The 53,266-nt window shown below is 67.3% G+C and carries 62 protein-coding genes, 1 tRNA gene and 1 pseudogene (1 of these 64 running past the window's edge); 24 read left to right on the top strand and 40 right to left on the bottom strand.

Annotation, left to right across the window (positions count from 1 at the left end; all coding sequences use genetic code 11):
- From GBG68_RS05880 to GBG68_RS06000, 26 genes are all read right to left on the bottom strand, one after another.
- On the bottom strand, positions 1-294 hold the 5' portion of the coding sequence (locus tag GBG68_RS05880) for a phage protein Gp27 family protein (RefSeq protein WP_152146003.1). The gene continues 237 nt to the left of window position 1, outside the view; 294 of the gene's 531 nt are visible here — the first part of the coding sequence; the start codon lies at positions 292-294; the stop codon falls past the left edge of the window.
- The gene (locus GBG68_RS05885) at positions 294-530 is read right to left on the bottom strand and encodes a hypothetical protein (protein ID WP_152146004.1); all 237 of its coding nucleotides are present in this window, start codon (positions 528-530) and stop codon (positions 294-296) included. Before GBG68_RS05885 ends, GBG68_RS05880 begins: the two co-directional genes overlap by 1 nt.
- 1 nt (position 531) lies before the next feature.
- Positions 532-828, bottom strand: coding sequence for an ArsR family transcriptional regulator (locus GBG68_RS05890; RefSeq protein ID WP_152146005.1), 297 nt, complete (start codon positions 826-828; stop codon positions 532-534).
- Complete coding sequence (locus GBG68_RS05895) at positions 825-1,205, bottom strand: hypothetical protein (protein ID WP_152146006.1); 381 nt, start codon at positions 1,203-1,205, stop codon at positions 825-827. Before GBG68_RS05895 ends, GBG68_RS05890 begins: the two co-directional genes overlap by 4 nt.
- Positions 1,195-1,812 carry a 3TM-type holin gene (locus GBG68_RS05900; RefSeq protein WP_152146007.1) on the bottom strand — a complete coding sequence of 206 codons (618 nt, stop codon included), beginning with the start codon at positions 1,810-1,812 and terminating at the stop codon, positions 1,195-1,197. Before GBG68_RS05900 ends, GBG68_RS05895 begins: the two co-directional genes overlap by 11 nt.
- On the bottom strand, positions 1,812-2,330 hold the full coding sequence (locus GBG68_RS05905) for an N-acetylmuramoyl-L-alanine amidase (protein ID WP_152146008.1): 519 nt from the start codon (positions 2,328-2,330) through the stop codon (positions 1,812-1,814). The genes GBG68_RS05900 and GBG68_RS05905 overlap by 1 nt, the downstream gene beginning before the upstream one ends.
- 66 nt (positions 2,331-2,396) lie before the next feature.
- Complete coding sequence (locus GBG68_RS05910; RefSeq protein ID WP_152146009.1) at positions 2,397-2,810, bottom strand: Mor transcription activator family protein; 414 nt, start codon at positions 2,808-2,810, stop codon at positions 2,397-2,399.
- The gene (locus tag GBG68_RS05915; protein ID WP_152146010.1) at positions 2,807-3,178 is read right to left on the bottom strand and encodes a hypothetical protein; all 372 of its coding nucleotides are present in this window, start codon (positions 3,176-3,178) and stop codon (positions 2,807-2,809) included. Before GBG68_RS05915 ends, GBG68_RS05910 begins: the two co-directional genes overlap by 4 nt.
- Positions 3,171-3,629, bottom strand: a complete 459-nt coding sequence (locus GBG68_RS05920; protein ID WP_226801678.1) for a hypothetical protein — start codon at positions 3,627-3,629, stop codon at positions 3,171-3,173. Before GBG68_RS05920 ends, GBG68_RS05915 begins: the two co-directional genes overlap by 8 nt.
- Positions 3,630-3,735: 106 nt before the next feature.
- On the bottom strand, positions 3,736-4,326 hold the full coding sequence (locus GBG68_RS05925) for a gp16 family protein (RefSeq protein ID WP_193222237.1): 591 nt from the start codon (positions 4,324-4,326) through the stop codon (positions 3,736-3,738).
- Positions 4,307-4,567, bottom strand: coding sequence for a hypothetical protein (locus tag GBG68_RS05930; protein WP_152146012.1), 261 nt, complete (start codon positions 4,565-4,567; stop codon positions 4,307-4,309). Before GBG68_RS05930 ends, GBG68_RS05925 begins: the two co-directional genes overlap by 20 nt.
- 3 nt (positions 4,568-4,570) lie before the next feature.
- On the bottom strand, positions 4,571-4,963 hold the full coding sequence (locus GBG68_RS14135) for a hypothetical protein (protein WP_193222238.1): 393 nt from the start codon (positions 4,961-4,963) through the stop codon (positions 4,571-4,573).
- A 10-nt stretch (positions 4,964-4,973) separates the two neighbouring features.
- Positions 4,974-5,264, bottom strand: a complete 291-nt coding sequence (locus GBG68_RS05940; protein WP_152146013.1) for a hypothetical protein — start codon at positions 5,262-5,264, stop codon at positions 4,974-4,976.
- Between the two features lie 19 nt (positions 5,265-5,283).
- Positions 5,284-5,916: a DUF3164 family protein gene (locus GBG68_RS05945; RefSeq protein ID WP_152146014.1), complete on the bottom strand. Its 633-nt coding sequence runs from the start codon at positions 5,914-5,916 to the stop codon at positions 5,284-5,286.
- Between the two features lie 13 nt (positions 5,917-5,929).
- Positions 5,930-6,280 (bottom strand): hypothetical protein, encoded by a 351-nt coding sequence (locus tag GBG68_RS05950; protein ID WP_152146015.1) that lies wholly within the window; start codon positions 6,278-6,280, stop codon positions 5,930-5,932.
- Positions 6,281-6,446: 166 nt separating this feature from the next.
- Positions 6,447-7,139, bottom strand: coding sequence for a hypothetical protein (locus GBG68_RS05955; RefSeq protein ID WP_152146016.1), 693 nt, complete (start codon positions 7,137-7,139; stop codon positions 6,447-6,449).
- Complete coding sequence (locus tag GBG68_RS05960) at positions 7,136-7,450, bottom strand: hypothetical protein (RefSeq protein WP_152146017.1); 315 nt, start codon at positions 7,448-7,450, stop codon at positions 7,136-7,138. Before GBG68_RS05960 ends, GBG68_RS05955 begins: the two co-directional genes overlap by 4 nt.
- The gene (locus tag GBG68_RS05965) at positions 7,447-7,770 is read right to left on the bottom strand and encodes a hypothetical protein (protein ID WP_152146018.1); all 324 of its coding nucleotides are present in this window, start codon (positions 7,768-7,770) and stop codon (positions 7,447-7,449) included. Before GBG68_RS05965 ends, GBG68_RS05960 begins: the two co-directional genes overlap by 4 nt.
- Positions 7,771-7,773: 3 nt before the next feature.
- Positions 7,774-8,091: an XRE family transcriptional regulator gene (locus GBG68_RS05970; protein WP_152146019.1), complete on the bottom strand. Its 318-nt coding sequence runs from the start codon at positions 8,089-8,091 to the stop codon at positions 7,774-7,776.
- Entirely contained in the window at positions 8,084-8,698 is a 615-nt protein-coding gene (locus GBG68_RS05975) for a hypothetical protein (RefSeq protein WP_152146020.1), read from the bottom strand. The genes GBG68_RS05970 and GBG68_RS05975 overlap by 8 nt, the downstream gene beginning before the upstream one ends.
- Before the next feature lie 2 nt (positions 8,699-8,700).
- On the bottom strand, positions 8,701-9,447 hold the full coding sequence (locus tag GBG68_RS05980) for an AAA family ATPase (protein ID WP_152146021.1): 747 nt from the start codon (positions 9,445-9,447) through the stop codon (positions 8,701-8,703).
- A 61-nt stretch (positions 9,448-9,508) separates the two neighbouring features.
- Positions 9,509-11,752: a Mu transposase C-terminal domain-containing protein gene (locus GBG68_RS05985; protein WP_152146022.1), complete on the bottom strand. Its 2,244-nt coding sequence runs from the start codon at positions 11,750-11,752 to the stop codon at positions 9,509-9,511.
- Entirely contained in the window at positions 11,749-12,021 is a 273-nt protein-coding gene (locus tag GBG68_RS05990) for a hypothetical protein (protein ID WP_152146023.1), read from the bottom strand. The genes GBG68_RS05985 and GBG68_RS05990 overlap by 4 nt, the downstream gene beginning before the upstream one ends.
- 333 nt (positions 12,022-12,354) lie before the next feature.
- Positions 12,355-12,528 carry a hypothetical protein gene (locus GBG68_RS14140; RefSeq protein WP_193222239.1) on the bottom strand — a complete coding sequence of 58 codons (174 nt, stop codon included), beginning with the start codon at positions 12,526-12,528 and terminating at the stop codon, positions 12,355-12,357.
- 23 nt (positions 12,529-12,551) lie between these two features.
- A complete protein-coding gene (locus GBG68_RS05995; protein ID WP_152146024.1) occupies positions 12,552-12,986 on the bottom strand; it encodes a hypothetical protein in 435 nt (144 codons plus the stop codon).
- Between the two features lie 2 nt (positions 12,987-12,988).
- The gene (locus tag GBG68_RS06000) at positions 12,989-13,342 is read right to left on the bottom strand and encodes a helix-turn-helix domain-containing protein (RefSeq protein ID WP_152146025.1); all 354 of its coding nucleotides are present in this window, start codon (positions 13,340-13,342) and stop codon (positions 12,989-12,991) included.
- Between the two features lie 183 nt (positions 13,343-13,525).
- Between GBG68_RS06000 and GBG68_RS06005 the strand changes: the two genes are divergently transcribed.
- Positions 13,526-14,200, top strand: coding sequence for a helix-turn-helix domain-containing protein (locus tag GBG68_RS06005; protein ID WP_152146026.1), 675 nt, complete (start codon positions 13,526-13,528; stop codon positions 14,198-14,200).
- Positions 14,201-14,360: 160 nt separating this feature from the next.
- Positions 14,361-14,840, top strand: a pseudogene (locus GBG68_RS06010) (ATP-dependent helicase C-terminal domain-containing protein); the annotation flags it as partial.
- A gap of 67 nt (positions 14,841-14,907) precedes the next feature.
- On the opposite strand, the gene GBG68_RS06015 reads toward GBG68_RS06010, so the two are convergent.
- Positions 14,908-15,675: an SDR family oxidoreductase gene (locus GBG68_RS06015; protein WP_152146028.1), complete on the bottom strand. Its 768-nt coding sequence runs from the start codon at positions 15,673-15,675 to the stop codon at positions 14,908-14,910.
- A 315-nt stretch (positions 15,676-15,990) separates the two neighbouring features.
- On the opposite strand from GBG68_RS06015, the gene GBG68_RS06020 reads away from it, so the two are divergent.
- Together GBG68_RS06020 and GBG68_RS06025 are read left to right on the top strand one after the other, a co-directional pair.
- Positions 15,991-16,257, top strand: coding sequence for a DUF4212 domain-containing protein (locus tag GBG68_RS06020; RefSeq protein ID WP_152146029.1), 267 nt, complete (start codon positions 15,991-15,993; stop codon positions 16,255-16,257).
- 4 nt (positions 16,258-16,261) lie between these two features.
- Positions 16,262-18,019, top strand: coding sequence for a sodium:solute symporter family protein (locus tag GBG68_RS06025; protein WP_152146030.1), 1,758 nt, complete (start codon positions 16,262-16,264; stop codon positions 18,017-18,019).
- An 89-nt stretch (positions 18,020-18,108) separates the two neighbouring features.
- Here the strand turns inward: GBG68_RS06025 and GBG68_RS06030 are convergent, their stop codons facing one another.
- The 3 genes from GBG68_RS06030 to GBG68_RS06040 form a co-directional block, all read right to left on the bottom strand.
- Positions 18,109-18,816, bottom strand: coding sequence for a PolC-type DNA polymerase III (locus GBG68_RS06030; protein ID WP_152146031.1), 708 nt, complete (start codon positions 18,814-18,816; stop codon positions 18,109-18,111).
- A complete protein-coding gene (locus tag GBG68_RS06035; RefSeq protein ID WP_152146032.1) occupies positions 18,813-20,729 on the bottom strand; it encodes a putative nucleotidyltransferase substrate binding domain-containing protein in 1,917 nt (638 codons plus the stop codon). Before GBG68_RS06035 ends, GBG68_RS06030 begins: the two co-directional genes overlap by 4 nt.
- A 230-nt stretch (positions 20,730-20,959) precedes the next feature.
- Entirely contained in the window at positions 20,960-21,145 is a 186-nt protein-coding gene (locus GBG68_RS06040; RefSeq protein WP_152146033.1) for a CopG family transcriptional regulator, read from the bottom strand.
- 141 nt (positions 21,146-21,286) lie between these two features.
- Between GBG68_RS06040 and dauA the strand changes: the two genes are divergently transcribed.
- Positions 21,287-23,011, top strand: coding sequence for a C4-dicarboxylic acid transporter DauA (gene dauA / locus GBG68_RS06045; protein ID WP_152146034.1), 1,725 nt, complete (start codon positions 21,287-21,289; stop codon positions 23,009-23,011).
- Positions 23,012-23,027: 16 nt separating this feature from the next.
- Here the strand turns inward: dauA and GBG68_RS06050 are convergent, their stop codons facing one another.
- Positions 23,028-23,822, bottom strand: coding sequence for a phytanoyl-CoA dioxygenase family protein (locus GBG68_RS06050; protein WP_152146035.1), 795 nt, complete (start codon positions 23,820-23,822; stop codon positions 23,028-23,030).
- 474 nt (positions 23,823-24,296) lie between these two features.
- Between GBG68_RS06050 and GBG68_RS06055 the strand changes: the two genes are divergently transcribed.
- Complete coding sequence (locus GBG68_RS06055; RefSeq protein WP_152146036.1) at positions 24,297-25,052, top strand: peptidoglycan-binding domain-containing protein; 756 nt, start codon at positions 24,297-24,299, stop codon at positions 25,050-25,052.
- A 53-nt stretch (positions 25,053-25,105) separates the two neighbouring features.
- Here the strand turns inward: GBG68_RS06055 and GBG68_RS06060 are convergent, their stop codons facing one another.
- The 3 genes from GBG68_RS06060 to GBG68_RS06070 form a co-directional block, all read right to left on the bottom strand.
- A complete protein-coding gene (locus GBG68_RS06060) occupies positions 25,106-26,161 on the bottom strand; it encodes an AI-2E family transporter (protein WP_152146037.1) in 1,056 nt (351 codons plus the stop codon).
- A gap of 63 nt (positions 26,162-26,224) precedes the next feature.
- Positions 26,225-26,986 carry an ABC transporter permease gene (locus GBG68_RS06065; protein ID WP_152146038.1) on the bottom strand — a complete coding sequence of 254 codons (762 nt, stop codon included), beginning with the start codon at positions 26,984-26,986 and terminating at the stop codon, positions 26,225-26,227.
- Positions 26,983-27,918: an ABC transporter ATP-binding protein gene (locus GBG68_RS06070; RefSeq protein WP_152146039.1), complete on the bottom strand. Its 936-nt coding sequence runs from the start codon at positions 27,916-27,918 to the stop codon at positions 26,983-26,985. Before GBG68_RS06070 ends, GBG68_RS06065 begins: the two co-directional genes overlap by 4 nt.
- A 160-nt stretch (positions 27,919-28,078) precedes the next feature.
- Here GBG68_RS06070 and GBG68_RS06075 point away from each other — a divergent pair, with 160 nt between their 5' ends.
- From GBG68_RS06075 to GBG68_RS06090, 4 genes are read left to right on the top strand one after another with little or no spacing between them, the layout of a single operon-like run.
- The gene (locus GBG68_RS06075) at positions 28,079-30,817 is read left to right on the top strand and encodes an HAD-IC family P-type ATPase (protein ID WP_226801680.1); all 2,739 of its coding nucleotides are present in this window, start codon (positions 28,079-28,081) and stop codon (positions 30,815-30,817) included.
- A gap of 4 nt (positions 30,818-30,821) precedes the next feature.
- Positions 30,822-31,532 carry an ABC transporter ATP-binding protein gene (locus tag GBG68_RS06080; RefSeq protein WP_152146041.1) on the top strand — a complete coding sequence of 237 codons (711 nt, stop codon included), beginning with the start codon at positions 30,822-30,824 and terminating at the stop codon, positions 31,530-31,532.
- The gene (locus GBG68_RS06085) at positions 31,529-33,892 is read left to right on the top strand and encodes an ABC transporter permease (RefSeq protein ID WP_152146042.1); all 2,364 of its coding nucleotides are present in this window, start codon (positions 31,529-31,531) and stop codon (positions 33,890-33,892) included. Before GBG68_RS06080 ends, GBG68_RS06085 begins: the two co-directional genes overlap by 4 nt.
- A 3-nt stretch (positions 33,893-33,895) precedes the next feature.
- The gene (locus GBG68_RS06090) at positions 33,896-35,086 is read left to right on the top strand and encodes an efflux RND transporter periplasmic adaptor subunit (protein WP_152146043.1); all 1,191 of its coding nucleotides are present in this window, start codon (positions 33,896-33,898) and stop codon (positions 35,084-35,086) included.
- Here GBG68_RS06090 and GBG68_RS06095 read toward each other — a convergent pair.
- Positions 35,073-35,390: a thioredoxin family protein gene (locus tag GBG68_RS06095; RefSeq protein ID WP_152146044.1), complete on the bottom strand. Its 318-nt coding sequence runs from the start codon at positions 35,388-35,390 to the stop codon at positions 35,073-35,075. The two genes, GBG68_RS06090 and GBG68_RS06095, sit on opposite strands and share 14 nt — an antisense overlap.
- A 144-nt stretch (positions 35,391-35,534) precedes the next feature.
- On the opposite strand from GBG68_RS06095, the gene GBG68_RS06100 reads away from it, so the two are divergent.
- On the top strand, positions 35,535-36,128 hold the full coding sequence (locus GBG68_RS06100) for a type 1 glutamine amidotransferase domain-containing protein (RefSeq protein ID WP_152146045.1): 594 nt from the start codon (positions 35,535-35,537) through the stop codon (positions 36,126-36,128).
- 202 nt (positions 36,129-36,330) lie between these two features.
- Positions 36,331-36,407, top strand: a tRNA-Asp gene (locus GBG68_RS06105).
- A 158-nt stretch (positions 36,408-36,565) separates the two neighbouring features.
- Here the strand turns inward: GBG68_RS06105 and GBG68_RS06110 are convergent.
- Positions 36,566-40,018 carry a pyruvate carboxylase gene (locus tag GBG68_RS06110; protein ID WP_152146046.1) on the bottom strand — a complete coding sequence of 1,151 codons (3,453 nt, stop codon included), beginning with the start codon at positions 40,016-40,018 and terminating at the stop codon, positions 36,566-36,568.
- A 340-nt stretch (positions 40,019-40,358) separates the two neighbouring features.
- Between GBG68_RS06110 and GBG68_RS06115 the strand changes: the two genes are divergently transcribed.
- Positions 40,359-41,072, top strand: coding sequence for an alpha/beta fold hydrolase (locus tag GBG68_RS06115; RefSeq protein WP_226801681.1), 714 nt, complete (start codon positions 40,359-40,361; stop codon positions 41,070-41,072).
- A 219-nt stretch (positions 41,073-41,291) separates the two neighbouring features.
- Complete coding sequence (locus GBG68_RS06120) at positions 41,292-42,008, top strand: alpha/beta fold hydrolase (protein ID WP_152146047.1); 717 nt, start codon at positions 41,292-41,294, stop codon at positions 42,006-42,008.
- 172 nt (positions 42,009-42,180) lie between these two features.
- On the opposite strand, the gene GBG68_RS14630 is transcribed toward GBG68_RS06120, so the two are convergent.
- Both GBG68_RS14630 and GBG68_RS06130 read right to left on the bottom strand, forming a co-directional pair.
- Positions 42,181-42,630, bottom strand: a complete 450-nt coding sequence (locus GBG68_RS14630) for a CBS domain-containing protein (protein WP_152146048.1) — start codon at positions 42,628-42,630, stop codon at positions 42,181-42,183.
- A 73-nt stretch (positions 42,631-42,703) separates the two neighbouring features.
- Positions 42,704-43,183 carry a copper chaperone PCu(A)C gene (locus GBG68_RS06130; RefSeq protein ID WP_193222241.1) on the bottom strand — a complete coding sequence of 160 codons (480 nt, stop codon included), beginning with the start codon at positions 43,181-43,183 and terminating at the stop codon, positions 42,704-42,706.
- A 612-nt stretch (positions 43,184-43,795) separates the two neighbouring features.
- On the opposite strand from GBG68_RS06130, the gene GBG68_RS06135 reads away from it, so the two are divergent.
- Positions 43,796-44,050 carry a YcgL domain-containing protein gene (locus GBG68_RS06135; RefSeq protein WP_152146050.1) on the top strand — a complete coding sequence of 85 codons (255 nt, stop codon included), beginning with the start codon at positions 43,796-43,798 and terminating at the stop codon, positions 44,048-44,050.
- Between the two features lie 11 nt (positions 44,051-44,061).
- On the opposite strand, the gene GBG68_RS06140 is transcribed toward GBG68_RS06135, so the two are convergent.
- Positions 44,062-45,438 (bottom strand): DUF4139 domain-containing protein, encoded by a 1,377-nt coding sequence (locus GBG68_RS06140; RefSeq protein WP_152146051.1) that lies wholly within the window; start codon positions 45,436-45,438, stop codon positions 44,062-44,064.
- Between the two features lie 13 nt (positions 45,439-45,451).
- Positions 45,452-46,438: a lipoyl synthase gene (lipA, locus tag GBG68_RS06145; protein ID WP_152146052.1), complete on the bottom strand. Its 987-nt coding sequence runs from the start codon at positions 46,436-46,438 to the stop codon at positions 45,452-45,454.
- 92 nt (positions 46,439-46,530) lie between these two features.
- Between lipA and GBG68_RS06150 the strand changes: the two genes are divergently transcribed.
- From GBG68_RS06150 to GBG68_RS06190, 9 genes are all read left to right on the top strand, one after another.
- Positions 46,531-47,208: a rhomboid family intramembrane serine protease gene (locus tag GBG68_RS06150; protein WP_152146053.1), complete on the top strand. Its 678-nt coding sequence runs from the start codon at positions 46,531-46,533 to the stop codon at positions 47,206-47,208.
- A 14-nt stretch (positions 47,209-47,222) separates the two neighbouring features.
- Positions 47,223-48,155, top strand: a complete 933-nt coding sequence (locus tag GBG68_RS06155) for a DnaJ C-terminal domain-containing protein (RefSeq protein ID WP_152146054.1) — start codon at positions 47,223-47,225, stop codon at positions 48,153-48,155.
- Between the two features lie 104 nt (positions 48,156-48,259).
- Positions 48,260-48,664 carry an encapsulin-associated ferritin-like protein gene (locus tag GBG68_RS06160; RefSeq protein WP_152146055.1) on the top strand — a complete coding sequence of 135 codons (405 nt, stop codon included), beginning with the start codon at positions 48,260-48,262 and terminating at the stop codon, positions 48,662-48,664.
- Positions 48,664-49,473, top strand: a complete 810-nt coding sequence (locus GBG68_RS06165; RefSeq protein ID WP_152146056.1) for a family 1 encapsulin nanocompartment shell protein — start codon at positions 48,664-48,666, stop codon at positions 49,471-49,473. The genes GBG68_RS06160 and GBG68_RS06165 overlap by 1 nt, the downstream gene beginning before the upstream one ends.
- A gap of 1 nt (position 49,474) precedes the next feature.
- Positions 49,475-50,374 (top strand): FAD-binding oxidoreductase, encoded by a 900-nt coding sequence (locus GBG68_RS06170; protein WP_152765546.1) that lies wholly within the window; start codon positions 49,475-49,477, stop codon positions 50,372-50,374.
- A gap of 177 nt (positions 50,375-50,551) precedes the next feature.
- Positions 50,552-51,124, top strand: coding sequence for a hypothetical protein (locus GBG68_RS06175; RefSeq protein WP_152146058.1), 573 nt, complete (start codon positions 50,552-50,554; stop codon positions 51,122-51,124).
- Positions 51,125-51,517: 393 nt separating this feature from the next.
- The gene (locus tag GBG68_RS06180) at positions 51,518-52,099 is read left to right on the top strand and encodes a hypothetical protein (protein WP_152146059.1); all 582 of its coding nucleotides are present in this window, start codon (positions 51,518-51,520) and stop codon (positions 52,097-52,099) included.
- 76 nt (positions 52,100-52,175) lie between these two features.
- Positions 52,176-52,517, top strand: coding sequence for a hypothetical protein (locus GBG68_RS06185; RefSeq protein ID WP_152146060.1), 342 nt, complete (start codon positions 52,176-52,178; stop codon positions 52,515-52,517).
- 12 nt (positions 52,518-52,529) lie between these two features.
- A complete protein-coding gene (locus tag GBG68_RS06190; RefSeq protein WP_152146061.1) occupies positions 52,530-53,228 on the top strand; it encodes a C39 family peptidase in 699 nt (232 codons plus the stop codon).
- The last annotated feature ends 38 nt before the right edge of the window (positions 53,229-53,266 follow it).

Genomic DNA, 53,266 nt, shown 5'->3' on the forward strand with positions numbered 1-53,266 from the left:
CTGGAAGGCGACCGTGCGCAGCATCTCCGAGAGCAGCCGGCCGACGTCGCCCTCCGGGTCTTCCTCCAGCTTGCCCACCCAGACCTTGGCCATCTGCTGCGCCTGGCGGTAACGCTCCATCTGCTCGCGGGCGTTTTTGACGTAACGCCCTACGGCCGAGCGGGAGGCCTCACCGCCGAGCTTGTCGATGGCTTCCACGACCTGGTCGATGGTGGCCCGATCCTCACGGATCAGCCGGTCCACCGCCTCGCGGATGCGCGGGTCGAGCTTCTCAATGCTGGAGCGGCGAGCCATCAGTAGGGCCTCTCCGACCACTCGTGAAGGCGAAGCATCACCCAGACGGCGGCGCACTGCAGAACGCCGCCGATGACCATCGAAGTGGCGGCATCAGTCCAGCCGATGGCGCGGACAGCCGTGCCGGCGCCGAGCACCGCCAGGCCGGCGGTGGTGAAGAGAAGGGCGTCGGCTACCCACGCTGCCAGTTTGCGGCGCAGGAACCAGCGTAGTTTGCGAGTGGCGGCACTGCGCATATCAGGCCTCCGGTTCCGGCCGCTTGACGCCCGGGCACCGGGCGCGGCCGTGGGCGACGTCATTGCCACGCGGGGTGAGCTTGGCGACCTCGACGTCGGAAACCTTGCTGACACTGATCAGCGCCTGTTCATCCAGCCAGGCAAGCTCCGCGCGCAGGCCGTCGTGGCTGATGGCGTGGCCGAAGCCGGGCAGCGCGGCGGAGAGCAGGTAGATGTTGGCCGTATAGCCCTGGGACTCGGCCAGCAGGCGCAGGATCACCAGGCGGCGGTCTTCTTGTAGGAGTTGCTGGTAGCTCATCCGGCTTTGCTCCCGTTGTTGAGCAGGTGCTGGTGGATCACCGTGAGAAGGTGGTTGGTGCCTCGGTGCGCCTCGGCGAGCCCGGCCACCTGGCGGTTGAGCTCGTCGAAGCGCCGGTCCAGATCGTCCATGTCATGCTTGTTCGGCAGGTGTTCCATCTCTTTCTCGGCGACGGTGATGCGGCGCTCCACGCCTTCGATACGCCCGGAGAGCTTGAGGCCCGTGGCGCGCATCTCCTTGTGCACGCCGTTGATGGCGGTGCGGTTGGCGCTGGTCTTGCGCACCCACCAGGCGGCGGCAAAGGCGAGCAAGGTGGCGGCCACCTGCAGGACGTCCAGCGCGAGACGCCAGTTCGCGACAGCTTCGTTACTCAGCACCGCGGTTCTCCTTCTCGCCGCCACGGCCCAATCGCTGCGCCAATGCATCGAAGATGCCGTCGGGGGCCTGGCCTGCTTGAACCTGCTTGTCGCGGCTGCGCTGGCGGACGCTCACACCCAGCACGGCCAGTGCAATGCTCCACATGGTCACCATCGCGCCCATGAGCACGGACAGCCCGTTGAGGATCTCGCCGGCGTGCTCGGGGTAGACGAAGGCGGCGCCGACAATGGCGGCGACGATCGCCAGGCTCTGCAGCACCCAGGTCAACGCGGTGGCGTATCCGTAGGTCGGGCGCCAGCGGCGCACGTAGGCGTCATCGGCGGCGGCCTCCGTGCGGATGGTCTCGTTGATCTGCGCCAGGTGTACGGCTTCCGCCTCCAGCACCATGCGGCGCAACTCCCGGGCGTGCTCCTGCTCGAGTTGCTTGAGCTTGAGCGCCGCCTCCGGATCGCGCTCCACGGCCCGCTGGACCGCCTCGGGTGAGTCGTCGACCCCAAGGGCCGAGGCCACCAGGGTGCCCACGGCCCCGCCGGTGGGGCCGCCAATGGCGGCACCCAGTACGGGGGCAATCCGCCCGATCCCCGCCTTCACGTCTTTCCAGTCCATCAGTCCTCCAGGAGATGCTCAGAAAGGGCGTTCATACCACCCTCAATCCACGCCGAAACCCCGAATCCGGGGCAGCGCTTGGTCCATTCCGAGGGGGAGATGACGCCGTCGCCGTCGAGATCCGGCGAAAGATCCCGGTGGCCCACTACCCGGATGCCGGGGTAGTCCCGGCGCAGGCTGCGCACATGGGCGGCGAGGGTTTCCCATTGGGCGCGAGTGAACCGGTCGGTGCCGATCAGGCAGGTGCCGATGGAGCGTTCGTTGTGGCCAGCCGCGTGCGCGCCGGTTTCGCGCAGGGCGCGGCCACAGGTCACCGCACCGGTGGTGTAGATCACGAAGTGATAACCGATGTGGTGCAGATGCGGGCTGTGGGGCCCGATCAGTTTCGGGGCGCGGCGAAAGCCACGCTCGGCGTGCCAGCGGTCGATCTGCTCCGCGGTGAGCCACTTGCCGTTGGGCGTGGCCGCGCAGTGGATCACCAGCGTGTCGATGTCTTGGGGATTGCGATAACGGCTCATGACCGTCATCTTCGCCGCAGGGGCGCGGCCGGGAGGATGCTGAAGCGGTTCAGTCGGGGCGGAGTGTCAGCCGAAGAGGTCGGCCTGGTCCGGCGCGTCGCGCAGGGTCTCCGGCCGCTTGAGGATATTCCAGATCTGGCGCTCGCTCAAATGGTACTCGCGGGCCAGCCTGGCCACGGTGCTGCCGCCCTCGTAACGGCGGCTGATTTCGATGTTGCGCAGGGCGCGCACGGCCAGCTCCAGCTTGGCGATGTAGGGGCGGGTGCCGCCGAAGCGGCCGATGAAGTGCACGGCCGCCTCCGGGCCCAGGACCCGCGCCAAGGGGTGCCCAGGGTCGAAGCGCTTGGGCACCGGTACGTGCGTGCCGCCGTAATGCGCCACCAGGGCCAGGGTCGGTTCCGTGCCGACCAGGTCCCGGATCTCGGCCAGCACCGGCGGCAGGTCCTCGTCGTAGTAATGCAAGGTCTGCTCGTCGCTCATTTGCCCTTGGCCTCCTGTAGGGACGCCCACATCTCCCGCAGCCGCTGTCGATTGCGCTCGCGCTGCTCCCGGCTCATGGGCGGGCTCGGCAGGGCGCGGGGCTGGGGGCGCCGGGGCAGCTGCTCGAGCAGCGCCCGGGGTGTTGGCCAGCGATCCGCCTGGCGGGCCAGACTCAGAAAGGCGCGGTCAATTCGGCGCCGGTCGGTTTCTTCCTGCCAATCGATCGGTGCATCCCATAGGACCCGAACCCACACGTCGCGGGTGTACTTCACCGTTTCCAGGCCAGGGCCGCCGGGTAGGTGGAGGACCATCAAGGCGCGCAGCCCGTCGATCAGGGCGTCCTTGAACCATTTCGGCGCTTCACTCATCCGTTCCCCCGAGCGCAGCCAGGGCCTGTGCCGTCCGGCTCGTCGGCCGGGGCTGTTGAGTTGCCCGCTCCAGCGCCTTCGGCGCGGGACGGGCCGCAACGCTTTCCAGCACTCGCTTGAGGTAGTTGTGATTCTTCAGCGGCCGGTGGTCCTCGCCGCTCTCGCGCTTGCCGCGGATCGCCTCCACGGTCTCCGACAGGGCCGCACCGATGAGCAGCGTGTCGGCGTGCAGCGCGAGGGTCTCGCGCGCCAGGCGCAGCTGGCGCTCGTAGGCGGGGGCGCGGGTCGCACCGGCGAACAGCTGAATGTAGAGCACCAGGGGGCGGCTGACCTCACGCGGCAGATCCTTGAGGATGCCCATCAGCTCGCGCAGCGCCTCGTCCTCGACCATCGCGACCAGGCTGCCCAGGTCTAGCGCGGTGTGGCAGACATGGCAACGGGCTTTCTGCATCAGCGTTTGAACTCCACGTAAACGACGTTTGCGACGCGCTGGACGCGCCGGCGGGGCGGGCACAGAAGCGCCAGCCAGAAGAGCGCGGGGGCATACCACCACCAGATCACCGGCGCACCTCGGCGTAATGTTCGACCAGCGCCCGAAGTGTGGGCCGGTGGCGCTCCCAGCCCTTGCGCGGGTTCCGCACTTCCTCGGCCAGCTCTGTCCGGGTCTTGCCGAGCCGGTCCAGTTCCCGGTCGAGCTGCGCGAGCAGGGAGCGCTTCTCCTGCTCCACGTGCAGGGCGGCGATCACACCGCGCAGGTGGTCGGCCTTGCGCAGCCAGGCCACGCGCTCGATGCCGAACTGCTGGCGGGCAATGCCATCGGCGTAGGACCAGGGCAGCTTCATGGCAGTCAGCTGGGCTTCGATCTTCTGGAGCATGGCCTCCCGGTCCAGGTTGTGCGGCGTGCCCGGGTACTGTGCGACGCGCCGGCGCGGCTTGCCGTGGAAGCCGCGGGCGCGCAGATGATCAAGCACCGCCTCGCGGCCCGCGGCGTCCAGGTCTTTTGCGGAGCGTACCCGGGCGACCGACCAAAGCATCGCCCGGTAGGTGTCGTCGTCGAGCTGCAGCTCCTTCTTGGCGACGTGGATCTTGGCCAGCTCGCTGCGGCGCCGGGCGTCGCGGCCCCTGGGGTTAGCTCTTGATGCCGGCATCGCGCACCGCCTTGCTGGGGTTGATCTTGAAGGCATTGACGTGCTGGCCCCGAACGATCAGCCCGAGCCGGGCCGCCATGCGTTGCGCCGCGCGCCGAGCCTGGGCCTCGGTGCCGCGGGTGGCGCAGGCGACGTCGGTGCCGGAGGGGGCCGTTACTCGCCAGGCCCACCGGGCATCCTTCAGCTGCGGCGCCCAGGGCGCCTCGGCGTGGGGGACGACTTCCACGGTTACTGTTTTCATGAATCAGCCCTCGTGGCGCTCCAGCTTACGAATGCGCGAACGCAGCCGCTTCTCTACGGATTTCTGCAGATGCGGCACCTCAAGCGCTATGCGGCACTGAATCAGATCGAAGCGCTGCAGGCAGTGCAGCCGGCTTTCCACGTCAACGGCGCCCATGCCGTTCTGATCGGCGAACGGGTTGGCCTGGCGGATGTGGACGACGCGGTAGTTCAGCAGCCCCGCCACGCCCACGTGAGGGGTGATCACCGTGGGCTGCTGGCCGATCGCGACGTCCTGCACTTGCGTGCCGCACCAGACGTGGCGCTGGAAGGGGCGCGAATCCACCACCACGCCCTCCTGGTCGATGTCCCATTCCAGGAAGTCCTGCCCCTGGTCCTCGAATCGAATGGTCTGCATGGTGATCTCCTTAGACTGCGGATGCGGCGGCGTGACCCGTCACAACTTCCAAAGCTGGGTTAAAAGCGGGGTCACGCGCCAGCGCCTGTTCATCGGCCCGCACCAGCGCGTACAGGTACTCGGTCTGGTCCTCAAAGCCCCGCGCCTCGGCCATGCGCTCGATGGTCGCCCGCTCGCCCTGGGACAGGTCCAGCCGGACCGCCTTCATGCCGAGCCGTTTCTCGCGCTCGCGCTGCCGGGCCTTTCGTTCTCGGGCCTTGCGGCGCCGGCGCTCTTCGGGGGTTTCGTTGGTGGCATCCATTGCGTCCTGCTCCCCAGCGTCAGACCGCCGCCAGATCCAGCGGCAGCGGCCGGTACTGGTCGCTGTCGCCGATTCGCTTGTAGACGCGCACGTACACGGCGGTGCCGGTGGTCTGGATGCTGTCGCGCAGCGCCTCCATTGCCCGCTGCCATTGCTCGTCGTCGATCTCCAGGCGCAGCAGCTCAAGCACGGCCGTGGTCTTGATCTGGCCCTTGGTGTCGGTGCGAAAGGCGCGGTCGACCAGGACGCGGATGTGGGGGTTGGCGCCTTGGCTCCAGCGCTCGATGCACTGGTTGAGTAATTCCTTGGCCGCTTCCAGCTCCTCGCTGAAGGCGATGCGTTCGGCGTAGGCCCGTTGGACCTTGTACTCGCCGTTGTAGCTGGTGATGGTGACGTTGCCCTTCTTGCCGCCGAGGCGAACGTGGTAGCGCTCGGCGGCGACCTGGACCAGGTCGGCGATGTCGGCCAGGGCGCGGGCCTTGAAGGTGCGCAGGCGCTCGTTGAGCTGCTCGGCTTCGATGGCGAGATCCCGCGCGACCTGGTCGCGCAGCTTGTCCTGCTCGCGCACCTGGTCTTCGGGCACCAGGTGGCCGGCGGCGTTGCGCAGGTAGCCCGGGGGGATTTGCATCTCGTGGGTTTCTGTCTGGCTCATGGTCTTGGTCCTCTCAGGTGGGAAGCTTCAGCTGGCCCCGTAGGTCGGGCAGGGCGATGTGGCGCATGCGGGCGATCTGTCGCAGGGAGGCCATCGCACGCTCGTGCAGGAACTCGCAGGTACGCAGCAGCTCCTGTTCGGTCGCCGCGATGAAGTAGCCGCTGCGTGGATGGGCGCAGACGTGGTGGCCTGCCAGGCGCAAGGCGGTGATCGCGTGGCGCACCTGGCGCTCCTGGCCGGGCGTGGGCGGGTTCTGGCCGGTGACCGCCGTGGCCAGCGCCTTGGCGTGGATGCCGCAGCCCTCGCCCACGTGACGGGACAGGGCGGCAAGCACCCGATCTGGGGTGATCTCGTTGTGGGTCATGACGGCTGTACCTCGCGTACCGGGCCGGCATGCCACCGGCGGAAGGTGATGTGGTCCGGGGCAGGCCGCCCGCGACGGGCCGCCTTCGGCCGACAGCGGGGACACTCGCCCTGGACCAGGTGGTGGTCCACCATGCCGCACCACTCGCAGCGGCCGATCTGCTCTTTCATCGCGCGTTCCTCCTCCGGTAGGCGGTCAGTGCGTCGGCGGCGGTGCCGGCGCTGGCCAGCAGCTGTTCGAGCACCGGGTCGTTGAGCTCGTCGATGTAGCGGCGCAGCGCATCGCGGGTGTCGCCGGCGCTGCGCTCCAGCAGCTGGAGTACGCTGTCGCGGTGCCGCTGTTTCGGCTGACGAGAAGACCCTTCGTGCGGCGGCTTGGCGGCGGGCTCCTGGCCCCGCGCGGTGGCCGGTCTGGTTTGGGTGAGCCGCCACGGCCCGCGCGACTCGTCCTGCTCGATCTCCCCCTGGGTCTTCAGGCGGTAAAGGGCGTTTGAGACCGGCTTGATGGGCGTATTATCGAGTTGAGCGCGGAGCTGCTGCGTGGTGGCCGGCCCCTCGCCGAGCAGCTTCACGATCCGCCGGCACAGTGCCGTGCGAGTGATGCCAGCGGCGGGCGCCGGTGCTTGCTCGGTGGGCGGCCGATCCGCCTGGGCCGCACGGTACAGCGTGTGTACGCCCAAACGTTCCACCGGTGCCGCCTCGCCAGCGCGCACCAGGGCATGCAGCGCCTGGGAGACCTCGCCCACGTCGAGCGCTTCGCCGCAGAGGCGATAGACGCCGGTGCGATCCAGCGGCGCCTCGCTCTCCTGGAGGATGCGGCGCACCTCGTCCAGCACGGCTTCGTTGAGTTCCGGATTCATGCGCGCCTCCGCTGAAAGTTGCCATTGCCCTTGCGCGGCCAGGTCTGGTGGTGCATCGGTTCGAAGGGCACGCCGTTGCGCTGGGGTAGATGCGCCAACTCCCGCTCGGCCTGCAGCTCCGCCTCGAACTGGCGCTCGATGCGTTTGAGGTGCTGGGGCATGACCAGCGGCTCGGCGCATTGCTCGATGGCGCGTTCGCACACCGCCGGGTTGGTCAGGTACTGCATCAGGGTGATGCCCAGTCGTCGCAGACCCAGCTCGATGTAGCGGTCGGCGTAATGCTCCAGGTACTCGTCGCTGTAGGTGCTCATTGCGCTACCCTCCGGCGTGCCTTCCACGCCTCCATCTCTTCGGTGGTCGGAGCCCGGTCCAAGGCCTCAATGTCGTCGACCTCATGGTCGTGATCGTCCTCGTGGGCGCGATCCTCGACCGCCTGGACGGCGAGGCGTGCGCCCTCGGTTCGGTTGGCCGCGGCGACGGTGACTGTGCGGCTCCGACGCTCCGCGACGAGGTAGCTGACCTCCACGCGGAACACCTTTGGCGCGTCGCTTGGCAGCATCACCGGCGTCTCGCCACCGAACAGGTCCGGGTGCAGCGGCCCGGGGATGTAGATTTGTTGCGGTTCCGGCATCGTTCATCCCTCCCGGCGGTTCGGGCAGCTGCGGCATGCGCGGTAGAGGCGCACCCGGGTGGCGTTGGTGGCGGCGAAGGGCCGGGCCTGGTGGTCCAGGCACTCGTGGCGGGGGATCTCGCCGAGCACGGGGCAGGCGGTCTGGCGTGAGCCCATCAGGGCGCTCTCCACCCGCTCGCGGACAAGATCCACCCGCCCGCGATAGGTCCCGTTCAAGACCTGGCTGACGACCGCCGGCGAGTAGCCGATGGCAGTACCCACGTTGCGCTGCCCCTTGTCTTCGCAGGCGCGACGCAGGGTCTGGATCCAGAGCTCACTCATGGCCGCCTCCCTGGGTCCAGACGACCTGCTGCAGGTTCGGGTCCCACACCTGGCGCACGCGCTGGATCTGCGGCGGTTGGGGGCCGGTGTAGCCGCGCGGCACCAGGCGGTAGCGGGCTTCGTTTCGGCCGGCCGAGGGGCGAGTGCAGATCAGATACCCGGCGTGATGCAGGTACCGGCAGTAGTGCTTGACGTCGGATTCCGCCACCGGGTGGGCCTCGGTGCTGGCCTGGACCGCCAGTTCGCGATAGTTGAACTCACCGATGATCCGCATGGTGCGCCAGAGCTGCTCGCGGGCCCGCCCCTGGGTGACCTCGGTGCCGTCCTTGCGCACCCGCGGTGCATCCACGCCCACGTCTTGCATCAGCTCCCACCAGGCGGGGCGATAGCGCGCATGGCCGGTGTGCTGCTGCTCATCAACTCGGCGCAGATAGCCGGCGTTGGTCAGACCGGTGAGGTAGGTCTTGATGGTCGTTTCCTTGAGCCGCGTGGCCTCCTCAACGTCCTTGAGGCGGAAACGGCGCAGCCGGCGCACGGCTTCCCAGATGACCTGGCGGCCCTCGGGGCGGCGACTGTCGGCGGTCAGATGAACGGGCTTGCGCGGCATGCTCACACCCTCCGCTTCGGCGCTTCGCCGCTGTAGAGCGGCTGGTCGCCCCAGGTGGCGAGGTCGACCTCGGCAAGCCCGCCGCCGAGTGCCGCCTGGCGGACGTTCTCGACGTTGACGCAGATCCGCCGCGCGGCCCCGCGGGAGACTTCCTGGATCTTCGCGAGCAGGTCGTCATGGATGGTGACTTCGCGGCAGTACAGGCGGGCGAGCTGGCGGGTGTCGTCCAGGTCGCAGGGCTGCGCCGGTACCCAGGCGAGCATGCGGTTGTGGAAGCGCTCCCACTCGCGCAGTTTGGCCGGCAGCAGCTCCTCGCCGATGAGCAGGATGGCGGCGTTGCTGCCTTCGTAGATATCGCGGATGACCTCGACCGCCTTCTTGCTGACGATGTGGTCCATCTCGTCGACGATCAGGGGGCGGCCGGAGAGCACCAGCTGCTCGCTGATCTGGTCGGCCATCTCGTAGAGGGTCTTGGCCGGGGCTACGCCCATTTCGGTGAGCACGGCGTTGAGCAGCGCTTTCTTGGTCCAGCTGCTCTTGCACTCCACGTAGTAGGCGCGGTGGCGGTTGGCGCAGTAGGCGGCCGCCGTGGACTTGCCCCAGCCGCTGGGGCCGTAGAAGGCCACCAGGCCCGGCAGGTGGGCGGGGCGATCCAGTGCGCGTTCCAGCGCGCCGTTGCACAGCGCCACGTTCTGCAGGGGTGCGGCGGTGCTGCTGCTCAGATTGACGACGTTATCGGTTTGGGTCATGCTTTTCTCCGTCATTGGTTGATGACTTCGCGTCCGTGCGGCAACACGGGCGCACCTCCTCTCACTTCTCGTTGCTCTTCACGTCCAGATTGAAGTCCTCATAAAGGGCCTTCATGGAGCGGTAATCGGCGCTCAGCGGGTAGGTTCGGTGGAACTGGGTCTCCTGCGCGTTGAGCGTCTCGCCGGCGGCCACCCGCCGATCGGTGCGCACCCACCGCTCGTAACGCCGGCGTGGGCTCTCGGCCTCCAGCACCCGGGCAGTGCTCTGCTGCTCCGCCTCGAATTGTTTCTGGAAGGCCTCGCGCTCGGCGTTGGCTTGCGGGTCGGGTTCCGGCACGGCGGGTGGGCGGTTGGCGCGGGCGGCCTCACCCGCCTGGCGCAGGCCCTCGGTGGTGTAATCCAGGCTCGGCCGGTGCAGCGCCTCGACCTTGCGGCTCTGCTGGATCTGGTGGTCCATGACCACCTGGGCGATGTTCTTGTCCACCGCCTTGCGGTAGCCCTGGTACTCCTTGGTCTGCTCGCGCAGGAAGTGCCGCTGGGCGGCCCGAGCCGCGGCGGCACGCTCCTTGCGGGATATCCCGAGCAGCTCGGCGCATTCGGCCACCGCCACGAAGGCGCCGTCGACGTAGACGAACAGGCGGCCGATGTCCTGCTCATCGCGCTTGATGACCGCTTCCCGGCCGACATGCTCGAACAGTGCGGGGGCGTCGTAGAGGTGGTTCTCGAAGCGGATGCCCTTCTTGGTGATGGTGCGCGTGCCGCCGATCTCGGCGAGCAGCATGTCCAGGGCGTGTTCATCGTGGATCCGGCGCACGGGCTGCGCCCAGGCGGTGGCCACCTCGAAGGGGGTCTTGTCGTCCAGCCCGCTGTGCGGGGTGTGGTGGTAGATCTCGGTCCAGCGGTCCAGCACTTCCTGCAGTTCCGTAGAGCTCATCTGAACCTCGACCGTCTCGCCGGGCGTCATTACCCGATCGGCGAAACTCTTGCGCGCCTCGATGACCTTGCGCTCGGCAACGTTGTGGCCGATGAAGCCCGGCAGCAGGTCGAGGATGCCGTGGCTCATCGTTCGGAACATGCGCTCGACGGTGCCCTTCTGCTCGGAAGCGAAGGGCACGCAGAGCTCGTGTACAACCTCCAGATCCCGCAGCACCGACTCGTACTGATTGGCCACGTAGTCCTTGCCGTTGTCAGTGCGCACCGCCTCGCACAGGCCCCAGTCCAGTACCGCGCGGCGGAAGACCTGGCTCACCGCACTGGCCGTGGAGGTCTTGCTCACGAACAGTTTCACGCGGCGGGAGAAGAGGTCTATCAGGCCCACGACGGAATGGCGCCCGTCGGTGAGCATCCAATCGCCCGGGGTGGAGTCCTGCTCCCAGACCTGGTTGAGCCGCTCGATGCGCTCGAAGTGCGAACCCGGGGCCGCCATGTAGACGTTCTTCCATTGGTCCGGGTTTGTGAGCCGGGTCCAGATCTGGGCGTTTTCCTCCTTCCAGGCGCGCATGTAGCGCTCGTAAGCCTTGATGGAAGGGTTCTCGATCTCGGGGTGTTTGGCCGCGACGTATTGGCGGACCTTCTTCGGCGTGATGTGCGGCTGCTCGATCATCGCGCCGATGACCAGTTTCTTCAGCACCTTCGATTCGGCGATCTTGAAACGCCCGGCCTTGGTGCCGTACCCATCGACCAGGCCCCACAAGCCCTTGGCGAGGTAGTCGTAGTGCCACTTGCGCAGGCTGTCCGCGGTTATGCTTCGCTGGCCACCGTACTTGGGCATCCACTCCCACACCCACTCGGGCAGGTAGAGATCGCCGGCGGCGGCCTGCTCGGCGGTCAGGCGCGTGGCCTCGCGCAGGTTGGTGTCATACTGGCGGCGGATATCCCACAGCGCGCGCAGCACGGCCTCGCGGGCCTTGGCGCGCTGGCGCTTGGGGCTTTCCAGAGGCAGCGCGGCGAAGGCCTTCATGCCTTCCTGCTTGGCCGCCCGGCGGGCCGCGTCGTCCGCCTCTTGCGCCGCCTGGCCGGCTTTGGCCAGGGCCCGGCCCGAAGCCGCTGCAGCGGCGGTCACCTGCTCCTCGCGCGGGTCGGGGAGGCTATCCAGGGTGCGCTGGGCGACGGCAAGGGCGGCGCGTTTGCTCAGGGCGTTGCGGATGTCCTGGGGGAGTTGTGCTATCGGGTAGAGGCGGCGCTTGCCGCCGCGGCCGGTGGCTTCTTCGTAGGGCCATGCCTCGCGTTTTGCGCGCCGTTTCGTGCTAGACGGATGCCGGCCGAGGGCATCTGCAATCTCGCGGATGGTGACGGTCTCGCTCATGCCGCCACCCCGAGAAAGCTCAACTGATACTCCAGCAGGCCGGATACCACAACGCGGCCGAAGGTGACGGTGAAGCTCGGGTATGGGGTGTGGAGGTCCCAGGCGACGTTCACCACCAGCCCGGCAGCCTGATCCTGGACACGCCCGGCCAGGCCCAGCGGGTAGATCTCTTCAGGCATCAGACGTGCCTGCGTGCCGATCAGGCCCAGCGCTTCCCGCTGGCTGATCCGCGAGCCCTGCAGTTCGGGCATCTCATGTTCGTCTTGCATCGTCGGTACTCCCGCATGCGTGCGGGCAGTCCTTCGCCCCCATCCGCGGCGCCTCCTGCGCCGCGCCCTTCGCGTCGTTATTGGCGGGGACCCCGCCCTCGGCTACCGTGGTAAGCGCCAACAAAACCACTCACCGAAAGGGGGTCCCCAGTGAAAACCGAAACCCAATTGGAGCTGTTCCGTATCGCCCGGGATCTGGCTGTTTCTGAACACCGGCATCGCATGGCGCGGTCCGAAACGGCCAAGTCTCTGGCCCGCTTGGGCGGAGATGAAGCCGACGCCGCGGTGCCACGGGTGCAGGAGCTGTTCGTTACCGCGTACCGCTTCATGACCTCAGAGCTCTCCGCCACGGAAGACCCTGACGAGGCCACCACCCTTGACAGCCAGGAGTAGTACCCCTCGATAATCCACCGCCGCTTGCGCCAGTGCGGCGTAGGCGGCGTAATCGTTCATTGCGCGCTCACGCAGCAGCTTTACGATCTCCGCCGCCAGTTCCTGATCGCTCATGAGTTTTTCCTCGCCCTGATTCATCACTCCAGCTCTCCCATCAGCTTCTTGAGTTCTCGGATCTTCTTGCCCGCGTCTTCCTTGAGGCGCTCCAACTTCCCAAGCTCGGCATTGAGCGCCTCGCGGCCGATCAGCAGCCGGCCGCCGCGCTTGTCGGCCATCCAGTTGGAAAAGGCGTGGGTATCGCAGGCGGTCTCCAGCACGGGCGCCTGATAGAAGGGCATGTTGTAGGCGTCGCGGGCCTCGCTTGCCCACGCGTCGAGCATGTACTTGGAGACCTCGGCGCCGGAGAGTCGCCCCATCCGAGCGGCGATCTCGTAGCGGTCGCCGTCGGCGTTCTTGAGAACCTGTCCGACCAGGGCGGCAACTTCCGATCGGTAGTCCATGCTCGCCGGCAGCGGTGCGGCCGGTTGGGGCACCTCGAACAGGTCGGCCGTGTAACGATCCCGGCGTGCCATGTCTAAGCCGCCCGTCCCTTGCGGACATTGCGGGGTGTGCTGCCAGTGTTATTCTTTGCTTGCTTGGTAACAGGCTTTTTGCGCGAGCCTCCCGTGCGGTAACAGGGCAGGCCTACCGCATCGTAGCGCTCTGGCCAGAGCTCGGCGGGGGTGAGGCCTACCGCGTCAGCGATGACCTTTTCCATGCGCGGGTAGCTCTTTAGAAAGGTCGAGTACAGACACTGGCGTTTGACGCCGGCGTCGGCGGCGACCTGTGCCATCGAACGGCCTTGCAGATGGATTTGATATTTGACCCACGCCCGTCGCTGGATGGGGTCGGTCAGGAGTTTCCGTGTTTTGGTGTCTAGCTTGCTCATGGCATTAAACGTTACGCCCGATAGTGCGGTGTGTCAACGCCCAAAAGGGCGCACCGCTTTCGGTGTCCCGCGCAACAAGGCGAATTTTATATTTATGGCATATAAAACATTGACTTACGGAAAGGGGTGCACGGCGCCAGGAAGTGGCTCAAGGTGTGCTGCCGAAGTGGTGCATGGTGCGACGTGGAAGTGGTGCGCCCTATGGAGCGTGTAGGTGAGCGACTAAGAGCTGCGCGGGAGGCGCTTGGATACGCCCAAAAGGGCATAGCCGAGGCTGCTGGAAGCAAGCTGCGCTCCTGGCAAGACTACGAAGCAGGCAAGAAAACGCCCGGTAGCCAAGTAATTGCCGGGCTCGTGTCTCTTGGCATAAACGCTAATTGGATTTTGAAAGGCACCGGTCCGATGCTCCTGACTGGCGCAGGGATCGAGACCACGCAGAATCAGTCAGGAAGTGGGTTTGATGCCGAGCTAGATGCCGTCGAGGCTCAGCTCGCAGACTTAGACGTACCAATTGACGCGGCCGGGGCGGACTCATCACTGCGTGCTCTACGGGATCGGCTGCACGAGATCGCGACGGCCCCGTCAGCTCAGGACCGCCAGAAGGCCCGCGCCGAGCTGATGTTGAAGATTGCCTTTGCGGATCAGGCCGCCAGCACGGCCGTCAGCGAGCGGCGCAAAGGTCTGGGTGCCCGCATGCGCCAGGTGGATGCGGACCTTGATGCCGCTATCGAGTCGGTGGGTGTAGAATTGGATCCTATGATAAGAGAGGGACTCAAGACGGTGATGTACGCTCACGGCCTCACCACTGACGGTGCGGTGGTGTTTCTGGAGTTCCTGCGGGCGTCGCAAACCAAGTAGCCAAAACCCGCAAAACCGCAAAATCTAAACGTCTCGGCTGTCAGCCGTTAAACATCGCTTCAAAGCCTTTCGACCGCCCGCTAGCCCGCGCCACTGCGCGCTCGTCCCATTTTGTCCCCGCCACCTCCCACGATATCCCGCCTGTCGTAACCTAGATGTCCTGTCACACCAGGCCCTGCTGGCGGCGCTGGAGCACTGGTTCGCTCCTTATGCCCGCGGCATCAGCCGCCTGGCACAGTTGCGCAACTTTCCCCTCGCCGAGGCGCTGCGCAGCCTGCTCGATTACCCCGCGCAGCGCCGACTGGACCAGGAGGCGCCCGAGCGCCTGGAGGTGCCCAGCGGTTCACGGATCCGCATCGATTACGGCGCGGATGTGCCGGTGCTGGCGGTGAAGTTGCAGGAGCTGTTCGGCTGGCAGGAGAGCCCCCGAATCGCCGCCGGGCGGGTACCGCTGTTGCTGCACCTGCTCTCGCCCGCCGGCCGCCCGGTGCAGGTCACTCGGGACCTGGCCGGTTTCTGGCGCACGGGCTACCGGGACGTACGCAAGGAACTGCGCGGGCGTTACCCCAAGCACCCCTGGCCGGAAGACCCCTGCACGGCCCGGCCCACCCGCCACACCCGTGCCCGCCAGCGCGGCTGAACGCCCGCCGGCTTCCTGCTCGCGCGCCCAGCGCCTCCGAGGGGCCTGGCCGGCTGCCGGGTCGGGATTAGTCTGACCAGTCCACCGTCTTCACCGGCAGCGCGCCCCAGCTCTGGGAGACCGGCATGATTTCCATGCGGTTGATGTTGACGTGGCGCGGCAGGCTGACCACCCAGTGCACCGCCTCGGCGATGTCCTCGGCGAGGATGGGGTCGTTGCCCCGGTACAGGCTGTCGGCCCGGTCGCGGTCGCCGCGGAAGCGGTTGATGGAAAACTCCGTCTCGCACAGCCCCGGCTCCAGGTTGGTCACCCGTAGGGGCAGGCCCAGCAGGTCCGCGCGCAGATTGCGTGAAAACTGCTTCACGAAGGCCTTGGTGCCGCCATAGACATTGCCGCCCGGATAAGGCCAGTCGCCGGCGATGGAGCCCAGGTTGACGATATGCCCGCGGCGACGCGCCACCATCCCCGGCAGCACCGTGCGGGTGACATGCAGCATGCCCTTGATGTTGGTGTCGATCATGGTCTCCCACTCGTCCGGGTCGCAGCGCCAGGCGGGCTCCAGCCCCAGGCCCACGCCGGCATTGTTCACCAGTACCTCGATGTCGGCGAAGTCCGCCGGCAGATCCCCCAGGCGCGCTTCAACCTGCGCCCGCCGGCTCACGTCCAGCTCCAGCAAATGGGCCTGGGCCGCGCCGCCCAGTTCCTGCTGCAGCGCCTCCAGCCGCTCCCGGCGACGGGCAGCGAGTATCAGGCGCCAGCCGGCGCCGGCCAGACGCCGGGCGGTGGCTTCGCCAAAACCGGAGGACGCGCCGGTGATCAGGGCAATCCGGGACATGCTTTTCTCCTTGTTCCTGCTCGTGGCGGGCCCGGCCGGGCGCCGGGTCGCCTGCGGCCAGTATAACCAGCGCGGCGCCCGCAACGTCTGTTTCCGGGGGTGACAGGGCTCGGCTACCCGTGTCGATGTGTAACTGGCTGAGCAATAGTGGAAATTCGCCACCTGCTTGCGGGCGGGGATGGGGCGATTTTCGACGCGGAGCCGCATTGAGAGGCCCGCGTCCCTGCTCCATATCTTTCTCTGTGCCTTGCACCCAAGAAGTGCCGACCCCGTGGCCGGCGGCATGAATAACGATGTCACACGAGGAGGAGAGCCATGCGCGAAGCCAAACAGGCGGCTGCCCGGGCTTACTGGAGAGAAAACCTCAGGTTGTTGCTCATATTGCTGGTGATCTGGTTCGCGGTGTCCTACGGGGCCGGCATCCTCTTCGCCGAGGCCCTCAACAACATCCAGATCGCCGGTTTCCCGCTGGGTTTCTGGTTTGCCCAGCAAGGGGCCATCTACACCTTCGTGGCGCTGATCTTCGTCTACGTCTTCCGGATGAATCAGCTCGATCGAAAATACGACGTGCACGAGGAGTAGCGCCATGAGCCAGCAAGCCCTGATCTATCTCTTCGTGGGCGTGACCTTCGCGCTGTACATCGGCATTGCCATCTGGTCCCGGGCCGGCTCCACCGGCGAGTACTACGTGGCCAGCAAGGGGGTATCGCCGTTCGCCAACGGCATGGCCACGGCGGCCGACTGGATGTCCGCGGCCTCCTTCATTTCAATGGCCGGCATCATCTCCTTCGCCGGTTACGACGGCGCGGTATACCTGATGGGCTGGACCGGCGGCTATGTGCTGCTCGCCATGCTCCTCGCGCCCTACCTGCGCAAGTTCGGCAAGTTCACCGTGCCGGACTTCATCGGCGAGCGCTACTACTCCCAGACGGCCCGGGTAGTGGCCATCGTGTGCGTGATCTTCATCTCCTTTACCTATGTGGCGGGGCAGATGCGTGGCGTGGGCATTGTCTTCTCCCGTTATCTGGAGGTGGACATTACCTGGGGGGTCATCATCGGCATGGCCATCGTGTTCGTCTACGCGGTGCTGGGTGGAATGAAGGGCATCACCTACACCCAGGTGGCGCAATACTGCGTGATGATCTTCGCCTATCTGGTGCCGGCAATCTTCATCTCCATACTGATCACCGGCGCGGCGATTCCGCAGATCGGCTTTGGCAGCACGGTAAGCGGCACCGACACCTGGTTGCTGGAGCGGCTCAACGGGCTGCATGAAGAGCTCGGCTTCTCGGCCTATACGGGTGGGTCGAAGTCCACCGTCGACGTGTTCTTCATCACCTTCGCCCTGATGGTGGGCACCGCCGGTCTGCCCCACGTGATCGTGCGCTTCTTCACCGTGCCCCGCGTGCGTGACGCCCGCCTGTCCGCCGGCTGGGCGCTGGTGTTCATCGCGATCCTCTACACCACCGCCCCGGCGGTGGGGGCCTTCGCCCGCACCAACCTGATCGAGACCGTGCACATGCAGGAGCGCGGCGCGCTGCCCGCCTGGTTCAGCACTTGGGAAGACGCGGGGCTGATCGAGTTTCAGGATCTGAACAACGATGGCGCGGTGCAGTACTTCAACGACGGCAATGCCGCCTACATGAGCGAGGTGGCCCAGCCCCGCGGCTGGGTCGGAGATGCGGAGGATCGCCTGCAGGGCGAGCTCTACGTGGATCGGGACATCATGGTGCTGGCCAATCCGGAGATCGCCCAGCTGCCGGCCTGGGTGGTGGCGCTGATGGCCGCCGGTGGCCTGGCCGCCGCGCTGTCCACGGCGGCGGGGCTGCTGTTGGTGATCTCCACCTCCATCTCCCATGACCTGCTCAAGCGGAACCTGATGCCCGGGATCAGCGACCGGGCGGAGTTGCTCGCGGCCCGCTTGTCGGCGGCCACGGCGATTGTCATCGCCGGTTACTTCGGCATCAATCCGCCGGGCTTCGTCGCTCAGGTGGTGGCTTTCGCCTTCGGGCTGGCGGCCAGTTCCTTCTTCCCGGCGATCATCATGGGTATTTTCTACAAGCGGATGAACAGGGAAGGCGCGATTGCCGGCATGGTGGTGGGGTTGGCCTTCACCTTCAGCTACATCGTTTTCTTCAAGTTCATCTCCCCGGAGCTGAACACCGCCGAACACTGGTGGTTCGGGGTGTCGCCGGAGGGCATCGGCACCCTGGGCATGATCTTCAACTTCGTGGTGGCGCTCCTCGTCTCCCGGCTGACCGCGCCGCCGCCGGAGGAGATCCAGCAGCTGGTTGAGGATATCCGCGTGCCGCGCGGGGCCCATGCGCCGGTGGCCGGCCACTGAGCCAGGCCCGCATGGGAAGCACATGATCCGGTTTCGGGGGGGGGAGGGCGGCTATGCTGCTCCGGCTGTGTCGGCGTCCGCCGCCCGGGCTACGGGCCTTGCAGGTTTGCGATCCGCTGGCGCCGCCCGGCCAGGCTCTGCCATTCGGCCAGTGTTTTCAGTCCCTGGCCCTTGGCCCGGCTGATCAGGATCAACAGCAGTTCGGCACTGGCGAAGGCATCGGCATAGGCGTCGTGGCGTTGCTCCGCGTCCAGTTCGAAGCGCGCGAGCCAGCCGTCCAATCCCTTGGGTGGGTCCGCGCTGGGGGCCAGTGCCGGTGCCAGCGCGGCCAGATCATGGAAGGGACCGGCCCGCCGGTAACCCAGCTCTCGGCGCCAGGCCCGGCGCAGCATGGCGTGATCGAAGGGTGCGTGAAAGGCGAAGACGGGGCTGTCGCCGAGATACTCCAGCAGGTCCATCAGGACAGGGGTTTCGGCCTCGCCCCGCGCGAGGCGTCCGGGAGACAGGCCGTGGACCAGGATGGTGCGCAGGCTGGCGCGCCCGGTGCGGTGCACGATGCGGTTAAATGGCCGCGCCAGGTCGATTTGCCCGCCTTCAATGGTCACCGCCCCGACACTGAGGATGCGATCGCGCCGGGGGTTCAGGCCGGTGGTTTCCAGGTCCAGCACCACCAGCCGGTCGTTCTGTGGGTAAATGTCCGCCGGCGGAAGGGGCGCGGGCAGGGCCTTCAGACGAGCGGCCAGCAACGGGTCGGGGCCGTGCAGGCGCTCTCGCCATTGTCGTAGCCAGGCGATCATCGGCTGAGCTGAAACTCGCTTGCCAAGCGTCGCTGCAGGCTGCGGGCCTGGCGGAACGCTTCCTTGAGGATGCGCCGCTCCAAGGGGTTGAGATTGTCCGGGTCGAGCTGATTGCTCAGCGGCTCCCCGGCCCGCTGCTGGCGCTCGTGCAGGCGCAGGCGCAGGCTTTGGACGAAGCCGTAGGCGTCGCGCCAGGCTCGCCCTTCGCGGGCGTTGATGGCCTCGATCCGCTCCAACGCGCGCAGCCGGTCGGGTGTGCCGGTTTCGGTAACGCCATGGGCGAGGGCCAGCACACGGGCGCTGTCGACGAAGGGGGTCAGGCCCTGCACCTTCAGGTCCAGCCGCTGGTCGCGGGTGACGAAGTCGCGCAGCAGCCCCAGGGGCGGGCGGCTGTGCAGGGCGTTAGCGGCCAGCATGTGTTGGAACAGGCTGTTGCCACGGGCAAGGGCGAGCATCTCTCGCTGTAGTCGCTCCACCGGTTCCGCCGGACCGTGAATGTGGCGCAGATCGAAGAAGATTGCCGAGCGCAGCAGGTTCTCGGGCGTGCACTGCGCGACGATGCCATGGAAGTGTTCGCGCCATTCCACGGCGCTCAGGCACAGGGCCGGGTTGCCGGCCATGATGTTGCCCTTGCACAGGCTGAGGCCCACGTCGGCCAGTGCCTGGTTGATGTCCCGCGCCAGGGGCAGCAGCCGCTGGCGCAGGCGCTCGGTGTTCTCCCCCGGGGGTGGCTCGAACAGGATGCCGTTGTCCTGGTCGGTGTGCAGGGTCTGCTCGCGCCGCCCCTCGCTGCCGAAGGCCAGCCAGCTGAAGGGGGCGGGCGTGTCGCCGTGGCGCGCTTGGCACAAGGTGATGCAGCGGCTGACCATGCGGTCGTTGAGGGTGGTGATCAGCTTGTTGATCTGCTCGGCCGCGGCGCCGTGGATGAGCATGGCGTCGATGAGTTCGCTGATCCGCGGGCGCAGCGCCCCGAGCGCCGGGACCGAATCGGCGGCATTGATGCAGCGGGCGAGATTCACCAGGCTCACCCGCTGCAGCGCGAAAAGATCCCGCTCGGAAACCACCCCGCGCAGCCGCCCGTGCTCCACCACCAGCATGTGGCGTATGCCTTCGCCGGCCATATACACGGCGGCGTCGAAAGCGTAGGCGGCGGGGGGCAGGCTGCGCAGCCGGGTGCTCATCACCGCCTTCAGGGGGGTGTCCAGCGCGGGCTGTGCGTCGGCGACGACACGGCGCAGATCATGCAGCGTGAAGACCCCCAGCGGGCGCTGTCGGGCATCGGTGATGACGACGCTGCCCACGTTCTCCCGGTGCATCAAGGACACGGCCTGGCGTATGCCCAGCTCTGGCGGCGCGGTTACGGGGGGGCGCCGGATCAGCGCGGCGAGCGGCGTGTCCAGCCCGTCGCCGCCGCCGGCGCGCTCGGCGGCACCGCCACGCAGCTGTTGGCCGACCTTCTGCATCAGGCTGCTGATGCCGCGCAGGCAGAAATCCCGAAACGCCGCGTTGGCCTGGAAGACGGTGGCGAAGTCCGCCTGGGGAATGCTCAGGCAGAAGCTGTCCTCGGCGGCGCGGTACAGCGTACGGGTCGGGCGTTCGCCAAGCAGTGCGCCGATGGGGAAGGCCTCCCCGGGATGCAGCTCCAGGGTGAGCTGGCCCCGTGTCTCGCCCTCGCTGGGGCGCTCGCCCCGCACCAGGCCCTGCTTGACGATGTAGAGCTGGCGCACGCGGCCCTCGTCGGGGGCGAGGATGGTTTGCTCGGCGGCGTGGAAGCCGAGCCGCGCGTGGCCGAGCAGGGTTTGCAACTGCTCATCGGTGAGCTGATCGAAGGGCTCGTGCTGGGCGAGAAAGCGGCCAAGGCCGGCGAGGTTCTGCCGCACCGCCTCCCGAGCCTGGTAGGAGTCATCCGCCATGCCCTGTCCTGTGAGCGTTGCCTGACTCTTCTACAGTATGGAAGGCCGGGGAGGGGGCTGCCAGCGGGGCCGAGACAGCCGGAGGGCGGAAAAATTGTGATGGACCTCGCAATATTGCGACGCAACATATTGCGCGGCGCAACATGAATTGGCATACTGGCCATCTCCTCCTTCGATATCTCCTGGATATCGTTAGCCCGCCACCCTTGGCGGGCTTTCTTTTTTCCGGCTCATGAACTCCGATCGGTTCCGCCCGAGCCGGTTTGGTAACCCACTTCGTGCTCGCTCAGATAGTCCCTGATCAACTGCCGCACCACCTGGGAAGGCGTTCGGTCCTGGGTGGCGCACAGTTGTTCGAAGGCCCGTTTCTTGTTCGGGTCTATCAACAGGGTGAGGCGGGCGGTCTTTTGTTCCATGGGAAAGTTTCCTGGCGATAGTCGATGAATGCGGCCGTGCGCTCGCGGCCTGCGGCGCATCAACGGGGCGGCCCTGGCTGAACATTAACATGTGATGTTAATCTGATGCACATACCTGCGCTACGAACGGGGTCGCCGCTGATGGCACAATCACGCTTCTTGCCGCGCTTCGCCGCCGGGCTGCGCACCGCCTGGGCCGAGGGCTATAGCCTCGCCGACCTGCGCCACGATGTGATGGCGGGCCTGGCCGTGGGCACCGTGGCGGTGCCCTTGTCCATGGCCTTGGCCATCGCGACCGGGGTGCCGCCCCAGCACGGCCTGTACACGGCCATCGTCGCCGGCCTGGTGATCGCCCTGACGGGTGGGGCCCGCTTCAATGTTTCCGGGCCCACGGCGGCTTTCGTCGTGATCCTGTTTCCCATCGTCCAGCAATACGGCCTGGGCGGGCTGCTCATCGCCTCGCTCATGGCCGGACTGATTCTGCTCGCCTTGGGGATGGCCCGGCTGGGGCGCTTGATTCAGTTTGTGCCCTACCCGGTGGTGCTGGGCTTCACCGCCGGGATCGCCGTGGTCATTGCCACCCTGCAGGTGCCGGATTTCCTGGGCCTGGAGCTGGGCGGGCCGGGGGAGCATTTCGTCGACAGCGTGGGGCTGATTCTGGCGGCCTTGCCTACGGTCAATGGGTTCGAGCTGGCGGTGGGCGCCTTCGCTCTGGGGGTGATGCTGCTCTGGCCGCGCCTGGGGGTGCCTGTCCCCGCGCCGCTGGTGGGGCTGGCGGTGGGGGCTGTGGCGGCTTGGCTGCTCAACCAGTATCTGGGTGGCCAGGGGGGTGAGCTGGTGGAAACCATCGCCTCGCGCTTCAGTTGGGAGGCGCAGGGACGGACGGGGCAGGGGATTCCGCCCGTTCCGCCGGTGCCGGTGTTGCCTTGGGAATTGCCGGGCCCGAATGGCGAGCCGCTGGTTGTGAGCTACGAGTTGCTGCGTGAGCTGCTCGGACCGGCTTTCGCCATTGCCATGCTGGGGGCCATTGAATCGCTGCTGTGTGCCGTGGTCGCGGACGGCCTGACCAAGACCCGCCATGACCCGGATGCGGAACTGGTGGGGCAGGGGTTGGGTAATATCGTCGCGCCCTTTTTCGGCGGCATCACCGCCACCGCCGCCATTGCCCGCACGGCGACCAATATTCGCAGCGGCGCGCGCTCGCCGGTGGCCGCGGCGGTGCATGCCCTGGTGGTGCTGCTGGCGGTGGTGGGGTTGTCGGGTCTGCTGGGGCTGGTGCCCATGGCGGCGCTGGCGGCCTTGTTGTTCATCGTCGCCTGGAACATGAGCGAGGCGCGGCATTTCCGCCATGCCCTGCGCGCGGCGCCGCCCGGTGATGTGCTGGTGCTGTTGAGCTGCTTCAGCCTGACCGTGCTGGTGGATATGGTGCTGGCGGTAGCCGTGGGCGTGGGCCTGGCCGCCGCCCTGTTCATCCGGCGCATGGCCGCGCTGACCGAAGGCGGGCGGGTGGATGGCGGCGCCCTGCCCGAGGGCGTGGTCGTTTACGAAGTGAACGGTCCGCTGTTCTTCGGCGCGGCTGAAAAGGCCCTCAGCGCGCTGCGTGTCGTGGATTCGGGCGTGAACACGGTGATCATCGACATGCATGATGTGCCGAGCATGGACGGCACGGCCATTTTTGCCCTGGATTCGCTGATGGCGGACATGGAGCAGGCTGGTGTGCGGCTGGTGCTGGTGGGGCTGCCGGGCCGGCTCATCATGAAGCTGCGGCGGGCCGGTTTGCGCAAGGTGCCGGGGAGTATCGCCTGGTGTCGCAATATGGCCCAGGCGAACCGGCTGGTCTGGCGCTGGCAAGACCGGCGCGCCTGAGGCCCCGCGCCGGGGCTCAGAGGCAGACGTCGGGCAGCGATGCCGAGCGCGTGCCCGGCAGGGGCAGGTCGTCGGGGCGGCGGAAGGTGAACACGGCCGCGTATTTAGTGCCGGATTCATGGTTGCGTGTGGCCGCATGCAGCAGCCGGCAGTGAAAGAAGAGCACATCGCCGGCCTGCAGTTCCACCGCCTGCGCGTCTCCCAGCAAGGGCTGGTTCTCGGGCAGATCGTTGCGGAAGAACAGGGCCTCGTCGAAGCGCGCCTGCGCCAGCGTCAGGCGATGGGAGCCCGGGATCAGTTGCAGCCCGCCGTTGCGCCTATGCTCGTGCCCCAGGGCCAGCCAGGCGGTGATCAGCTCCGCGCGGCTATAGCGCCAGTAACGAATGTCCTGATGCCAGAGGGTGTCGCTGCTGAAGCGCGGGTGCTTGGTCATGATGCAGTTGTGGTGTGCCAGCGGCATCCGCACCCGGGGGCCCAGCAATTGGTGCAGACGAAGCAAGAGCGCCGGGTCGTGCACCCAGGCACGCAAGGCGGGGGCGCGATGATAGGCCTGCAGCAGGCGGCGCACCACCTGGCCGCCCTCGGCCTGGCGGGAGGCGGGGGCGCCGGGGTACACCAGGTCGGCCTCCAGTTCCAGCGGCTCCCGGCGCTCGGCCAGCTGGGCGAGGGTGATCTGGCGTATGGCGCTCACCGTGGTCTCGTCGGCCAGGCCCCGGGCGATGAGATAGCCCTGCTCCGCGAAGAAGGCCTGCTCAGCCTGGCTGAAACCGGGGTCCGTGCGGCGCGGGGTGCCGGACGCTGAGCTGCGCATGGCAAGGCGATCCTGTGGCTGGAAGGTGGGCCGATTCTACGGCAAAAGCGTGGATGAGGCAGGCGTGCGGGCAAAAAAAAGCGGCAACCGGGGAGGTTACCGCAGAGAGGCATAAAAACTATGCCGAGGAGGAGATGTTTGGAGCCTGGGCCGGCCGGGCCGACCCGCGAAGTTCTCCGCTTTTTCAGGAGCCTCGCGCTCAACGTGGGAGCCATTATAGCGGCGCTTTGCTGCGCAGCAACATGTAAAAACTAACCCTAAGGGATAGAAAAAATACCCCTCTTGGGCTCGATGCCCGCGGCGCCTGCTGATTGGCCCGGTCGCCGGCGGGCCGGCCATGTTCGGCACCTGTAACGATATTGAAACAGGCGGGCCGCGCCCCATCTGGAAAGGTAAGCCGGCTGAAAGCCGTGGCAGCTTGTCGCGGACTCCGGATCCGGCCTGGCCTGATAGCGGACTGAAGGAGTGGTTCTCATGACGTACGGACCCCGCCACGCCCATGCCTTGGCTCTTGCGCTGCTGTTCGCCGGCCCCGCGGCGGCCGTCGACGAACTGGATATCCTGCGCAATATGTACGCCAAAGGTTACATCGATGACCCCCCGCCCGCGAACCTGCCCGGTGCCACTTCCATCGGGGTGGACCCGCTCGCGGTGGAAATGCGCCTCGCCTACCTGGAGGGACAGGATCGGGCGCGCCAGCTGGCCCTGGACAGGCGCATGGACCAGCAGCGCGCCGAGCGGGACCGCATTGCGGAGATGGAGTTGCAGCGGCGCCAGGGTGAGCAGGACGCGCAGCGCCGGGCCCGCCTGGACGAGGAGCGCCGGCTGGAGCGGGAGCGCCGGGCCATGAGCGAGCCGGGCGCCGTGGGGCGCGAAGGCTTCGACGAGCGGAGCTTCGCCGGGGATGCGACCGGCAAGCAGGTTGTGGTCTGGAGCAATAACCCGGCGCAGGACCCGCGCACCGAGCAGCCCAATGTGGTGGCGGTGGTGCCCCCGGTGGCGGAATCGGCGCTGCGGGACATGCAGCAGGACCTGAGCGCCGCCGGCTACGATGTGCAGGTGAACGGTCGTTGGGATGCGCAGACTCATCAGGCGCTGAGCCGCTTCCAGCAGTCTCAGGGGCTTGCCTCGGAGGGTTTGATGGAGCCGCGGACCCTGGCCCGGCTGGATGCGGCCGGTACGCAGCGCCAGCGGGCCCAGGCGGCGGAGGAGGAGCCGCCCCGGGGCTGACGCCCGGCTTGGATGAGGCCCCGGTGCTGGCCTGACGCGGTGTGGCCGCCGCGTCAGGTCGTGGTCTGCTCGGCCACGAAACGGGCCAGCGCGATGGCCAGGGCCAATATCAGCGGACCGGTAACCAGGCCGATCATGCCGAAGGCCATGGCGCCGCCGATGATGCCGATGAATACGGTCAGGGTGCCGATATGCCCGCGCCCGGAAATCAGCACCGCGCGCAGCACGTTGTCGCTGCTGGCTACCAACAGGCCCCAGGCGAGCATCAGCGCCGCGGAGATCCAGCGATCCGCCATCAGCAGAGCGATCACCGCCGGGCCCCAGACCAGCGGCGTGCCGGCCAGCGGCAACAGCGCGAACAGCGCCGCCAACGCGCCGAAGACCACCGGCGAGGGCAGCCCCGTCACCGCGAAGCCCACGCCCACCATCAGCCCCTGTACCACGGCGGTGAGCACATTGCCGTAGATCACCGCGTAGGTGACTTCCGCCACATGGCTGAAAAGGCGTTCCCGGTCCGCGATGGGTAAGGGAATCATGCGTCGGACCCGCCCGAGCATGGCGCTGCCGTCGCGGATGAAGAAGAACAGGCTGAACAGGGTGATACCCAGGCCGAACACCCGCCCCACGGCGCCCAGCAGCACCTTGCCGCTGAGCTCGGCGAGCTGCCCCAGACCCGATTCGGTGATCTTCCCCGACCATTCCGCCAGCCGCCCCGGGTCGATGTTGAGCAGACCCCGCAGCCATAGCAGCGGACCGCTGATCACCGGCATGGTCTCCAGCGGGCGGTTGGCGTTGGCATCGGCCAGTTGCGCCACCAGTTCCAGCAATTCCCTGAGCTGCCCGACGAAGGCCGCGGTGAGCGCGGTGAGCGGGCCGGTGATGAGCAGCAGGGAGAGCAGCGTGAGCAGGCCGGCGGAGAGGTTGCGCCGATGACGCAGCCGCCGGCACAGCCAACGGTGCAGGGGGTGGAGCAGAAAGGCGAGCAGCACGCCCCAGGTGAGGGGCGCCAGCAGGGGCGAGAGCACCTGATACAGCAGGTACCCCAGCCCCAGCAGGGTCAGCAGGGCGAAGGTGCGGGTATAGAAGGACACGCCATTGCTGCTCGCCATGGCCGCCGCGGGCTCCGAAAGGTTGTTGATGCTCCCTGGGAAATGGGGGTGGCGCGGGCTTTTTCAGTCCTTCAGCCGATACCCGGTTTTGAAGATCCAGCCGATCAGCCCCAGACACAGGGCGAGGAATAGCGCGATCATGGCCAGGCTCGCCTCCAGGCTGACATCCCCCACCCCGTAGAAGCTCCAGCGAAACCCGCTGATCAGGTACACCACCGGGTTGAACAGGCTCACGCTCTGCCAGAACGGCGGCAGCATGTCGATGGAATAGAAACTGCCCCCGAGGAAGGCCAGCGGCGTGATGATCAGCAGCGGCACCAGTTGCAGTTTCTCGAAGTTGTCCGCCCAGATGCCGACGATGAACCCCAGCAGGCTGAAGCTGAAGGCGGTGAGCAGCAGGAACAGCAACATCCAGAAGGGGTGCAGGATTTGCAGCGGCACGAAGAAGTTCGCGGTGAACAGGATCACCAGGCCCAGGATGATCGCCTTGGTGGCGGCCGCGCCCGCGTAACCCAGCACCACTTCCATGGAGGAGATCGGGGCGGAGAGCACCTCGTAGATGGTGCCCGAGAAGCGCGGAAAGTAGATGCCGAAGGAGGCGTTGGACACGCTCTGGGTGAGCAGCATGAACATGATCAGCCCCGGCACGATGAAGGCGCCATAGCTCACCCCGTCCACCTGTTCGATGCGCGAGCCTATGGCCGAGCCGAACACCACGAAGTACAGGCAGGTGGTCACCACCGGCGAGACCAGGCTCTGCAGCAGGGTGCGCTTCATGCGCGACATCTCGAAGCGGTAGATGGCCCAGACCGGATGCAGATTCATGGGCTCTCCCGTACCAGGCTGACGAAGATCTGCTCCAGCGAGCGCTGCTCGGTGCGCAGATCGGTGAAGGCGATGTTGGCCGCGCTCAGCGCCTCCAGCAGGCCGTTGATGCCGTGATCGGAGTCCGGGTCATCGTAGGTGTAGGTGAGCTCGTCACCCGCCTCGTTCAGGCTGAGGGAGTAGCCGGCCAGCGACCCCGGCAGTTCTCCCAGCGGCGCGCGCAGATGCAGGATCAGCTGCTTGCGCCCCAGCTTGCTCATCAGTCGCTGCTTGTCCTCCACCAGCACCAGCTCGCCGCGGTTGATCACGCCGATGCGCTCGGCCATCTCCTCGGCTTCCTCGATGTAATGGGTGGTGAGGATGATGGTCACGCCCCGCTCGCGCAGGCCCCGCACCAGTGTCCACATCTCCCGGCGCAGCTCCACATCCACCCCGGCGCTGGGTTCGTCCAGGAACAGGATGCTGGGCTCGTGGGCCAGGGCCTTGGCGATCAGCACCCGGCGTTTCATGCCCCCGGAGAGGGTGCGCAGTTGCGCATCGCGCTTGTCCCACAGGGCCAGATCCCGCAGCACCTGCTCCAGCCAGGCCGGGTCGGGCTTGCGGCCGAACAGCTCCCGGCTGAAGCGCAGAGTGCTCCAGACGGTTTCGAACACATCGGTGGTGAGTTCCTGGGGCACCAGCCCGATGCGCGAGCGGGCCGCGCGGTATTCGCGCCGGTGATCGAAGCCTTCCACCAGCACTTGCCCGGCGCTGGGGGTAACGATGCCGCAGACGATGCTGATCAGGGTGGTCTTGCCCGCGCCGTTGGGCCCGAGCAGGGCGAAGATCTCCCCACGGCGCACGGTCAGATCCACCGCCTTCAGCGCCTCGTGGCCGTCGGCGTAGGTCTTGCGCAGGCCTTTGATGGCGATGGCGGGGGTATCTGTGTTCAAGAGTGCTCGTCGGCTGCCGTGGGGAAAGGCCCAGTCTACCCAAAGCGGGCCGGTCGCGGCCACGGGTGGGCGAGTGGATGACACGGGTCAATTTGCCCGCTTTCCACTCCGCCCATACTCTGCTGAACACCCCAATAAGCACCAAACAGGAAGTGGCCACTTGAGCAAGGCAACGAAGAACGAGCAACGCGGCGCCTGGCATGCCCAGGACGCGGCGTCGGTCCTGGCCTCGCTGGCGGCGAGCGAGCAGGGGCTGGGCGCGGAGCAGGCCGACGAGCGGCTGCGCGAACACGGCGCCAACGCGCTACCCCAGGGCAAGAGCCGCGGGCCGCTGCGCCGCTTCCTGGCCCAGTTCAATAATCTGCTGCTGCAGGTGCTGTTGGTGGCGGCCGTCATCACCGCGTCGATCGGCGAGTACGTGGACTCCGTGGTCATCCTGGCGGTCAGCCTCTTGAACGCCGTGATCGGCTTCATTCAGGAGGGCAAGGCGGAACGGGCACTGGGGGCGATCAAGAACATGCTCTCGCCCAGCGCCTCGGTACTGCGCGAGGGCAAGCGGCTGACCGTGCCCGCCGCGGAGCTGGTGCCGGGGGATGTGGTGCTGATCGAATCCGGCGACCGGGTGCCGGCGGATCTGCGCCTGCTGCGGGTGAAGGGGCTGCAGGTGCAGGAGGCGGCGTTGACCGGTGAATCCCTGCCGGTGGACAAGCAGACCGCGGCGGTGGCCGAGGACGCGGCGTTGGCGGACCGCGCCAGCATGGCCTACTCCGGCACCCTGGTGAGCTTCGGCCAGGCCACGGGTGTGGTGGTGGCCACCGGCGCCCGGACAGAGCTTGGGCGGATCAGTCGCATGCTCAGCGAAGTGCAGAGCCTGGAAACACCGTTGCTGCGCCAGATCGACGCTCTGGCGCTGCGACTCACGATAGCCGTGTTCGGTCTGGCCGCCCTGGTCTTCCTGGTGGCGATCTGGTGGCACGGGTATCCGCTCAGCGATTCCTTCATCGCCGTGGTCAGCCTGGCCGTGGCGGGTATCCCCGAGGGGTTGCCGGCGATACTGACCATTACGCTGGCCATTGGCGTGCAGCGCATGGCGAGCCGCCACGCCATCGTGCGCCGCCTGCCGGCGGTGGAGACGCTCGGCTCCGTGTCGGTGATCTGCTCCGACAAGACCGGCACGCTCACGCGCAACGAGATGACCCTGCGCAGCGTGGTCGCCGCCGGGAAGCTGTATCAGACGACCGGCGTGGGCTATGACCCCCATGGCGATTACCGGGATGGCGAACAGGTGGTGGAGTCGGCGCAAACGCCGGTGCTCAACGAGCTGGTGCGGGCCGTGGCCCTGTGCAACGACGCCGCCCTCTATCCCACCGAGGACGGCGGCTGGCGGGTGGAGGGCGACCCGATGGAAGGCGCGCTGCTCACCGCCGCCCGCAAGTCAGGCCTGGAGCCGGCCGCCGAGCGCAAGAGCCTGCCGCGTACCGATGTCATCCCCTTCGATGCGGCTCATCGTTTCATGGCCACCCTGCATCATGATCACCAGGGGCAAGGCAGTATCTATCTCAAGGGCGCGCCGGAGCAGGTGCTGGATGTCTGTGCCGGCGAACGCCACGCCGACGGTGATCGTCAGCTGTCGCGCGAGTATTGGGAGGCCCGCATCGCCGAGCTGGCCGCCCGGGGCGAGCGGGTGCTGGCGGTGGCGACGAAGCCCGCCCGGGGCAGCCATCAGGCACTGCGCTTCGAGGATGTGGGGGAAGGCCTGATCCTGCTCGGCCTGGTGGGCCTGATCGACCCCCCGCGGGAGGAAGCCGTGCAGGCCGTGGCCGACTGCCAGTCCGCCGGCATTCGGGTGAAGATGATCACCGGCGATCACGGTGGCACCGCCAGCGCCATTGCCGCGCAGCTGGGCCTGGTGAACAGTGCCGACGTGGTCACCGGCGCCGAAGTCGAAGCGATGGATGACGTGGCTCTGGCTCAGCGGGTGATCGAGGTGGATGTGTTCGCCCGCGCCGCCCCCGAGCACAAGCTGCGCCTGGTGCAGGCGCTGCAGGCCCGGGGGGCGACCGTGGCCATGACCGGCGACGGCGTCAACGACGCGCCCGCGCTGAAACGCTCCGATGTGGGCGTCGCCATGGGGCAGAAGGGCACCGAGGCGGCGCGGGAGGCGGCCGAGATGGTGCTGGCCGACGACAATTTCGCCTCCATTGCCCATGCCGTACGCGAGGGGCGCACGGTCTACGATAACCTCAAGAAGGCGGTGACCTTCCTGCTGCCCATCAACGGTGGCGAATCCATGGCCATTGTCGCCGCGATCCTGCTGGGCCTTACCCTGCCCATCACGCCCTTGCAGATTCTGTGGGTGAACATGGTCAGCTCCATTGGTCTGGGGCTGGTGCTCGCCTTCGAGCCCACCGAGCCGGATGTGATGCGCCGCGCGCCACGCCCGCCGCGGGAGCCCCTGCTCACCGGCTTTCTCGTCTGGCGGGTGTTGCTGGTCTCCAGCCTGTTTCTGGCCGGCATCTTCGCCGCCTTCACCCTGGCCCGGGAGGCCGGCGCCACGGTGGAGAAGGCACGCACGCTGGCGGTGAATGCCCTGGTGGTGATGGAGGTGTTCTACCTGTTCAGCGTGCGCTATCTGCGTAGCCCCTCGCTCACCTGGCGCGGGCTGATGGGCACCGGGCCGGTGCTCTGGGCGCTCGCCGCGGTGATCAGCCTGCAGCTCCTGTTCACCTACGCGCCGTTCATGGCGAGCCTGTTCGAAACCCGGCCGGTGAGCGTCATCGAAGGGCTGGGCGTGATCGGCCTGGGCGTGCTGGTGTTCGTGATCCTGGAGTTGGAAAAGCAGGTCCGGCGCCTGCTGCGCCTGGGGCCGAGCAGCGAGCGCCCCCACGGCGAGGCATGAGGCCATGGTCGCCGAGGCGGTGTTCGCGGCGCGGGGCCTTACCAAGACCTACCGGATGGGTGAGGTGGAGGTTCGGGCCCTGCGCGGCGTGGATCTAGACCTGTACCGGGGGGAGTTCGCGGTGCTGCTGGGGCCTTCGGGCAGTGGCAAATCCACCCTGCTGAATATTCTTGGTGGCCTGGATACCGCCAGCGGTGGGACACTGAGCTGCCAGGGGCGGGACCTGCTGCACGCCTCCGAGACGGAGCTCACCGAGTTCCGCCGCCATTTCGTCGGTTTCGTGTTCCAGTTCTACAACCTCATCCCCAGCCTCACCGCGCTGGAGAACGTCGCCGTGGTCACCGAGATCGCCCGCGACCCCATGAGTCCGGCGGAAGCGCTGGCGCTGGTGGGTCTGCAAGCACGCGGCAACCATTTCCCCGCGCAACTCTCCGGCGGTGAGCAGCAGCGGGTGGCCATCGCCCGGGCCATCGCCAAGCGCCCCGCGGTGCTGCTGTGTGACGAGCCTACCGGCGCGCTGGATTCGAAGACCGGCATCGTCGTCCTGGAGGCGCTGGAGCGGATCAACACCGAGCTGGGCGCCACCACGGCGGTGATCACCCATAATGCCGCCATCGCTGACATGGCCCACCGGGTGATTCATTTCGCCGACGGCCAGATTCAGTCCGTGCGGGAGAATGCCGCCCGGCGCCACCCCCGGGAGCTGGTCTGGTGAGCGTGCTCGCTCGCAAGCTGCGCCGCGAGCTGTGGCAGCTGCGGGCCCAGGTGCTGGCCATCGGTGTGGTGATCGGCGGGGGCGTGGCCACCCTGATCATGGCGGTGAGCAGCCTGCGGGCGCTCACCGAAACCCGCGACGGCTTCTATCGCGATTATCGCTTCGCCGATGTGTTCGTCAGCCTCACCCGCGCCCCCGAACCGCTGGCCGAGCGCCTGGCGGCGATTCCCGGGGTGGCCCGGGTGGAAACCCGTATCGTCGCCGGCGCGAATCTGGAGGTGCCCGGCTTTGATCAGCCGGTTACCGCCCGGCTGGTGTCCCTGCCGGAAGGGCAACGACCGAGTCTGAACGATCTGTTCCTGCGGCGCGGGCGCCTGCCCCGCCCTGGGCGGGCCGAGGAAGTGGTGCTGAGCGAGGCCTTCGCCGAGGCCCAGGATCTCTCGCCGGGGGATACGCTCAACGCGGTGATCTACGGCCGCCGTCAGCCGTTGCGCGTGGTGGGCATCGGGCTCAGCCCCGAGTTCATCTACCAGATTCGCCCCGGCGATTTTCTCCCCGACCACGCCCGCTACGGCGTGCTGTGGATGAACCGGGAAGCGTTGGCCGCGGCGCTGGACCGGGAGGGCAGCTTCAACGATGCGCTGATCGGCCTGCAGCGCGACGCGGTGGAGGCCGGGGTGATCACTCGGCTCGACGCCCTGCTCGCCCCCTACGGCAGCACAGGCGCCATCGGGCGGGCCGATCAGGCCTCCCACCGTTACCTGGCCTCGGAGCTGGCGCAGATCGCCACGATGGTGCGTACCGTGCCGACCATCTTCCTGGGGGTGGCGGCCTTTTTGCTTTATGTGGTGATGGCCCGGCTGATCGCCACCCAGCGCGAGCAGATCGGCGTGCTCAAGGCCTTTGGCTACGGCAATGGCGCCATCGGCCTGCACTATGCCCAGCTGGTCCTCGCCATCGCCCTGGTGGGCTATCTGATGGGCGCGCTGGCCGGGGTCTGGCTGGGGCAACACATGGCCGGGTTGTACGCCACCTTCTTTCGCTTTCCCTATCTGGAATACGGCATCAACGGTCGGGTGCTAATCATCGCCGCTCTGGTGACTGCGGCCGCGGCCCTGGGGGGCAGCTGGGGCGCGCTGCGACGGGCGGCCGGGCTGCCGCCGGCCGAGGCCATGCGTCCGGCGCCGCCGGCGAGCTTTCGCCCCACCCTGGTGGAGCGGCTGGGCCTGGCCCGCTGGCTGCGCCCCAGCGCGCGCATGATGCTGCGCTCACTGGAGCGCCGCCCGCTGCGCGCGTTGCTCTCCATCCTGGCCATCGCCTTCGCCTGTGCCATCCTGCTTATCGGCCGCTTCCAGAGCCAGGCCATCGACGCCCTGGTGGAGCGCCAGTTCGAGCAGGTGCAGCGGGAGGATCTGCGCGTGAGTTTCAACGAGCCGGTGGGCGCCCGCGCTCTCGACGAGCTGCGCGCACTGCCCGGGGTCCTGCTCGCCGAGGGCCTGCGCAGCGCCCCGGTGGAGCTGATCCATGGCCATCGTCGCTACCGCCTGGCGCTGCAGGGCTTGCCGGCGGCGAGCGAGCTGCGCCGCCTGATCACCCCCGACAACGGGCGCCTGGCGCCGCCCGCCGAGGGGCTGTTGCTCACCGATTACCTGGCCGGACTGCTGGCCGCGGCGCCCGGCGACAGGCTCACGGTGCGTTTTCTGGACGAGCGCCGCGCCACCGTGGAGCTGCCCGTGGCTGGCGTGATCGAGGAATATCTGGGGGTATCCGCCTACCTGCGGCGCGACCGCCTGAGCGTGCTGCTGCGCGAGCAGGGCCGGATCAGCGCGGCGCTGCTCGCCGTCTCGCCGACGCACATGCCGCAGGTGCTGGCGGAACTGGATCGGCGCCCCGCGGTGCTGGGCGTGACCCAGCGCCGCGCCGCGGTGGACAGTTTCTACGAGAACATGGCCGGCTCGGTGCTGATCTTCACCTTCGTCAGCACGCTGCTGGCCGCCTCCATCGCCTTTGGGGTGGTCTACAACAACGCCCGCATCGCCCTGGGCGAGCGTTCGCGGGAGCTGGCCAGCCTGCGGGTACTGGGCTACCGGCGCCACGAGGTGGCCTGGATTCTGCTTGGCGAGCAGGCGCTGCTCAGCCTGCTCGCCATCCCGCCGGGGCTTTTGCTGGGTTACGGCCTGTATGCGGCCGTCGCCGCCGCCTCGGCCTCGGAGATGTTCCGCATCCCGGTGTTGTGGTCCACCCAGGCGGTGGTGTTCACCGTGCTGGTGCTGGCCGCGGTGTGGCTGCTCTCCGCCTGGGCCATGGCGCGGCGGGTGAATCGACTGGATATGGTCGCGGTGTTGAAAACCCGGGAGTGAGTGATGCGTGTTGCCCTGAAACGATGGTTCTACCTGCTGCTGGCCCTGGGGGTGCTGGTGTTGCTGGTGCTGGGCCTGCGCCCCGCACCGTTGCAGGTGGATGTGCAGCCCGTGGTGGAGGCGCCGCTGATGCAGAGCGTGCGGGCCGAGGGGCGCACCCGGGTGCTGGACCACTACGAGATCACCGCGCCGATCAGCGGAGAGCTGGCCCGGCTAGAGCTGGATGTGGGTGACCCGGTGAGTCGCGGCCAGGCCCTGCTGCGCATCCGGCCGCTGCCGGCGCCGGCCCTGGATGCCCGACGCATGGCTGAGCAGCAGGCCCGGGTGCGGGCAGCGCAAAGTGCGCTTGCTGCCGCCGAACAGGAGGTGGCGGCCGCGCAGGCCCAGGCCGAACGCGCCGCCCAGGCGCTGGCCCGAGCCGAGGCCATGCGCCAGGAGGGTTATCTCAGCGAGCAGGAGCTGGAGGCCGCCCGGGCCGAGGCGCGCGCCGGCGCCGCACGGCTTGCCTCGGCCCGTTTCCGGGGTCGCACCGCAGGTCACGAACTGGAGGCGGCGCGCAGCACCCTCGCGTATCTGGGCGGCGAGCGCAGCGCTTTGGAGGGCATTGCGCTGAACTCGCCGGTGGATGCCCATGTGCTGGCGCGCCCGCAGGAGAGCGAGCGGGTGGTGCAGGCCGGCGAGTTGCTGCTCACCCTGGGGGATACTCGGCGGCTGGAAGCGGTGGTGGATGTGCTCTCGGCGGACGCGGTGCGGCTCGCGCCCGGCATGCGGGTGCTGCTGGAGCATACCGGCCTGGCGCGGACGCTGGACGGCCAGGTGAGGCGCATCGAGCCGGTGGCCTTCACGGAGGTGTCCGCCCTGGGGGTGGAGGAGCAGCGGGTCAATGTGATCGTGGCCTTGGATTCGCCCCCTGAACAATGGCAGCGCCTGGGGCACGGCTACCGGGTGGATGCCCGTTTCGTGCTTTGGGAGAGTGAGCGCACCCTGCAGCTTCCGGAAAGCGCGGTGTTCAGCGTGGATGGGGAGAGCGCGGTCTTCGTGCTGGAAGAGGGTGGGGCGGTGCTGCGCCGCGTGGGTCTGGGGCGCCGCGGCGGCCTCCAGGTACAGGTGCTGGAGGGCCTGCGCGCGGGGGAGCGGGTGGTTATCTACCCGCCTCGGGAATTGCAGGCGGGGGCGCGGATCAGAGCGCGCTGAGCAGCGGTGCCAGGGCCGCCCTGTCCGTCGGGCGCACCACCCGGGCCTGTTCTTCGCCATCGCGCAGCAGGATCAGGGTGGGCCAGAGCTTGACGCCGAACTGTCGGCCCAGCCGCTTGCCGCGGCCATCCTCGATCTTCAGCTGCCGCAACCGCGGGAACTCCCGCAGGATGTCGTCGAGCAGCGGCTCCGCGGCGCGGCAATGGCCGCACCAGGGGGTGCCGAACACCAGCAGCAGGGGGCCTTGCTCGGCCTGAAGTTCGGTGAGATCCGGTGCGTTCTGTTGATAGGGCTGATCAGTCATGTTCGCTCTTCGTGATCTCCGTGCGGGTGAAGGGCTGCTTGCCAGTGTGGACCCGTCCGGTGTGGGCACGGTTCCGCTTGTGCTCGGCGCTCCGCCGCCCCACTTGAGGGGAAGAATCAGACCGCAATGATCAGGGAGATCGTGATGACGGAGCAACTGCAGGGCAAGCGGGTGGCGATCCTGGTGTCCCATGGCTTCGAACAGTCCGAGATGACCGAGCCGCGTCGGGCACTCGATGAGTCGGGCGCCGAGACGGTGCTGGTCTCGCCGGTGAGCGGCCGGGTGAAGGGCTGGCGACACAAGGAGTGGGGTGATGAATTCCCGGTGGATCTGGCCCTGGGGCAGGCGCGGGCGCAGGACTTCGATGCCCTGGTGCTGCCGGGTGGGCAGATGAACCCGGACAATCTGCGCATGAACAGCGCCGCGGTGGATCTGGTGCAGGGTTTTATCGCCGCCGGCAAGCCGGTGGCGGCCATCTGCCATGGGCCCTGGCTGCTGGTGGAGGCGGACGCGGTGCGCGGTCGCAGACTCACCTCCTGGCCCTCGGTGCGTACCGATCTGCGCAACGCCGGGGCGCAGTGGGTGGATGAGGAAACCGTGGTGGACGGCAATCTGCTCACCAGCCGCAAACCCGACGATCTGCCCGCCTTCAACGCGGAGATGATCGCCTTGTTCGCCGCGAGCGGCCCGGGAGGCAGGCCTGGGGCGCAGCCGGAGCAGCGCCCGCGGCTGCATTGACCGATGGGGGGTGCCTTGGTGTGAGCGCTGCCTGAAGCGGTGGCGGCGACGGCCCGGAGGCGCTTCTTGCGTCGCCGGCCGGTCAGGCTTCGCAAGGGCGGTGGGAATACTTGCGCAAGGGGCTGGATTGCGGGCGGGGATGCCGATATACTGCGCCCCGCGTTGGGAGAGGCCGTCTGGAGACGAGTCTGTCCTTCAGCGAGGAGCGGTAGTTCAGTTGGTTAGAATACCGGCCTGTCACGCCGGGGGTCGCGGGTTCGAGTCCCGTCCGCTCCGCCATGTTTTCTGATTGCGCACGACAACCCCTGTGGGAGCGGCTTCTGGTCGCGAAACCTGCGGGGGTTTTTCGTTGGGTGGTGGAAAGTCGCAGCCGGGTGCCCGCCCGCCGCCGCGGGGAATCGGCGATGGCGCAGGGTGCGCCATCGCCATGGTGAGGCTCAAACGACTACCAGCACCAGGTCCTTGCTGTCCACTTGGGTGCCCGCGCCCAGCAGCACTTCTTCCACTGTGCCGTCGCGCTCGGCGTGGATGGCGGTCTCCATCTTCATCGCCTCGATGGAGAACAGGTGGTCGCCCTTGCGCACCTTTTGCCCCGGGTTCACCGCCACGTGCACGATCAGCCCCGCCATGGGGGCGGCGATCTGCCCCGGCTTGCCCGGCTCCACCTTGCGCCGCGCCGCGCTCTTCGGCGCCAGCGACGTGTCCGCCACCTTGATGCGGCGCGGCTGGCCGTTGAGCTCGAAGAACACCCGGCGCTTGCCCTCTTCATCCGCTTCCGATATCGCCAGGCAACGCAGGATCAGCCGCTTGCCCCGCTCGATGTCGATGCTGACCTCTTCCTGAGACTCCAGGCCGTGGAAGAAGGCGTGGGTGGGCAGCACGGAGACGTTGCCGAACGCCTCGCGATGCCGCGCGTACTCCACGAAGACCTTGGGGTACATCAGGTAGGAGGCCAGTTCCGCGTCGGTGATCTCGCGCTCCACCTGCGCCTCGGCCTCGGCGCGCAAGGCATCCAGGTCGGCGGCGGGCAGCACGGCCCCCGGGCGCGCGGTCAGCGGCGCTTCATCACCCAGCACCTTCTTCTGCAGCGCTTCAGGGAAACCGCTCACGGGCTGGCCCAGTTCGCCGCGGAAAAAGCCCTTCACCGAGTCGGGGAAGTTCACCTCGTGTTCCGGGTCCAGCACCTGCTCGGCGGTGAGGTCGGAGGTGACCATCATCAGCGCCATATCGCCCACTACCTTGGAGGAGGGGGTGACCTTGACGATATTGCCGAACAGCTCGTTGACCTGGGCGTAGGTGTCGGCCACTTCCGGCCAGTGGCGCTCCAGGCCCATGCCCCGGGCCTGTTCGCGCAGATTGGTGTACTGGCCGCCGGGCATGGCGTGGTGGTAGACGTCCGAGGTGCCGGAGCGGATGTCGGACTCGAAGGCGCTGTAGTAGCGGCGCACGCCTTCCCAGTAATGGTTCACGGCGCGCAGGTTCTCGCGCTGCAGGCCGGTGTCCCGCGGGCCCCAGCGCAGCGCCTCGGCAATCGCCCCCAGGTTGGGCTGGGAGGTCTGGCCGGAGAAGGCGTCCATGGCGCCGTCCACCGCGTCCACGCCGGCACCCACGGCGGCCAGCACGCTGGCGGCGCTGATGCCGGAGGTGTCGTGGGTATGGAAGTGGATGGGCAGGCTGATTTCCTGCTTCAGCTCGGTGACCAGCTTGGCGATGGCGTCGGGCTTGGCCACCCCGGCCATGTCCTTGATGCCCAGTATATGGGCGCCGGCCGCTTCCAGCGCCTTCGCCATGTTGAGGTAGTACTTCAGGGTGTACGTGTCCTCGGCGGGGTCGAGCAGGTCGCCGCTGTAGCAGATGGTGCCCTCGCAGACGGCGCCGGACTCGATTACCGCGTCCATGGCCACGCGCATGTTCTCCACCCAGTTCAGGGAATCGAACACCCGGAAGATGTCCATGCCGTGTGCGGCAGCCTGCTGGACGAAATAGCGCACCACATTGTCGGGGTAGTTGGTGTAGCCCACGCCGTTGGAGGCGCGCAGCAGCATCTGGAAGGGAATGTTGGGGATGCGCTCACGCAGCGCGTCCAGCCGCTCCCAGGGGCATTCCTTCAAAAAGCGCATGGCCACATCGAAGGTGGCGCCACCCCAGCACTCCAGCGAGAACAGCTCGGGGAGCAGTCGGGCGTAGTGCGGCGCGATCTCCCACATGTCCCGCGAGCGCATGCGGGTGGCGAACAGCGACTGGTGGGCATCCCGCATGGTGGTGTCGGTCACCAGGACCTGCGGGGCTTCCTTCATCCAGGCGGCGAAGCCCTCCGGGCCCAGTTCCAGCAGCCGATCCCGGGTGCCCCGGGGGATCTGCTCCGAGGGGCGGCCGGGGAGCACGGCCCGGGGCGGTGCTTCCTTGGGCGCGGGGCGGCCGGCCACTTCCGGGTTGCCGTTGACGATCACATCGGAGAGAAAGCGCAGCAGCCGGGTGGCCCGGTCCTGGCGGTCGGCGAAATCGAACAGCTCCGGGGTGTCGTCGATGAAACGCGTGGTGTAGCTACCCGAGACGAAGCTCGGGTGGTTGATCACGTTCTCCAGGAACGGCAGGTTGGTGCTCACGCCGCGGATGCGGAACTCGCGCAGGGCGCGGTCCATGCGGCGGATGGCGTCCTCGGGGGTGGGCGCCCAGGCGGTGACCTTCTCCAGCAGGGAGTCGTAGAAAGGGGTGATCAGCGCGCCGGAGTAGGCGGTGCCGCCGTCCAGGCGGATGCCGAAGCCGGTCGCACCCCGGTAGGCGCTGATGCGGCCGTAATCCGGGGTGAAGCCGTTCTCCGGGTCCTCGGTGGTGACGCGGCACTGCAGCGCATGGCCCTCGAGCTTGATCCGCGCTTGTTCCGGCACGCCGGTGATGCCGTCGCCGATGGCGTTGCCCTCGGCGATGCGGATCTGCGCCTTGACGATGTCGATGCCGGTGACCTCCTCGGTCACCGTGTGTTCGACCTGGATGCGGGGGTTCACCTCGATGAAGTAGAACTCGCCGCTGTCCGCGTCCATGAGGAATTCCACGGTGCCGGCGTTGTAGTAGCCGGCGGCGCGGGCCAGGCGCAGCGCGCTCTGGCACAGGGATTCACGGGTGTCGTCGTCCAGGTACGGGGCGGGCGCGCGTTCCACCACCTTCTGATTGCGCCGCTGCACGGTGCAGTCGCGCTCGAACAGATGCACCAGATTGCCGTGGGTATCGCCCAGGACCTGCACCTCCACATGGCGGGCCCGGCGCACCAGCTTCTCCAGGTACACCTCGTCATTGCCGAAGGCACTGGCGGCCTCGGCCCGGGCGGTGCGCAGCTGCTCTTCGAGCTGGGATTCGTCCTCCACCACGCGCATGCCGCGGCCACCGCCGCCCCAGCTGGCTTTGAGCATCAGTGGGTAGCCGACCTTGGCCGCTTCGGTCTTGCAGGTCTCCAGGTCCGAGGGCAGGGCGCCGGTGGCAGGCACCACGGGCACGCCGGCCTGTTCGGCGAGGTTTCGGGCGCTGACCTTGTTGCCCAGGGAACGCATCACGTCGGGGTGGGGGCCCACGAACAGAATACCTTCCCGCGCGCAGGCCTCGGCCAGATCGGGGTTCTCGGAGAGGAACCCGTAGCCGGGGTGGATGGCGTCGGCGCCGGCCTCGCGGGCGATGCGCATGACCTCGTCGATATCCAGATACGCCGCGATGGGCTTGCTGCCGCGGCCGACTTCATAGGCTTCGTCCGCCTTGAAACGGTGCAGGGCGAAGCGGTCTTCTTCCGAGTAGATGGCGATGGTACGGATGCCCAACTCGGCGGCGGCGCGCATCACGCGGATGGCGATCTCACTGCGGTTGGCCACCAGCAGGCGCTGGATCTGACGGGTCTGGGTCATGCCGTGGTCCTCCTGCGCGTTTTGCGCGCGGCTTTATTGTCCCGGTGGCCGAAGGGTTGGTTGCGCCACCGGGCGGGCAACAGGCGCGCAGTTTAGGCAGGGATCGCCGGAATTGCGAATATCCGTCGCTTTATATTGAAAAAACCAATATATCGATGTTCGACCATTGGTGCAGCGCATTGATGCGTCGCCACAAAGGTGTGCGACATGAATGGGCAGTCATTAACGGTCTCTTTGCGTTGGGGTGTTTAGATGGCCCTGTCGCAAAAGCGACCAAGAACAAAACCCGACCGGTTCAGAGCACAATAACAGCGAGCCGGCCATGAGGAGGAGATCCATCATGAGCATCATGCGTACGCTGACTCGCGGGCTGTCCGCACTGACCCTGCTGTTCGCGGTATCCGTGGCCGGCGCCGCCTGCGTGGACAGTGTGGTGCTGGTGCACGGCAACACCGGCAAGCCCTCGGATTGGGACAACACCTACAACAAGCTGCGCAACAGCGGCTACAGCGCCTCCCAGATCCATCGCCCGGACTGGGGCTCCAAGAGTTGCCCCAGCTGCAATGACCACAGTGGCTGGGAAGAGACCCCGGTGCGCAATGCCCTGGTGGCCGCGGTCAACAGCTCCTGCACCGGCAAGATCGACGTGATCGCGCATTCCATGGGCGTGACCCTGGCCGGCCAGCAGATCGTCAAGGCGGGTCTGGCGGACAAGGTGGATGCCTTCGTCGGTGTCGCCGGCGCCCTGCGCGGTCTGTGGTCCTGCGGCACCTACCCCTGGAATGTGTGGAGCTCCACCTGCGGCAGCAATGGCCTGTCCGTGTCCAGCCCCTTCCTGGACTGGCTGGAAGGACGCAAGTTCGGCGCGCGCCACTACAGCATCTACAGCTGGATCGACCAGATCGTCTGCTCCACCGGCACCTGCACCGTGGGCGGCATCCACAGCTCGCAGATCTGGAACTCTCGCGGCAACAAGAGCTACAGCAGCTACGGCTACGGCCACTTCGGTGTGCAGACCAAGACCGCGGACGTGCAGTACAACTACATTCGCTGAACGGGTCGCTTACCGCGACGGACCTGAGAGCCGGGGCACTGCCCCGGCTTTTTTGTGCACTGCGGAAGGGCGTTAACGCTGCGGGCGGCATCCGTTAACGGCAAGTTTACAAGCCTCTGTTGGAATACTCACAACTGCTGATACCAGCAGCCCGCATCCCGCAGCCAACAAGAAGAATACGGCGGGCGCGACACAAGAACGAAGTGAGGAGAGGAAAACATGAAGCAATCCTGCAAGCAGGTGCTGCGCCTTTTCGCCGCCGCCGTGCTGGCCCTCGGGGTGAGCGTGGCCGGTGCCGCCTGTGTAGACAGCGTGGTGCTGGTGCACGGTAACACCGGCAAGCCCTCGGATTGGGACAACACCTACAACAAGCTGCGCAACAACGGTTACAGCGCCTCCCAGATCCATCGCCCGGACTGGGGCTCCAAGTACTGCCCGACCTGTAATAACCACAGCGGCTGGGAGGAGACCCCGGTGCGCAATGCCCTGGTGGCCGCGGTCAACAGCTCCTGCACCGGCAAGATCGACGTGATTGGGCATTCCATGGGCGTGACCCTGGCCGGCCAGCAGATCGTCAAGGCGGGTCTGGCGAACAAGGTGGACGCCTTCGTCGGCATCGCCGGCGCCCTGCGCGGTCTGTGGTCCTGCGGCACCTACCCCTGGAATGTGTGGAATTCCACCTGCGGCAGCAATGGCCTGTCCGTTTCCAGCCCCTTCCTGGACTGGCTGGAGGGGCGCAAGTTCGGCGCGCGCCACTACAGCATTTACAGCTGGATCGACCAGGTCGTCTGCTCCACCGGTACCTGCACCGTGGGTGGCATCCACAGCTCGCAGCTCTGGAACTCTCGCGGCAACAAGAGCTACAGCAGCTACGGCTACGGCCACTTCGGTGTGCAGTCCAAGACCGCGGACGTGCAGTACAACTACATCCGTTAGTGCTCCTCGGAACTGTCGGAGTTCATATGCCGGGCTTGTGCCCGGCATTTTTTTTGCCTTTTAACCGGCAATGGCCGTAGCCCTCGCCAAGAGACGCAACGCCGGCCGCGGGCGCACTACACGGTACCTTGAGAGCGGCCGAATCGAGGCGATGCGCACGGCGAGCGCCCGACTAGGGGGAGCGCGCGCTGGGCCCGTAAACCAGGGGAACCCAGGTCGGGGTTTCCGGTTGCAGCGCGTCGGCGGCGGCCAGGGCCAGGGCGGCCCAGTCCAGCAGCCCCAGTAGTCGGCCCTGGCGGGCGATTGGAAGATGGCGCAGCTGATGAAGGGCGCACAAGCGCAGCGCGGCGGCCAGGGTCATGCTGGGCAATACGGTTGGAGGGTCCGGGCGCATCAGGCGCGCGACCGGCAGGTCGGGTGGAATGGGGGCGCGCGCCGGAGTGCCGCTTGGGCTTGGGGCTTCCAATAAGCCGGTCAATCGACCGCGGCGGAGCACCAGAAGGCAGGATAGCCGCCGTTGTCGCATGGCCGCCAGGGCCGGGCCGATAGCGCTGTGCGGCGAGACCGCATATAGGCGCCCCGGTGGGCGTCGATGCAGCAGCTCCCCCAGCGTAGGGTCCATGATCGGCCTCTCAGCAGCCCCGGTATGTGCTGCTGTAGGTAAGGGGACGGCCGCTGTATATCAAGCGCCCCCTCTAGTGTTTCATGGGCCGCTGGCCGTGGTGCTGGCCGTGGTGCTGGCCGTGATGGCCTGCGCGCATATCCCGCACCGGGATCTCGGCATCCAGATGCTGGCCGTTGTCCAGTTCCAGCCTGATTGCGAAAAGCTCACCGGGCTTCAGGGGCTGCTTCAGGCCCAGCAGCATGATGTGCAGCCCGCCGGGCTGAAAGACCAGATGCTCACCGGGGGCTATGTTCAGCTCCTTCACTTCACGCATTCGCATCATGCCTTGCACGGAGACATGTTCGTGAATCTCGGTGCGCTCGGCCACCTCGCTGTGAGCGCCGCGCAGGCCGATGGTTTCACCGCCCTGGTTACGGAGCTCAAAGTACGCTGCGCCATTAGCCGCGCCAGGCGGGGTGGCGCGGGCATAGGGGGCGGTGAGCAGCAGTTCCTGCGCGCCGGCGTGGGCGGGCAGCAGCAGCGCGATCAAGAGGGCGGCGCGTTTGAGCATGTTCATCTCCTGAAGTAAGGGGGCCGATGCTATCGAGGACGCGGGATGTTTGCCAGCGGTGCCCCGTCCCAGGGGCTTGACTTCCCGTCGGCGAGGGGTTCCGGCCCGAAAGTTGTGCACAATGCTGCACTGCCGCATCGCGGGCCCGTCATGCGTTTCCTCAGCAACCCAAGGCGGGTTCTTAAGGTATTGATTTTTCGTCAGAAAAACAAATTGGCGAAAAAACACCCGATTCAAGGCAAGGCTTGGCATAGCGGGAACTTGGGGATTGTTTCCAACCGTTGTCCACACAGTTATCCACAGGTTCTGTGGATAATCTCCCTTTGCCCGCGTAGGCAGGCACTTACAGCCAAGGGCTGATCTGGCCGTGATGTGTTTCACGGTAGGAACAGGCGCCTATTCTCTCTCTGCCCAGCGACTGCTCGGCGCGGGCCGTGGCGCCGCAGCCCGCGCCGACGACCGAGTACGAGTCCGTGATTCGGTGCGCCATGGCGGGCGCGGACGAGCGTGGGGCCTAGTGCTCGGGTGAGGTGGCGCGTCGGCTCTGCTTGAGGAGGCGGTGGGGGCTGGGCATACTTCCGCCTTTCCGCTGACTGCCCGAGGGCGTATCCCGTGCATTGTTCCATCTACAAGGGGCACAAGAAGCCCGATACCTATCTGTATGTCCCGGTAAAGGACGACCTCTCCACGGTGCCCGCCCCGATCATGGGGGCGCTGGGTGCCACCGAGCACGTGATGGATCTGGTGCTCACGCCCGCGCGCAGGCTCGCCCGGGAGGATGTATGCGAGGTCATGCGCAGCCTGCTGCACCGGGGGTGCTTCGTGCAGTTACCGCCCGGTGAGGACGAACTCTCCCGGGGGAATTGATCAGTGTCGCCCTAGCGGCGGATTCGGGCGCGGTAGCTGAGCTGCCGCTCTTCGCCCGCCTTGAGCTCCAGCCGCCACAGGGCGTGTTGGGCGCCCCGCTCATCCGGTCGCTCCGAGCGTTCCACCAGCTCCCAGTCGCCGGCGAAACGCTCCAGCACTTCCAGCTTGGCGGCTTGCTGGCCGCGGTTGGCAAGCGTAAGCCGCCAGGCCACCTCCATCATTTCGGGGCTGAGACGGCGATATTCCAGCGGCACCCGCAGGATGCGCAACTCCGTGCTTTGCCCCAGCACCACCTCCACTTCGTCGCCCGGCGCGGCATGGGCGATCGTCTGGCCGCCTATGTAGTGGTCACGCCCGGCGCTGTCCCGTTGATAGACGCGCAGATTGCCGGCCGGCAGAGGCTGGTTGGCCCGGGCCGGGTTGCGAAATCGCAGTAGCTGTTCCACGGCTTGGGGGCGGGGCTCGGCGGCCTGGTTCAGCGCCTGGCCGCGGCTGCGGTGCACGCGCGCCACGGCGAGGCGCTCGGCGCGCAGCAGCGGCGCCTGCACGGTCTCGCCGGCGGGCAGGCTGACCGGCTCGGGCAGGGTGTAGAGCTGAGAACCGCCCAGGCTCTCGGGCGGGGGAGGGGCGGCGTGGGCCTGGCGGCTGCTCAGCATGGCGCTTTCCATGCGGTCCTGGCTGCGCTGCACGGAGCCCGCCAGGAGCTGTACCCGGGCGTCGTTGAAAACAGTGCGCGTGCGGTTGTAGAGACTGGCCCAGCCTTCCAGGGTGAGTTGTTCGCTGTTCGTGCCTAGCCTGGCCACATAGTCGGCTTGCCAGCCGAAACCATCGCTCAGGTACCCCAGGTTCAGCCGCCGCTGGCCACTCTTCGCGGCTTCCAGCTCCAGCGTCAGTTGCGCCGCGCTGTGCATGCCGGCCGGCAGGCCGGGGAAGGCAATGCGCCATGGTGAGCGTTGATCCAGCACCTCTATGCGCCCGTCCAGCTGCACCAAGGGCCCTTGGCCGCTCAGGCTCAGCAGTTGCGCCTGTCGCTGCAGGGATTCGCCGGTCCGGGGGTGCTCGCGCAGCAGGGTGACCTCGCGGCCCAGGTAGGCCTGGAGCAGTTCGGCGGGCGCCGGCGCGCCGGGCTGGTAGCGTCGCTCGATAACCGCCAGCCCATCGCCGTCCACTTGCAGGCTGCCGGGCTGCAGCCCGCTGCTCAGCCCCTGCAGGCGCACGCTGCTGCGACCGGGGGGCAGGCGCAGCAGCCGCTGCTCGCTGATGAAGGCCTGGCCGTGCTGATAGAGCGTAAGCTCAGGCGCCCGACTGACACTGTCGGCGCCAGCGGCGCCCAAGACCAGAGCGGCCCCCAGGCCGAGCAGGTATTTGGAGACCGCGAAGGCTTTCATGGGCAAGCTCCCCTTACAGGCCGCAGTTGTTCTTCTCCAGCACCCGGTCCGCGCGGTAGCTGGAACGGACCATGGGGCCGGAGACCACTTCCAGGAACCCACGCTCCAGGCCCCACTGCCGGTACTGCTCGAACTGCTCCGGCGTGACGTAGCGCTCCACCGGCAGGTGGTTCGCGGTGGGGCGCAGGTACTGGCCCAGGGTGAGGATGTCGCAGTCGATCGCCCGCAGGTCATCCATGCAGCGCAATATCTCTTCGTCGGTTTCGCCCAGGCCCAGCATCAGGCTGGTCTTGGTGAGCACCGCCGGGCGGTGGCGCTTGGCGTGGGCGAGCACATCCAGGGTCTGGCGGTAGCCGGCGCGAGGGTCCCGCACCGGGTGGGTCAGGCGCTCCACCGTCTCCACGTTCTGGGCGAAGACCTCGATGCCGGAGTCCACCACCGTTTCCACATCGGCGAGCACGCCCTTGAAGTCGGGGGTAAGGGCCTCGACGGCCGTCCCCGGGTTGGTGGCCTTCACCGCCCGCACGCAGGCCGCGTAATGACCAGCGCCGCCATCGGGCAGGTCATCGCGGTTGACCGAGGTGAGCACCACGTACTTCAGCCCCATCAACCGCACCGATTCCGCCGTGTTGGCCGGCTCTTCGGCGTCCAGCCAGCCGCGGGGGTTGCCGGTGTCCACGCTGCAGAAGCGGCAGGCCCGTGTGCAGACCGCGCCCATCAGCATGATGGTGGCGGTGCCGTGGCTCCAGCATTCGCCGATGTTGGGGCACTTGGCCTCTTCGCAAACGGTGCTCAGGCGATGCTCGCGCACGTTGCGCCGGACTTCGTTGTAGCCGGTGCCGCTGGGCAGTCTGGTGCGCAGCCAACTGGGCTTGTCGCCGCGCACCGCGGGGGCTGCGCTCTTATGGGTCTTGATGCCGTCCTTGATCGCGGTGAAGCCCTGCTCGGTGCGGTGCTTGCTTCCGCTGACGACCACCGGAATATCTTTGAGGGAGCTCATGGATGGGGTCACGGCTGGCTGATGTTGCGTAGTATTGTCGGACAATTCGGCGCAGGGTGAAACCGCCCTGCAATCGCAATCGAGGTGTATGCATGAGTCCAGACCCCGCCATGGGCGGCTATCGCGCCTTTCCCCCGGTGGTGACCGCGTTGCTGGTGCTGAACGGGCTGGTGTTTCTGCTCCAGGGCGCCTGGGGCAACGAGCTGGTCTACTGGCTGGCCCTGTGGCCGCTGGGCCTGGATACGCTATTCGGCGCCTACGCCGGGCCGTTGCCCGGTTTCGAACCCTGGCAGCTGCTCAGCTATTCCGTGCTGCACGGGGGAACCCTGCACCTGTTCGCGAATATGTTCGCGCTGTGGATGTTCGGTGTGCAGCTCGAGAACTACTGGGGCAGCCGCCCCTTCGGGGTCTATTACCTGGTCTGCGTGCTGGGGGCGGCGCTCATCCAGTTGTACGTGGCCACCCAGGCCGCGCAGCAGGGCGATGTGTATCCTACCGTCGGGGCCTCCGGCGGGGTGTTCGGAATTCTGCTCGCCTTTGCGATGATGTTCCCGAACCAGCGCATCATGCTGCTGTTCCCGCCCATACCCATGAAGGCGAAATGGTTCGTGATGCTCTACGGGGCCTTCGAACTGTATGCGGGCCTGACCGGCAGCCAGGCGGGCGTGGCCCATTTCGCCCACCTGGGCGGGATGCTGTTCGGTTTCATCATGATCATGTACTGGCGCGGCCGCCTGCCCCTCAAGCCGCGCCGGCAGTTGCGCGGATAAGGTGACAGACGTTCATGGAGTTCAAGGATTACTACGGCATTCTCGGCGTTTCACGCACGGCCGGCGCCGATGAGATCAAGCGCGCCTACCGCAAGCTGGCGCGCAAGTACCACCCGGACGTGAGCAAGGAAGCTGACGCGGAGCAGCGTTTCAAGGAACTGGGTGAGGCCTACGAGGTACTCAAGGACCCGGACAAGCGCGCCGCCTACGACCGCTTCGGCAAGGACTGGAAGGCGGGGCAGGATTTCCGCCCGCCGCCGGGCTGGGACCAGGGCTTCGATTTCGGTGGTGGCCGCGGCGGCGGTTTCGAGGGGGGCTTCGGCGGCAGCGGCGAATTCAGCGACTTCTTCGAGGCGCTGTTCGGTCGCGGCCGCGCGGGGGCGGGAGGCCCCGGCGGGTTCGCCGGCGGCGGAATGCGCCGCCGGGGCGAAGACCTGCAGAGCACGGTGCGGGTTTCCCTGGAAGAGGCCTACCAGGGCGTGCATCGCACCTTGAGGCTTCAAGGGCGCAGCCTCAAGGTGCGTATACCGGCAGGGGTCAGCGATGGCCAGCGTATCCGCCTGAGTGGCCAGGGAGGCGAGGGCCTGGGCGGCGGGCCGGCGGGGGATCTGTACCTGCAGGTGGCGTTGCAGCCCCACCCCTGGTTCGAGCCGGACGGGCGGGATATCCATCTGGAGCTGCCCATCACGCCCTGGGAGGCGGCGCTGGGCGCCACCGTGTCGGTGCCCACCCTGGGTGGCTCGGTGGAGTTGAAGGTGCCCGAGGGCTCGTCCAGCGGTCGGCGGCTGCGGCTGCGTGGCCGGGGGCTGCCGGGCAAGCCCCCGGGTGATCAATACGTGCGGCTGCGTGTGGTGACACCGCCGGCGGACAGTGCCAAGGCGCGCAAGTTCTACGAGCGCATGGCCAAGGAGCTGCCCATGGATCCGAGGGCGCGTTTTCGTCCCTGACGACGGTGCTTGCCGGCACGGCGGGTTCGCGCAGGAACAGGCAGCGGATGCTATGGTTTAGAACAGATGCCGGGGTCGCGACACACAGAGCGAAGGAGGGCCGCATGGCAGGCGCCAGTGATAGTTTTCACGAACCGTTCGAACTGCTGAGCAGTGAAACCAGGGACATGCACCGGGCACTGGTCTCGCTGCAGGAGGAGCTTGAGGCGGTGGACTGGTACCGCCAGCGGGCTGATGTCTGCACCGACGACGAGTTGCGCGAGATTCTGCTGCACAACATGCGCGAGGAAATGGAGCACGCGGTGATGGTGCTGGAGTGGCTGCGACGCCGAAACAGCGATTTCTCCTCCTACATGGATACCTACCTCTACACCAAGGCGCCCATCATCGAGGTGGAGGAAGCGGATACCGACAAGAGCGGGACCACGACCGGGCAGCCCGAGGAGCCGGCCGAACAGCTGACGGGGGGCGGTTTCACCATTGGTTCGCTGAAGAAGGGACGCCGCTAATGCATTATCTGAACCGACACAGTGCACCGTTCCCGGCCGAGATCTGGCGCGAGATCGACGCCGCCGTGGCCGCAGCGGCCAGCGACCTGCTCACCGGCCGGCGTTTTCTGGACGTGGAAGGCCCCTACGGTGTGGGCCTGACCTCGGTGGAGATCGGCGCCGACGACTTCTGCCGTCAGCCCTCCGCCGACGAGGCCGGTGCCGTGGTCAGCCGCGCGGTCGCCGTGCCCATGCTGCGCAAGTCCTTCGGACTGAGCGTGCGCCGCCTGCAGGGGCATCTGGAGATGGGGCTGCCGATGAACTTCAGCCCGGCGGAAGATGCCGCCGAAGCCGTGGCGCGCCGCGAGGAAGAGTTCATCTACTACGGTAATCCGGACTTCGGCCTGGAGGGGTTGCTCACCGCCGCCGGTCGCCACGAGGCCAAGGCGGGGGATTGGAGCAAGGTGGAGCAGGCCATCAACGATGTGCTCGCCGCCGTCACCCGCCTGGACGAGTCGGGCTTCCACGGGCCCTACGCCCTGGCGCTCTCGCCCAAGCTCTACAACAACCTTTTCCGCCGCTACGAGGGCAGCGACATGCTGCAGCTCGAGCATCTCAAGCGGCTGTGCGAGCTGGGCGTCTACAAGGCGCCCATCACCGGCGGCGTGCTGGTGGACGGCCGTGCCGGCCGGCTGATGATCGGCCAGGACATGGCCACCGGTTACGGCAGCAACGACGGCATCCACCACCAGCTGTTCGTCGCCGAGAGCCTGGTGCTGATGCTCGACGAGCCCAGCGCCATCTGTGCACTCGCCGACGGCAAGCGCTGAGGTGGAATCGCAGCGCCAGGCTCCGGCCCGGCGTGCGCTGCGTGGGGCGATTCGGTCGCTGTCGGCGGCGGGCTCCGCCTCGGACCCCGAGCTGGCACGACGCCAGCTGCACGCCTACCGGCGCTATCTGCAGGCCCTGGAGCGTGATTGGCGCGAGGTGCAACGCCCGCCCCCGGGCGTCGACATTGTCGAGCCCGAACAGCCCGCCGAGGGCCTCTACCGTCTGCCGGTGCTGGAACGGCGCCGGGTGGACGCGGATCTGTTCGTGCTGACCCTGCCCAGGCCCCGGGCCTTTCGCTTCCAGCCGGGGCAGCACGTCAAGCTCGGCCTGAACGGGCGGCGCCACAGCTATTCCATCGCCAGCGCGGCGGACGCCGACACCCTGGAATTCTTCATCGAGCGCCGCCCCGGGGGCGGGCTGTCCGAGCGCCTGAGCCGGGTGCGGGTCGGCGAGGCCGTGATCATGGCGGCTCGCGCCAGCGGCCGGCTGCGCCTGGACCCGGGCTACCGCCAGCACCTCATGCTCGCCACGGTGACCGGGGTCAGCCCGTTTCTCAGCATGCTGCGCAGCCGCCCGCAGGGCGCCCAGTCCCGTTTGTGGCTGTTACACGGTGCGAGCTACCGAGACCAGTTCGGCTTCGATGCCGAACTGGCGCAGCGAGCCGCGAGCGATCCCGCTTTCGACTACCTTCCCGCCGTCAGTCGCCCTGAAGAGGTGCGCAACGCAGGCTGGGCCGGGTTGCGGGGTCGCCTGGACGCGCTGCTGCCGCGCCTGCTCCGGGAGCGGGGCCTGTCGCCAGCGGATACCGCCATCTATGCCTGTGGGCATCCCGACATGGTGGATACCGTCAGCCGCCAACTCGCCGATAGCGGTTTCAGCCTGCAAACGGAGCGCTACTGACCGGCGCGACTGTCGCAGGGCCGTAGCGCCTGTAAGCCGTACGCAACGACTCTAGCGTCGCCCGCCCGCCAAGCCCTTGCCACGAAGCCTTGGGAAACAGCCACTTTGCCCGACCGACAGCGCTTGGCATGGAACCTGCGAGGGCTCAGAGGCGTTCAACCACTAAGGAGAAAGGCGATGAAAAAGCTCGTGATCGCAACCACGGCCCTGGGGCTGGTGCTCTCCGGCGCCGCCCTGGCACAGGACAGCTATAACGTCGCGCACAACAGTGTGGCGCTGTTCGGTTCGGCCGCCTTCGACGACGGCAACGCCAATGCCGTCGATAACTCCGCCGCCGTCAGCGGCTCCCTGAACGAGAACGACCTGAGCACCGACAACAGCGTCGAGGGTTCGCTCAATGCCGACGTCAGCGATTCCGGCAACACCGACAACAGCGTCAACGGTACCGGCAATCTGGCATTGAGTAACTCACTGAACACCACCGTGCGGGATTCCGGCAACATCGAGAACAGTGGCAACCTGGGGATCTCGGTGGACGCGGCGGTGGCGTGGAGCGATCTGGACGGCACCGTGGCGAACAACACCTCCACCACCGTCCTCAGCTCCGACCACGACGCGCATAACTGCGTCAGCGGTGGCTTTGCCAACGCCGCCGGCGTGACGCAGTTCCAGCAGAACGCGGCCCCCAATGCGCTCACGCAGCAGGACGTAGTGGTGCAGGCCAATATGCGTTTGAGCAGCGCCAACTAGAACACGGGGCTCGGCGCCTCGGTTCGCCCCTGGAGCGGCCCGCCTGGCGGGCCGCTTCTTCTTTCCCCGCGTTGACACAGTGTTCCTTCCTGCCCCTTGGCGTGTCGCCACTGCAACACGCTGCTCCTTTCGCAAATGGCTGTCTCCTCAGAGAGATACGGCGGACGCTCCCGGTGTCCGACAGCGATGTGCTGCGTCCCCTTTACGCCGGGCGTGGTCGTGAGCCGGCAGGCAGGGCGGCGCAAGCCGCCGAGGGAGCGGCTCGGGCCGAGTGTGGCGGAGTTGGCACGGACCGTGCTTCATATCGGCTGACCCCTAGGGGGCAAGGCGGCGGCGCCGCCTCACTGATCCCGCCGGATTGCGGGTCCAAATAGCCAACAAGGAGTTCTACCCATGAAAAAGCATCTGCTGATCGCTTCCACCGCGCTGGGCCTGGTCTTGTCCGCCGGCGCTCAGGCGCAGGACGACATCGATGTGATCGACAACAGCATTGCCGCCGGCGACTCCGTGGCCTTCGATGACAACAACGCCAATGCCGCCCTGGGCTCCCTGGCCATCGCCAATTCGGGCAACGGCAACGACCTGAGCGAGGACAACAGTGTCCAGGATTCCGGTAACCTCACCGTGGCCGACTCCGGCAATACCGACAACAGCATCAACGATTCCCTGAACACGGATATCGCCGATTCCGGCAATCTGACGGTGCGTGACTCCGGCAACACCAGCGATTCCCTCAACACCGAGCTGGACGTGGACGCCGTGGTGGCCGTAAGCACGCTCGCCGGCACCGTGACCGGCAACACGAGCAACACCGCGGACAACTCCACGCTGACGGCTAGCAACTCGGTCTCCGGTGATGCCTTTGCCGGTGCCGCGGGCGTGACCCAGTTCAGCCAGAACAGCGGCGCCAACTCGCTCGCCCAGCAGAGCGTGACCGTGCAGGCGAACATGCGCCTGAGCAGCTCTGGCGGCTAAGCGCGTCTAGGTCGAGGGCGGGCACGCCCGCCCTCGACGCTTCCAAGCCCAGCTATTCACACCAGGGAGTCATAGCATGCCTGACATGAAGCGGATTCTGCCCTGCGTTCTTGGTCTGAGCCTGCTCGGTGCGGCCCAGGCCACGCCGCCTACGGATGGTGTCGCCCTGGGGCAGGCCGTGGCTGACAGTGAACTGAACCACAGCCGCGGCCGCACCAGCCTGCACCGCGTGGAACTCAGCGAGATCAGCGAAAGCGCCGTGTTGAGCGGCAACAGCGCAGCGGGTGCCCGGACCGGCGCCAACACCGTGCTGCGCGGGGCCTTCGCCGGCATGAACGGCGTCAACAGCGTGATCCAGAATAGCGGCAACAACGTGATCATCCAGGACGCCACCATCGTCAACGTGCATATGCAATAGGCGAGGGAAACCATGAGCAAGCCCAATCGCGTCTGCTGGCGGGCCGTGCTGGGGGGGCTGGCGCTCGCCGGCGGCGCGCCGGTGATGGCGGGCCATGTCGCGCTACCCGGTGTCGACGGGGCGCGCGTGCCGGTGGAAAGCTACGCCGAGCAGCGCTTTCGCGATGTGGTCAAGCAGCAGTATGACTTCAGCTGCGGCTCGGCCGCGCTGGCGACCCTGCTCAGCTATCATTATGGGCTGGCGACTACGGAGCAGGCCGTGTTTCAGGCCATGTACGAGGCCGGAGACCCCGCGCGTATTCGCCGCGAAGGCTTCTCCTTGCTGGATATGAAACGCTACCTGCAGGCCCGTGGCCTGAATGCCGACGGCTTCCGCATCTCCCTGGAGCGCCTGGGGCAGGTGGGCGTGCCCGCCCTGGCCCTGGTGAATCTGCAGGGCTATCAGCATTTCGTGGTGGTCAAGGGCGTGCGAGCCGAGGAAGTCCTGGTCGGCGACCCTTCCCTGGGCCTGCGCAGTATGTCCCGGGAGGCCTTCGAGGCCGCCTGGAACGGCATCTTCTTCGTCGTGCGGGACAGGCTTGAGCTGGCCCGCGCCTCCTTCAACCGCCCCGGGGACTGGCGGCTGCGTGCCCGGGCTCCACTGGGGAGCGCCTTCCAGGGGCCGGGCTTGGCGAGCTTTACGCTATCCCTGCCACGGCGCGGCGACTTCTAAGGGCCATATCATGCACACCTTTACACGAGGTTCCGTCG

The sequence above is a fragment of the Alkalilimnicola sp. S0819 genome, from assembly GCF_009295635.1.
Lineage (GTDB): Bacteria > Pseudomonadota > Gammaproteobacteria > Nitrococcales > WHIW01 > S0819.

Excerpts from the sequence above, each read along its gene's own strand:
- GBG68_RS05885 (WP_152146004.1), bottom strand. The coding sequence starts at position 530 with ATGCGCAGTGCCGCCACTCGCAAACTACGCTGGTTCCTGCGCCGCAAA.
- GBG68_RS05890 (WP_152146005.1), bottom strand. The coding sequence starts at position 828 with ATGAGCTACCAGCAACTCCTACAAGAAGACCGCCGCCTGGTGATCCTG.
- GBG68_RS05900 (WP_152146007.1), bottom strand. The coding sequence starts at position 1,812 with ATGGACTGGAAAGACGTGAAGGCGGGGATCGGGCGGATTGCCCCCGTA.
- GBG68_RS05905 (WP_152146008.1), bottom strand. The coding sequence starts at position 2,330 with ATGAGCCGTTATCGCAATCCCCAAGACATCGACACGCTGGTGATCCAC.
- GBG68_RS05910 (WP_152146009.1), bottom strand. The coding sequence starts at position 2,810 with ATGAGCGACGAGCAGACCTTGCATTACTACGACGAGGACCTGCCGCCG.
- GBG68_RS05915 (WP_152146010.1), bottom strand. The coding sequence starts at position 3,178 with ATGAGTGAAGCGCCGAAATGGTTCAAGGACGCCCTGATCGACGGGCTG.
- GBG68_RS05920 (WP_226801678.1), bottom strand. The coding sequence starts at position 3,629 with ATGCAGAAAGCCCGTTGCCATGTCTGCCACACCGCGCTAGACCTGGGC.
- GBG68_RS05925 (WP_193222237.1), bottom strand. The coding sequence starts at position 4,326 with ATGCCGGCATCAAGAGCTAACCCCAGGGGCCGCGACGCCCGGCGCCGC.
- GBG68_RS05930 (WP_152146012.1), bottom strand. The coding sequence starts at position 4,567 with ATGAAAACAGTAACCGTGGAAGTCGTCCCCCACGCCGAGGCGCCCTGG.
- GBG68_RS14135 (WP_193222238.1), bottom strand. The coding sequence starts at position 4,963 with ATGCAGACCATTCGATTCGAGGACCAGGGGCAGGACTTCCTGGAATGG.
- GBG68_RS05940 (WP_152146013.1), bottom strand. The coding sequence starts at position 5,264 with ATGGATGCCACCAACGAAACCCCCGAAGAGCGCCGGCGCCGCAAGGCC.
- GBG68_RS05945 (WP_152146014.1), bottom strand. The coding sequence starts at position 5,916 with ATGAGCCAGACAGAAACCCACGAGATGCAAATCCCCCCGGGCTACCTG.
- GBG68_RS05950 (WP_152146015.1), bottom strand. The coding sequence starts at position 6,280 with ATGACCCACAACGAGATCACCCCAGATCGGGTGCTTGCCGCCCTGTCC.
- GBG68_RS05955 (WP_152146016.1), bottom strand. The coding sequence starts at position 7,139 with ATGAATCCGGAACTCAACGAAGCCGTGCTGGACGAGGTGCGCCGCATC.
- GBG68_RS05960 (WP_152146017.1), bottom strand. The coding sequence starts at position 7,450 with ATGAGCACCTACAGCGACGAGTACCTGGAGCATTACGCCGACCGCTAC.
- GBG68_RS05965 (WP_152146018.1), bottom strand. The coding sequence starts at position 7,770 with ATGCCGGAACCGCAACAAATCTACATCCCCGGGCCGCTGCACCCGGAC.
- GBG68_RS05970 (WP_152146019.1), bottom strand. The coding sequence starts at position 8,091 with ATGAGTGAGCTCTGGATCCAGACCCTGCGTCGCGCCTGCGAAGACAAG.
- GBG68_RS05975 (WP_152146020.1), bottom strand. The coding sequence starts at position 8,698 with ATGCCGCGCAAGCCCGTTCATCTGACCGCCGACAGTCGCCGCCCCGAG.
- GBG68_RS05980 (WP_152146021.1), bottom strand. The coding sequence starts at position 9,447 with ATGACCCAAACCGATAACGTCGTCAATCTGAGCAGCAGCACCGCCGCA.
- GBG68_RS05985 (WP_152146022.1), bottom strand. The coding sequence starts at position 11,752 with ATGAGCGAGACCGTCACCATCCGCGAGATTGCAGATGCCCTCGGCCGG.
- GBG68_RS05990 (WP_152146023.1), bottom strand. The coding sequence starts at position 12,021 with ATGCAAGACGAACATGAGATGCCCGAACTGCAGGGCTCGCGGATCAGC.
- GBG68_RS14140 (WP_193222239.1), bottom strand. The coding sequence starts at position 12,528 with ATGAGCGATCAGGAACTGGCGGCGGAGATCGTAAAGCTGCTGCGTGAG.
- GBG68_RS05995 (WP_152146024.1), bottom strand. The coding sequence starts at position 12,986 with ATGGCACGCCGGGATCGTTACACGGCCGACCTGTTCGAGGTGCCCCAA.
- GBG68_RS06000 (WP_152146025.1), bottom strand. The coding sequence starts at position 13,342 with ATGAGCAAGCTAGACACCAAAACACGGAAACTCCTGACCGACCCCATC.
- GBG68_RS06015 (WP_152146028.1), bottom strand. The coding sequence starts at position 15,675 with ATGTCCCGGATTGCCCTGATCACCGGCGCGTCCTCCGGTTTTGGCGAA.
- GBG68_RS06020 (WP_152146029.1), top strand. The coding sequence starts at position 15,991 with ATGCGCGAAGCCAAACAGGCGGCTGCCCGGGCTTACTGGAGAGAAAAC.
- GBG68_RS06025 (WP_152146030.1), top strand. The coding sequence starts at position 16,262 with ATGAGCCAGCAAGCCCTGATCTATCTCTTCGTGGGCGTGACCTTCGCG.
- GBG68_RS06030 (WP_152146031.1), bottom strand. The coding sequence starts at position 18,816 with ATGATCGCCTGGCTACGACAATGGCGAGAGCGCCTGCACGGCCCCGAC.
- GBG68_RS06035 (WP_152146032.1), bottom strand. The coding sequence starts at position 20,729 with ATGGCGGATGACTCCTACCAGGCTCGGGAGGCGGTGCGGCAGAACCTC.
- GBG68_RS06040 (WP_152146033.1), bottom strand. The coding sequence starts at position 21,145 with ATGGAACAAAAGACCGCCCGCCTCACCCTGTTGATAGACCCGAACAAG.
- dauA (WP_152146034.1), top strand. The coding sequence starts at position 21,287 with ATGGCACAATCACGCTTCTTGCCGCGCTTCGCCGCCGGGCTGCGCACC.
- GBG68_RS06050 (WP_152146035.1), bottom strand. The coding sequence starts at position 23,822 with ATGCGCAGCTCAGCGTCCGGCACCCCGCGCCGCACGGACCCCGGTTTC.
- GBG68_RS06055 (WP_152146036.1), top strand. The coding sequence starts at position 24,297 with ATGACGTACGGACCCCGCCACGCCCATGCCTTGGCTCTTGCGCTGCTG.
- GBG68_RS06060 (WP_152146037.1), bottom strand. The coding sequence starts at position 26,161 with ATGGCGAGCAGCAATGGCGTGTCCTTCTATACCCGCACCTTCGCCCTG.
- GBG68_RS06065 (WP_152146038.1), bottom strand. The coding sequence starts at position 26,986 with ATGAATCTGCATCCGGTCTGGGCCATCTACCGCTTCGAGATGTCGCGC.
- GBG68_RS06080 (WP_152146041.1), top strand. The coding sequence starts at position 30,822 with ATGGTCGCCGAGGCGGTGTTCGCGGCGCGGGGCCTTACCAAGACCTAC.
- GBG68_RS06090 (WP_152146043.1), top strand. The coding sequence starts at position 33,896 with ATGCGTGTTGCCCTGAAACGATGGTTCTACCTGCTGCTGGCCCTGGGG.
- GBG68_RS06095 (WP_152146044.1), bottom strand. The coding sequence starts at position 35,390 with ATGACTGATCAGCCCTATCAACAGAACGCACCGGATCTCACCGAACTT.
- GBG68_RS06100 (WP_152146045.1), top strand. The coding sequence starts at position 35,535 with ATGACGGAGCAACTGCAGGGCAAGCGGGTGGCGATCCTGGTGTCCCAT.
- GBG68_RS06110 (WP_152146046.1), bottom strand. The coding sequence starts at position 40,018 with ATGACCCAGACCCGTCAGATCCAGCGCCTGCTGGTGGCCAACCGCAGT.
- GBG68_RS06115 (WP_226801681.1), top strand. The coding sequence starts at position 40,359 with ATGAGCATCATGCGTACGCTGACTCGCGGGCTGTCCGCACTGACCCTG.
- GBG68_RS06120 (WP_152146047.1), top strand. The coding sequence starts at position 41,292 with ATGAAGCAATCCTGCAAGCAGGTGCTGCGCCTTTTCGCCGCCGCCGTG.
- GBG68_RS14630 (WP_152146048.1), bottom strand. The coding sequence starts at position 42,630 with ATGGACCCTACGCTGGGGGAGCTGCTGCATCGACGCCCACCGGGGCGC.
- GBG68_RS06130 (WP_193222241.1), bottom strand. The coding sequence starts at position 43,183 with ATGCTCAAACGCGCCGCCCTCTTGATCGCGCTGCTGCTGCCCGCCCAC.
- GBG68_RS06140 (WP_152146051.1), bottom strand. The coding sequence starts at position 45,438 with ATGAAAGCCTTCGCGGTCTCCAAATACCTGCTCGGCCTGGGGGCCGCT.
- lipA (WP_152146052.1), bottom strand. The coding sequence starts at position 46,438 with ATGAGCTCCCTCAAAGATATTCCGGTGGTCGTCAGCGGAAGCAAGCAC.
- GBG68_RS06150 (WP_152146053.1), top strand. The coding sequence starts at position 46,531 with ATGAGTCCAGACCCCGCCATGGGCGGCTATCGCGCCTTTCCCCCGGTG.
- GBG68_RS06155 (WP_152146054.1), top strand. The coding sequence starts at position 47,223 with ATGGAGTTCAAGGATTACTACGGCATTCTCGGCGTTTCACGCACGGCC.
- GBG68_RS06160 (WP_152146055.1), top strand. The coding sequence starts at position 48,260 with ATGGCAGGCGCCAGTGATAGTTTTCACGAACCGTTCGAACTGCTGAGC.
- GBG68_RS06165 (WP_152146056.1), top strand. The coding sequence starts at position 48,664 with ATGCATTATCTGAACCGACACAGTGCACCGTTCCCGGCCGAGATCTGG.
- GBG68_RS06175 (WP_152146058.1), top strand. The coding sequence starts at position 50,552 with ATGAAAAAGCTCGTGATCGCAACCACGGCCCTGGGGCTGGTGCTCTCC.
- GBG68_RS06180 (WP_152146059.1), top strand. The coding sequence starts at position 51,518 with ATGAAAAAGCATCTGCTGATCGCTTCCACCGCGCTGGGCCTGGTCTTG.
- GBG68_RS06185 (WP_152146060.1), top strand. The coding sequence starts at position 52,176 with ATGCCTGACATGAAGCGGATTCTGCCCTGCGTTCTTGGTCTGAGCCTG.
- GBG68_RS06190 (WP_152146061.1), top strand. The coding sequence starts at position 52,530 with ATGAGCAAGCCCAATCGCGTCTGCTGGCGGGCCGTGCTGGGGGGGCTG.